61 protein-coding genes are annotated in these 55408 nt (G+C 68.9%); 30 read left to right on the top strand and 31 right to left on the bottom strand.

Going from position 1 to position 55408, the window contains the following annotated elements; genetic code table 11:
• Window positions 1–82: 82 nt before the first annotated feature.
• From ABD369_RS29465 to ABD369_RS29475, 3 genes are all read right to left on the bottom strand, one after another.
• Window positions 83–637 carry an OB-fold nucleic acid binding domain-containing protein gene (locus ABD369_RS29465; RefSeq protein WP_344639613.1) on the bottom strand — a complete coding sequence of 185 codons (555 nt, stop codon included), beginning with the start codon at window positions 635–637 and terminating at the stop codon, window positions 83–85.
• A 415-nt stretch (window positions 638–1052) separates the two neighbouring features.
• On the bottom strand, window positions 1053–1571 hold the full coding sequence (locus ABD369_RS29470; protein WP_344639614.1) for a GNAT family N-acetyltransferase: 519 nt from the start codon (window positions 1569–1571) through the stop codon (window positions 1053–1055).
• Window positions 1572–1843: 272 nt separating this feature from the next.
• On the bottom strand, window positions 1844–2773 hold the full coding sequence (locus ABD369_RS29475) for a DHHA1 domain-containing protein (protein ID WP_344639615.1): 930 nt from the start codon (window positions 2771–2773) through the stop codon (window positions 1844–1846).
• On the opposite strand from ABD369_RS29475, the gene ABD369_RS29480 reads away from it, so the two are divergent.
• Window positions 2772–2915 carry a hypothetical protein gene (locus tag ABD369_RS29480; protein WP_344639616.1) on the top strand — a complete coding sequence of 48 codons (144 nt, stop codon included), beginning with the start codon at window positions 2772–2774 and terminating at the stop codon, window positions 2913–2915. The two genes, ABD369_RS29475 and ABD369_RS29480, sit on opposite strands and share 2 nt — an antisense overlap.
• Window positions 2916–3093: 178 nt before the next feature.
• Here ABD369_RS29480 and ABD369_RS29485 read toward each other — a convergent pair whose 3' ends face one another.
• Together ABD369_RS29485 and ABD369_RS29490 are read right to left on the bottom strand one after the other, a co-directional pair.
• A complete protein-coding gene (locus ABD369_RS29485; RefSeq protein WP_344639617.1) occupies window positions 3094–3561 on the bottom strand; it encodes an NUDIX hydrolase in 468 nt (155 codons plus the stop codon).
• Between the two features lie 188 nt (window positions 3562–3749).
• Complete coding sequence (locus tag ABD369_RS29490; RefSeq protein WP_344639618.1) at window positions 3750–4247, bottom strand: NUDIX hydrolase; 498 nt, start codon at window positions 4245–4247, stop codon at window positions 3750–3752.
• Window positions 4248–4367: 120 nt separating this feature from the next.
• Between ABD369_RS29490 and ABD369_RS29495 the strand changes: the two genes are divergently transcribed.
• The 5 genes from ABD369_RS29495 (at window position 4368) to ABD369_RS29515 (ending at window position 8795) form a co-directional block, all read left to right on the top strand.
• Window positions 4368–5087 (top strand): phytanoyl-CoA dioxygenase family protein, encoded by a 720-nt coding sequence (locus ABD369_RS29495; protein WP_344639619.1) that lies wholly within the window; start codon window positions 4368–4370, stop codon window positions 5085–5087.
• Between the two features lie 99 nt (window positions 5088–5186).
• A complete protein-coding gene (locus ABD369_RS29500; protein ID WP_344639620.1) occupies window positions 5187–5948 on the top strand; it encodes a methyltransferase domain-containing protein in 762 nt (253 codons plus the stop codon).
• Window positions 5949–6488: 540 nt separating this feature from the next.
• Window positions 6489–7787, top strand: coding sequence for a serine--tRNA ligase (serS, locus tag ABD369_RS29505; protein ID WP_344639621.1), 1299 nt, complete (start codon window positions 6489–6491; stop codon window positions 7785–7787).
• Between the two features lie 105 nt (window positions 7788–7892).
• Window positions 7893–8285, top strand: coding sequence for a phosphotransferase family protein (locus ABD369_RS29510; protein WP_344639726.1), 393 nt, complete (start codon window positions 7893–7895; stop codon window positions 8283–8285).
• Window positions 8286–8288: 3 nt separating this feature from the next.
• Window positions 8289–8795, top strand: a complete 507-nt coding sequence (locus ABD369_RS29515; protein ID WP_344639622.1) for an NUDIX domain-containing protein — start codon at window positions 8289–8291, stop codon at window positions 8793–8795.
• Between the two features lie 87 nt (window positions 8796–8882).
• Here ABD369_RS29515 and ABD369_RS29520 read toward each other — a convergent pair whose 3' ends face one another.
• Window positions 8883–9866 (bottom strand): phosphotransferase family protein, encoded by a 984-nt coding sequence (locus tag ABD369_RS29520; protein ID WP_344639623.1) that lies wholly within the window; start codon window positions 9864–9866, stop codon window positions 8883–8885.
• Between the two features lie 198 nt (window positions 9867–10064).
• Between ABD369_RS29520 and ABD369_RS29525 the strand changes: the two genes are divergently transcribed.
• Window positions 10065–10763 (top strand): GDSL-type esterase/lipase family protein, encoded by a 699-nt coding sequence (locus tag ABD369_RS29525; protein ID WP_344639624.1) that lies wholly within the window; start codon window positions 10065–10067, stop codon window positions 10761–10763.
• Window positions 10764–10943: 180 nt separating this feature from the next.
• Here the strand turns inward: ABD369_RS29525 and ABD369_RS29530 are convergent, their stop codons facing one another.
• From ABD369_RS29530 to ABD369_RS29545, 4 genes are all read right to left on the bottom strand, one after another.
• On the bottom strand, window positions 10944–11450 hold the full coding sequence (locus ABD369_RS29530) for an NUDIX domain-containing protein (RefSeq protein ID WP_344639625.1): 507 nt from the start codon (window positions 11448–11450) through the stop codon (window positions 10944–10946).
• An 80-nt stretch (window positions 11451–11530) separates the two neighbouring features.
• Window positions 11531–13192 carry a lysine--tRNA ligase gene (gene lysS, locus ABD369_RS29535; RefSeq protein ID WP_344639626.1) on the bottom strand — a complete coding sequence of 554 codons (1662 nt, stop codon included), beginning with the start codon at window positions 13190–13192 and terminating at the stop codon, window positions 11531–11533.
• Window positions 13193–13419: 227 nt separating this feature from the next.
• Window positions 13420–13857, bottom strand: a complete 438-nt coding sequence (locus ABD369_RS29540; RefSeq protein WP_344639627.1) for an HIT family protein — start codon at window positions 13855–13857, stop codon at window positions 13420–13422.
• A gap of 174 nt (window positions 13858–14031) precedes the next feature.
• Window positions 14032–14970, bottom strand: coding sequence for a phosphotransferase family protein (locus ABD369_RS29545; protein WP_344639628.1), 939 nt, complete (start codon window positions 14968–14970; stop codon window positions 14032–14034).
• Window positions 14971–15309: 339 nt separating this feature from the next.
• Between ABD369_RS29545 and ABD369_RS29550 the strand changes: the two genes are divergently transcribed.
• Both ABD369_RS29550 and ABD369_RS29555 read left to right on the top strand, forming a co-directional pair.
• Window positions 15310–17016 (top strand): proline--tRNA ligase, encoded by a 1707-nt coding sequence (locus ABD369_RS29550; protein ID WP_344639629.1) that lies wholly within the window; start codon window positions 15310–15312, stop codon window positions 17014–17016.
• Between the two features lie 31 nt (window positions 17017–17047).
• Window positions 17048–17845 carry a class I SAM-dependent methyltransferase gene (locus tag ABD369_RS29555; RefSeq protein ID WP_344639630.1) on the top strand — a complete coding sequence of 266 codons (798 nt, stop codon included), beginning with the start codon at window positions 17048–17050 and terminating at the stop codon, window positions 17843–17845.
• 259 nt (window positions 17846–18104) lie between these two features.
• Here the strand turns inward: ABD369_RS29555 and ABD369_RS29560 are convergent, their stop codons facing one another.
• Entirely contained in the window at window positions 18105–19043 is a 939-nt protein-coding gene (locus ABD369_RS29560) for a phosphotransferase family protein (protein ID WP_344639631.1), read from the bottom strand.
• 199 nt (window positions 19044–19242) lie between these two features.
• Here ABD369_RS29560 and ABD369_RS29565 point away from each other — a divergent pair, with 199 nt between their 5' ends.
• On the top strand, window positions 19243–19677 hold the full coding sequence (locus tag ABD369_RS29565; protein WP_344639632.1) for an NUDIX hydrolase: 435 nt from the start codon (window positions 19243–19245) through the stop codon (window positions 19675–19677).
• Window positions 19678–19812: 135 nt separating this feature from the next.
• Window positions 19813–19992, top strand: a complete 180-nt coding sequence (locus tag ABD369_RS29570) for a hypothetical protein (RefSeq protein WP_344639633.1) — start codon at window positions 19813–19815, stop codon at window positions 19990–19992.
• 128 nt (window positions 19993–20120) lie between these two features.
• Here the strand turns inward: ABD369_RS29570 and ABD369_RS29575 are convergent, their stop codons facing one another.
• From ABD369_RS29575 to ABD369_RS29645, 15 genes are all read right to left on the bottom strand, one after another.
• Window positions 20121–20423, bottom strand: coding sequence for a DUF6087 family protein (locus ABD369_RS29575; protein WP_344639634.1), 303 nt, complete (start codon window positions 20421–20423; stop codon window positions 20121–20123).
• The gene (locus tag ABD369_RS29580; RefSeq protein ID WP_344639635.1) at window positions 20420–21142 is read right to left on the bottom strand and encodes an NUDIX domain-containing protein; all 723 of its coding nucleotides are present in this window, start codon (window positions 21140–21142) and stop codon (window positions 20420–20422) included. The genes ABD369_RS29575 and ABD369_RS29580 overlap by 4 nt, the downstream gene beginning before the upstream one ends.
• A gap of 3 nt (window positions 21143–21145) precedes the next feature.
• Entirely contained in the window at window positions 21146–21802 is a 657-nt protein-coding gene (locus ABD369_RS29585; RefSeq protein ID WP_344639636.1) for a M15 family metallopeptidase, read from the bottom strand.
• A gap of 1 nt (window position 21803) precedes the next feature.
• On the bottom strand, window positions 21804–22307 hold the full coding sequence (locus ABD369_RS29590; RefSeq protein WP_344639637.1) for an NUDIX domain-containing protein: 504 nt from the start codon (window positions 22305–22307) through the stop codon (window positions 21804–21806).
• A complete protein-coding gene (locus ABD369_RS29595; protein WP_344639638.1) occupies window positions 22304–22762 on the bottom strand; it encodes an NUDIX hydrolase in 459 nt (152 codons plus the stop codon). The genes ABD369_RS29590 and ABD369_RS29595 overlap by 4 nt, the downstream gene beginning before the upstream one ends.
• The gene (locus ABD369_RS29600) at window positions 22759–24819 is read right to left on the bottom strand and encodes an ABC transporter ATP-binding protein (protein ID WP_425557811.1); all 2061 of its coding nucleotides are present in this window, start codon (window positions 24817–24819) and stop codon (window positions 22759–22761) included. The genes ABD369_RS29595 and ABD369_RS29600 overlap by 4 nt, the downstream gene beginning before the upstream one ends.
• 261 nt (window positions 24820–25080) lie before the next feature.
• Window positions 25081–25215, bottom strand: a complete 135-nt coding sequence (locus tag ABD369_RS29605) for a hypothetical protein (RefSeq protein ID WP_344639640.1) — start codon at window positions 25213–25215, stop codon at window positions 25081–25083.
• An 11-nt stretch (window positions 25216–25226) separates the two neighbouring features.
• Window positions 25227–25679, bottom strand: a complete 453-nt coding sequence (locus ABD369_RS29610) for a cytidine deaminase family protein (protein ID WP_344639641.1) — start codon at window positions 25677–25679, stop codon at window positions 25227–25229.
• A complete protein-coding gene (locus tag ABD369_RS29615; protein WP_344639642.1) occupies window positions 25679–26425 on the bottom strand; it encodes a class I SAM-dependent methyltransferase in 747 nt (248 codons plus the stop codon). Before ABD369_RS29615 ends, ABD369_RS29610 begins: the two co-directional genes overlap by 1 nt.
• A 34-nt stretch (window positions 26426–26459) precedes the next feature.
• Window positions 26460–27146 carry a class I SAM-dependent methyltransferase gene (locus ABD369_RS29620; protein WP_344639643.1) on the bottom strand — a complete coding sequence of 229 codons (687 nt, stop codon included), beginning with the start codon at window positions 27144–27146 and terminating at the stop codon, window positions 26460–26462.
• 43 nt (window positions 27147–27189) lie between these two features.
• Window positions 27190–28554, bottom strand: a complete 1365-nt coding sequence (locus tag ABD369_RS29625) for a hypothetical protein (RefSeq protein ID WP_344639644.1) — start codon at window positions 28552–28554, stop codon at window positions 27190–27192.
• 2 nt (window positions 28555–28556) lie between these two features.
• Entirely contained in the window at window positions 28557–29321 is a 765-nt protein-coding gene (locus ABD369_RS29630; RefSeq protein WP_344639645.1) for a hypothetical protein, read from the bottom strand.
• Between the two features lie 43 nt (window positions 29322–29364).
• Entirely contained in the window at window positions 29365–29949 is a 585-nt protein-coding gene (locus ABD369_RS29635; protein ID WP_344639646.1) for a CYTH domain-containing protein, read from the bottom strand.
• Between the two features lie 149 nt (window positions 29950–30098).
• Window positions 30099–30398 (bottom strand): hypothetical protein, encoded by a 300-nt coding sequence (locus ABD369_RS29640; RefSeq protein WP_344639647.1) that lies wholly within the window; start codon window positions 30396–30398, stop codon window positions 30099–30101.
• Window positions 30399–30477: 79 nt separating this feature from the next.
• Window positions 30478–30987 carry a nucleoside-diphosphate kinase gene (locus tag ABD369_RS29645; protein ID WP_344639648.1) on the bottom strand — a complete coding sequence of 170 codons (510 nt, stop codon included), beginning with the start codon at window positions 30985–30987 and terminating at the stop codon, window positions 30478–30480.
• 349 nt (window positions 30988–31336) lie between these two features.
• On the opposite strand from ABD369_RS29645, the gene ABD369_RS29650 reads away from it, so the two are divergent.
• The gene (locus ABD369_RS29650) at window positions 31337–31981 is read left to right on the top strand and encodes an NUDIX hydrolase (protein ID WP_344639649.1); all 645 of its coding nucleotides are present in this window, start codon (window positions 31337–31339) and stop codon (window positions 31979–31981) included.
• Entirely contained in the window at window positions 31978–32385 is a 408-nt protein-coding gene (locus ABD369_RS29655; RefSeq protein ID WP_344639650.1) for an NUDIX hydrolase, read from the top strand. Before ABD369_RS29650 ends, ABD369_RS29655 begins: the two co-directional genes overlap by 4 nt.
• Before the next feature lie 5 nt (window positions 32386–32390).
• Here the strand turns inward: ABD369_RS29655 and ABD369_RS29660 are convergent, their stop codons facing one another.
• Window positions 32391–32603: a hypothetical protein gene (locus ABD369_RS29660; protein ID WP_344639651.1), complete on the bottom strand. Its 213-nt coding sequence runs from the start codon at window positions 32601–32603 to the stop codon at window positions 32391–32393.
• Window positions 32600–32797 carry a hypothetical protein gene (locus tag ABD369_RS29665; protein ID WP_344639652.1) on the bottom strand — a complete coding sequence of 66 codons (198 nt, stop codon included), beginning with the start codon at window positions 32795–32797 and terminating at the stop codon, window positions 32600–32602. Before ABD369_RS29665 ends, ABD369_RS29660 begins: the two co-directional genes overlap by 4 nt.
• 217 nt (window positions 32798–33014) lie before the next feature.
• Between ABD369_RS29665 and ABD369_RS29670 the strand changes: the two genes are divergently transcribed.
• A complete protein-coding gene (locus tag ABD369_RS29670) occupies window positions 33015–34193 on the top strand; it encodes a helix-turn-helix transcriptional regulator (protein WP_344639653.1) in 1179 nt (392 codons plus the stop codon).
• A 54-nt stretch (window positions 34194–34247) separates the two neighbouring features.
• Here the strand turns inward: ABD369_RS29670 and ABD369_RS29675 are convergent, their stop codons facing one another.
• Entirely contained in the window at window positions 34248–34850 is a 603-nt protein-coding gene (locus ABD369_RS29675) for a DUF5753 domain-containing protein (protein WP_344639654.1), read from the bottom strand.
• 715 nt (window positions 34851–35565) lie between these two features.
• Between ABD369_RS29675 and ABD369_RS29680 the strand changes: the two genes are divergently transcribed.
• Complete coding sequence (locus ABD369_RS29680; protein ID WP_344639655.1) at window positions 35566–36552, top strand: hypothetical protein; 987 nt, start codon at window positions 35566–35568, stop codon at window positions 36550–36552.
• A gap of 122 nt (window positions 36553–36674) precedes the next feature.
• Here the strand turns inward: ABD369_RS29680 and ABD369_RS29685 are convergent, their stop codons facing one another.
• Window positions 36675–37487 (bottom strand): helix-turn-helix transcriptional regulator, encoded by an 813-nt coding sequence (locus ABD369_RS29685; protein ID WP_344639656.1) that lies wholly within the window; start codon window positions 37485–37487, stop codon window positions 36675–36677.
• A 398-nt stretch (window positions 37488–37885) separates the two neighbouring features.
• Here ABD369_RS29685 and fabG point away from each other — a divergent pair, with 398 nt between their 5' ends.
• The 4 genes from fabG to ABD369_RS29705 all read left to right on the top strand — a co-directional run bounded on the left by fabG (window position 37886) and on the right by ABD369_RS29705 (window position 41371).
• Window positions 37886–38590, top strand: coding sequence for a 3-oxoacyl-ACP reductase FabG (gene fabG / locus ABD369_RS29690; protein WP_344639657.1), 705 nt, complete (start codon window positions 37886–37888; stop codon window positions 38588–38590).
• Window positions 38591–38995: 405 nt separating this feature from the next.
• A complete protein-coding gene (locus tag ABD369_RS29695) occupies window positions 38996–39538 on the top strand; it encodes a hypothetical protein (RefSeq protein WP_425557812.1) in 543 nt (180 codons plus the stop codon).
• Between the two features lie 16 nt (window positions 39539–39554).
• On the top strand, window positions 39555–40805 hold the full coding sequence (locus ABD369_RS29700; RefSeq protein WP_344639658.1) for an MAB_1171c family putative transporter: 1251 nt from the start codon (window positions 39555–39557) through the stop codon (window positions 40803–40805).
• Window positions 40802–41371, top strand: a complete 570-nt coding sequence (locus tag ABD369_RS29705) for a hypothetical protein (protein WP_344639659.1) — start codon at window positions 40802–40804, stop codon at window positions 41369–41371. Before ABD369_RS29700 ends, ABD369_RS29705 begins: the two co-directional genes overlap by 4 nt.
• A 25-nt stretch (window positions 41372–41396) precedes the next feature.
• Here ABD369_RS29705 and ABD369_RS29710 read toward each other — a convergent pair whose 3' ends face one another.
• The gene (locus ABD369_RS29710; RefSeq protein WP_344639660.1) at window positions 41397–42272 is read right to left on the bottom strand and encodes a helix-turn-helix domain-containing protein; all 876 of its coding nucleotides are present in this window, start codon (window positions 42270–42272) and stop codon (window positions 41397–41399) included.
• A 65-nt stretch (window positions 42273–42337) separates the two neighbouring features.
• On the opposite strand from ABD369_RS29710, the gene ABD369_RS29715 reads away from it, so the two are divergent.
• From ABD369_RS29715 to ABD369_RS29765, 11 genes are all read left to right on the top strand, one after another.
• Window positions 42338–43411, top strand: a complete 1074-nt coding sequence (locus tag ABD369_RS29715) for an IclR family transcriptional regulator (protein WP_344639661.1) — start codon at window positions 42338–42340, stop codon at window positions 43409–43411.
• A gap of 772 nt (window positions 43412–44183) precedes the next feature.
• Window positions 44184–44537, top strand: a complete 354-nt coding sequence (locus ABD369_RS29720; protein WP_344639662.1) for a hypothetical protein — start codon at window positions 44184–44186, stop codon at window positions 44535–44537.
• Window positions 44537–45520, top strand: coding sequence for a hypothetical protein (locus tag ABD369_RS29725; RefSeq protein WP_344639663.1), 984 nt, complete (start codon window positions 44537–44539; stop codon window positions 45518–45520). The genes ABD369_RS29720 and ABD369_RS29725 overlap by 1 nt, the downstream gene beginning before the upstream one ends.
• Window positions 45520–46224 (top strand): ATP-binding protein, encoded by a 705-nt coding sequence (locus tag ABD369_RS29730; protein ID WP_344639664.1) that lies wholly within the window; start codon window positions 45520–45522, stop codon window positions 46222–46224. The genes ABD369_RS29725 and ABD369_RS29730 overlap by 1 nt, the downstream gene beginning before the upstream one ends.
• A gap of 95 nt (window positions 46225–46319) precedes the next feature.
• Entirely contained in the window at window positions 46320–46883 is a 564-nt protein-coding gene (locus ABD369_RS29735; RefSeq protein ID WP_344639665.1) for a WhiB family transcriptional regulator, read from the top strand.
• A gap of 95 nt (window positions 46884–46978) precedes the next feature.
• The gene (locus ABD369_RS41280; RefSeq protein ID WP_425557813.1) at window positions 46979–48571 is read left to right on the top strand and encodes a hypothetical protein; all 1593 of its coding nucleotides are present in this window, start codon (window positions 46979–46981) and stop codon (window positions 48569–48571) included.
• Between the two features lie 47 nt (window positions 48572–48618).
• Window positions 48619–48852 carry a hypothetical protein gene (locus ABD369_RS29745; protein ID WP_344639666.1) on the top strand — a complete coding sequence of 78 codons (234 nt, stop codon included), beginning with the start codon at window positions 48619–48621 and terminating at the stop codon, window positions 48850–48852.
• 261 nt (window positions 48853–49113) lie between these two features.
• On the top strand, window positions 49114–49554 hold the full coding sequence (gene mobC / locus ABD369_RS29750; RefSeq protein WP_344639667.1) for a plasmid mobilization relaxosome protein MobC: 441 nt from the start codon (window positions 49114–49116) through the stop codon (window positions 49552–49554).
• 92 nt (window positions 49555–49646) lie between these two features.
• Complete coding sequence (locus ABD369_RS29755; RefSeq protein ID WP_344639668.1) at window positions 49647–51275, top strand: relaxase/mobilization nuclease domain-containing protein; 1629 nt, start codon at window positions 49647–49649, stop codon at window positions 51273–51275.
• A gap of 91 nt (window positions 51276–51366) precedes the next feature.
• Window positions 51367–52680 (top strand): MFS transporter, encoded by a 1314-nt coding sequence (locus tag ABD369_RS29760; RefSeq protein WP_344639669.1) that lies wholly within the window; start codon window positions 51367–51369, stop codon window positions 52678–52680.
• 219 nt (window positions 52681–52899) lie between these two features.
• Window positions 52900–53952, top strand: coding sequence for an ATP-grasp domain-containing protein (locus tag ABD369_RS29765; RefSeq protein WP_344639670.1), 1053 nt, complete (start codon window positions 52900–52902; stop codon window positions 53950–53952).
• Window positions 53953–55408: the final 1456 nt, after the last annotated feature.

Raw genomic sequence — 55408 nt, forward strand, 5'->3', positions numbered from 1 at the left:
AAAGCTACCTCGCCGGCCTTCACCTCCGCGCCTCGATGATCTGGATCGATGATCTCCTGCTGACCGCTGATTGATCACAACATCACACAGGCCCTAGGTACGCCTTGGTGCCGAACCAGTTGAGCGCGAACACGGTTGCACCGGATTCGGTCGCCGAAGAGACGATCTTCGGCGTCTGAATCTCGGTGAACCCGAGGCCGTCCAGAGCGCCGCGGAAGCCGGCCACGGAGGCGGCGGAGATCCGATGCGGAGCGCGCAACAGCGGATGCCGCAACGCCACCGGCGCGTTGTCCAGGGTCGTCGGGAGACCAGCTGGGACCGTCGGGCGGTACAGGTCGAACGGCGGAGCCTGCGCGAGGCTGGAGAGCACCTCGATCTCAGGGGACGTCAGCTCGACACCGCCGGGAGCCTGGGCGTTGGCGATGACGGTTCCCCGCACCCGCAGCACCGTCTCCTCGGGGAAGTCGACCCTCGCTTCGGTAGTCACCACTTGCGCCAGGCCGGAACGGTCGCGGATCACAAGGAAGGTGACGGACTTGAGCCCACGGCGGCGGTGCAGCCAGCCACGGATTTCGACGGATTCACCCACGTGCTTCGGCAGCTCAGCGGCCAGTACGCGGGTCGTAGGGTGGATCATCGCAGCCCTCCAGGGGCGTCGTCATGATCCCTTGGGAGTGCGGGCGAGAAGGGGCAACTCGCGGTGCCACCGCACTTTCGCCACCACCCGGGGGCGGCGGCCTCATTCGGGCCCGATGACGGGGGCCGACCGGCAGGGCATTTCCTCCCTGCGCTCAGGAGTGTCTTCCCTTCGGGGGCGTGAGACTGCCTTCACAGCTTCCGGCAGCTCTCTCGGCTCGCGCCGTCCCGCAGGTACTCGTCTCCCTCAACGCGCTGCCTGTGAGGGTAGAGGCACGGCACCCGAGACGGCAACGTGAAACGACGGACGTGGCCTAATCCCCCCTTACGGGTGACTCGAAGGAGAACCGGAGACCGTCACCCGTATGGAGGCCTGGCGAGAGCCTCCTTCAGACAAGAGAGCATGCGGCAGCAGCTCAGTCGAGGCGCAAGTCGAGTGTGTACCGCAGCTCGGCGACGCTGAAGCCTCTGATGGTCTCTTCGCGCGTGACGGAATCAGGGCCCCAGCCGTGCCGTTCATAGAACCTGCGGGCACGGCTATTGCCCGTTAGTACCCACAGGGTCGCCCTTTCGAAGCCGGCGTGACGCAGGGCTTCGTGGGCCGCCTCGATGAGATAGGGAGCCAGGCCGCTGCCCCAATGCGACGGCGCTACGTTCAGCGCCCAAAGCTCCCCCGTGCCCGCAGCGTCCGGGTCGCGACCGGGGCCAGTGTGCGCGAAGCCGGCGGGGGTTCCATCGACCTCGGCGATCAATATCTTCTCCCTGGGGTCACGTTGGGTGCGCACGGTGCGTTCCCACGATGCGGTGCGGCGTTCCACGGTCGTCGTGTCGAGCAGCCCTTGCGGCATCAGACCGGCGTATCCGACATGCCAGGCATCAACGTGGACACGGGCCAGCGCTGGGACGTCAGCGGCGACCACTCCGCGAATGAGCACGCTGCCTCCTTCCGGGCTGCGGCGGCCTGCCCACGGTCGATGGCCGCGGCGACATTGTTCACCAGGACATCGAGGCTGACCGCCAGCGTTGGGAACGTCAGCTACAGCCCGCGCGACACCGCTACCCGATGTCATCAGAGGCATCGTCACCAGCGCCATGCCTGGGCACGCTTGACCGCCAATATCATAGGGCGCACCAACCTGACCTGCGCGGCGGTTGTCCAGGGGCCCGATTCCGCGCGTGTGCGTCAGCGGGCCCCTGGAGTGTCAGGTCAGCGTGGGCCGAGTAGCCGGGTGGCATCCTCGATGGCCGCGGTGAGCGCGTCGTCGAGGGCTTCGGGGTTGCGTCCGCCGGCGCTGGCGACCTGGCCGGTGCCGCCGCCTCCGCCGGCGACGGCCGTCGCGGCCCGGGTGAGGAGGTCGCGGGCCTGGATGCCGTCGTCGAGCAGACTCTTGGAGACTGCGGCGACGAGTAGGGCCTTGCCTGCGCGTTCTGTGCCGAGGACGACGATGGCGGGTCCGAGATGGATGCGACGGGTGGCTTCGAGGGCGAGGTCGCGCAGTTCGTCCGGCGCGACGCCTGTGAGCTTCTCGGCGACGATCCAGCCCCGACCGGCACGGTGGGCTTGGGAGGCGAGCCAGTTGGCCTGGCTCTGGAGTTCCTCGGTGCGGAGCCGGTCGAGTTCCTCTTTGGCGGTGGCGAGAGCGTCGAGGCTCTTGCGCAGGGCGGCGGGCGCGTCCTTGGGGCGGGTTCCGAGCAGGATCGAGAGCTCCTCGAGCAGGCACCGCTCGGAGTCGTAGTAGTTGAGGGCGTCGCGGCCGATCAGGGCCTCGATGCGGCGCAGGTTCGAGCCGATGGAGGCTTCGCCGAGGATGCGGACGGGGCCGGCGTTGGAGCCGTGGCCGACGTGTGTGCCGCCGCAGAGTTCGCGGGAGAAGTCGCCGATGTCGACGATGCGGACCTGGTCGCCGTACTTCTCGCCGAATAGGGCGGTCGCGCCGGCGGCTTCGGCGTCCGCGCGGGAGGCGTGCCAGATCCTCACCTCGGGGTCGTCCAGGAGGTGATCATTGACGAGGACCTCGATCGCAGCCAGCTGAGTCGGGTCGAGGGCGGAGAAGTGCGCGAAGTCGAACCGCAGGCGGCCCGCGTCGACCAGGGAGCCGTGCTGGTGGGCTTGGTCGCCGAGGGTGCGCCGGAGCATGGCGTGCAACTACCGCGTCGCACTCCACTGCGGCGAACCGGGTAAGAGCGTGGCGATCGGCGGCCTGCAGAGCAAGGCGAGGCGGCGCCTGCCGACCGCTCGCCTCCTGCGTCGAGTCGCCGTCACCGCCATCACCGGCTGAACTCCCGGGCCTCGGCCGGAACAGCGGCCATATTGCCGCAAGTTCCCTCCACGCCATCGGCGTTGCCCAGGCGGTGCCGCTTCAACCGGATTGCGCCAACGTGTCAGGCATCGTAGATCCGCGAGCGCAGCACCGCGGCGGCGCGAACCGAGGCCAGGCTCGCCGCGGCGGCGCCGGATCACGACAGGTAGGGGTACTTGCCGCTGAGGTAGTCGCCGATCTGCTGGCGCATGCTTGGGTGGATGTCGTAGTCGTCCAGGTCGCCAGGGTGGACCCAGCACACGCCGTCGGCCTCGTCGTTGATCGTGGGCGTGCCGCCGATCGGCCGCCCGATGTAGGCCACTTCGAATTGCTGGCGGATCTCCCCGTCGCTGTAGGCGACGATGTGTACCGGGTTGGAGTAGACCCCGAGGAAGTCGGTGACCTCCGCGATGATGCCGGTCTCCTCCAGGCACTCGCGCACCGCGCAGTCCGCGGCCGATTCCCCGATGTCCTGTTTTCCGCCTGGCAGTGCCCACTGTCCAGTGTCACGGCGGCGCTGCAGCAGGATCGCGCCGTCGTCGTCCGTGACGAGCAGATTGCTGGCGGGGACGAGCGCGTTGGCCGCAGGAGCCGCCGGGTCGTCGTAGTACTCAACTCGGCCCATGCGACTGGGTCTCCTCAAGGTCGTCCGTCCACGGCCGGGCGACAGTCCAGACCGCTTCGAGTCTCTGAGCGTAGCTGTCGAACCATCCGTCGCTGCGGAGCCCATCGCAGTGCTTGCTGCCGCGATGACAAACGAGCACGACGGCCACCAGTGTGTGGCGTCCCAGATCCGCCTCCTGGCCTGCTAGGTCAGTGGCCGCAGTGAGCGGCCGATGAGGTTGTTGACGTCATCGAGGGGCCTGCAACAACCGACGTGATCGCGTCGGTGTTCGCGATGAGGTACTCCGCCAGCTGGGGCGGCATCAGGTTGACAGCCCGGATCGCGTCTGGGGCACAGGGAACCCTGACAACCTCGTAGCCACCGCGCTCGGGCCGGTGAAACTCGGTGCCCGTACGGGCGTCCAGGTCGATGCTCGCCAGACGCGCGGCGAAGATGTGCTGAACGCCGATGCCGTCAGCCAGATGATCGGTGATCAGATAGACAAGCTGAGGGCCCTCGATTGTTCCGCCGAGTTCCTCGTACACCTCTCGGTGCAGGGCGTCTTCGATACTGGCATCCGCCTCTTCGACGCCACCGCCGACTGTGACCCAGTACGGGTCTCGACCGGGCCTGGTCCGCTTGATGAGGACCAGGTGATCGCCGTCGAGCAGAATCGCCCGGGCGCTGCGCCTGATGATCTCGGGCATGGTCGTGGGCTCTCTTTCGATCAGTAGCCGCGGGCACGGTTGCTTCCGCCGAGCTATTTTCGGTTGCCCCGATCGATGGCAACCGCTCTACTCATGGCCATGGTTACCCCAACTCGGTTGGTGACGAGCCACTTTCGCGATCAAGGCTACGCCGTGCTGCCCGACATCCTCTCGGCTCAGCAGGTGTCGGACTGGCGCGCAGCCGTCGCGGACTACGTGGCACAGACCCCGCCCCCAGCCGGCCACACCGGGCCGTACTTCCTGTGGCCGCACTTCGATACACCTCGCCACAGGCTGCTCAAGCTCTACGGCAACAGCGGCGTCGGCGGCGTGATTCGGTCTTTCATACACCACGAACTTCTGCTGGATGAGCCTGAGTTCGCGCAACTCGCGCTGACCATCCCGCCCCATCCTCACCGTCCGGGCGCGCCGCACATCGATGGCTTGACGCCAACCGAGGATGACGGCCGGCCGGGCACCTTCACGGTGCTCGCCGGCGTGGTTCTCACCGACCAGCAACAAGTCGACCGCGGCAACCTGTGGGTCTGGCCGGGCACCCATCTGCGTACCGGGCGCTGGCTGCGGGAGCACGGAGCCGATGCGCTGAGGACCGCGATTCCCTATCCGCCGGTCGAACTGGGTGAACCCATCCAGGTCACCGCCCCGGCTGGGAGCCTCGTCCTCGTGCACTACCTGCTCGCCCACAACATCGGCGGCCACTTCGGCACCGCCACCGACGAGCGCCGCGAAACGGTGTACTTCCGGCTCCACGCAGCCGGTCATCGTCTTCGCTGGCGCGAGGTCGTCACTTCTCCGCTGGTCGAGTTCGCCTCCCCGTGATTCCTGACCGAGTGGCTCTCCCTTCGCGCCCCGCAGGGGAGAGCCACCTGAACGCCGACCACCTGCTCAGATGAGCACAGCATCGATGGAGCACTCAGGATGTCCGAGAACGATGAGCCAATTCACCGTCACCTGGTCGACTCAGTGGAACCGCCCCCACAGGGGCGAGTGGTCGATCTCGGCTGTGGAAGGGGGCCAACGCTGGCGGCCTTCGCCCACAGATTCCCCATGGTGCGCCTGACCGGGCTCGACCGCTCCACGGCGAGCGTCGAGGCGGCCCGGGAACTGCTGGGTGATCACGCCGGCGGCAGCGAAGTCCTGGTCGCAGACCTGCGAGAGCCAGTCCCTCTTCCTGACGGCTGCGCCGACGCGGTCGTCTCGTACAACGTGCTCGAGTGCCTTCCGGACGCGCCGGCGTTCCTCGCGGAGATCTGGCGGCTGCTCAAACCCGGTGGCCGCGCGGTCGTGGCGCACGTGGACTTTGACTCCATCGTGATCGCGGGGCCGGATCGCGACCTGGACAGACGGATCTGTCATGCCTTCACCGATGATCAACAGCCGTGGATGGACTATGCGGATGGGCGGATCGGCCGCAAGCTCCCCGGGCTGGTCCAGGCATCGCCGCTGACCTTGGAGCGGGTCGCCACGTGGGTCACGTCCTCAACCGAGCTGGACGGCCACGCGGCCCGGCGAGTCGAGAACATCAGGCAGGCGCTGACCAGCTCAGCCCAACGGGGGAAGGGCCTCGTGGACCTCGAGGAGGTCGAGGCATGGCACACAGCAGTGCAGGACGCGGCTGCGGACGCGCGGTTCTTCTTCGCCGAGACGGCGCTGGTCGTAACTGCCAAGCGCGCGGCCTAGCGTGAGGCTCGCCCCGAGGTGGCCAGCATCAGCGGCCGGAACGGCGGCATCACGGGCGGCATGACGACCAAGGGGCCGCCCCAGAGCTCAGCCGCGCTGCCGCTGCTGGCTCCGCCAGGGTGGCACGCGCATGGTCCTGACCATCGGTCCTGGGCCGCTCACGAACCGGTGTGAGCGGCCCAGATGGGCGCCGCGCGAAAGCCGACCGCCGCGCCACTCGCAGTAACCTCGTTGCCTGCTGGATCAGCCCGCCCTACGCTTGGGGCAACGCGATGACGGAGACGAGTAGCCGCGGGACCACGCGAGCTGAGAGAGCTGCCGGTAGCTGGAAAGGCAGTCTCGCGCCCCAAGGCGAATCCCCTCCCGAGTGCGGGGAGGAACGGCCGCCAGGTCCAATGCCCCGCCGGCTGGCTCCCGTGACCGAGCCGAGCTGAGGCTGCCACCTGTCGGCGGCGAAGGCGCGGTGGCACCGCGAGTCCCTGCTCGCCCGCGCTCCCAAGGGATCACGTCGCGGATCGACCGAGCGGAGAGCCCGTCACCATGTTGAACATCACCCAGATCCGAGAACACCCGGCGCGCGTGCAGCACGCCTTGGCCAAGCGAGGACTCCACGTCGATCTCGCAGCGTTCCTCACGCTCGACGAGGAGTTCCGCCACGCTCGAACCGCGGTGGAGAGCCTGCGGGCCGAGCGGAAACAGATCTCAGCGGAGGTCGCCCGGCTGCTGCGCGCCGGCCAGGACGTGACCGTGCTGCGCGCACGTTCGAAGACCGTCGGCGCGGACCTGACCGAGATGGAGGCCCGGCTCGCCGAACTGGGCACCGCCCGCAGGGACTTCCTCGAGCAGCTGCCCAACCTTCCCGACGGCGACGTGGTGGCCGGCGGCAAGGAGAACAACGAGGTCCTGCGCTCGATCGGCGCGCCACCGCAGTTCGCCTTCCCGGCCCGCGACCACGTCGACCTCGCCCAGCGCCTGGGGCTCGTCGACTACGAGCGCGGCGTGAAACTGGCCGGCAGCGGCCACTGGATCTACCGCGGCAACGGCGCGCTCCTCGAATGGGCGCTGCTCAACTTCTTCGTCCAGGCCCACCTGCGCGACGGCTACGAGTTCGTCCTGCCCCCGCACCTGCTGACCTACGAGGCCGGCTACACGGCCGGCCAGTTCCCCAAGTTCGCCGACGACGTCTTCGTCATCGAGCCCGGAAAGACCGGAGAACCCGGACCGCGCCGGTTCCTGCTGCCCACCTCGGAGACTGCCCTGGTCAACCTCCACCGCGACGAAACCCTGCCGGAGGAGGACCTACCGAGGAAGTACTTCGCGTACTCGCCGTGCTATCGCAAGGAGATCGGCGGATACCGCGCGACCGAACGCGGCACGCTGCGCGGCCACCAGTTCGACAAGGTCGAGCTGTTCCAGTTCGTCCGCCCTGATGCCTCCGATGCCGCACATGAGGAACTCCTCGGCAAGGCGGAGAAGTTGGTGGCTGATCTCGGCCTGCACTACCGGGTCACCCGCCTGGCCGCCGAGGACACCAGCGCCGCGATGGCCAAGACCTTCGACGTCGAAGTCTGGCTGCCCAGCATCAACGCCTACGTCGAGGTCAGCTCGGTCAGCAACGCCCGCGACTACCAGGCCCGCCGCGGCAACATCCGCTACCGCCCGACCGGCGGCGGCAAGGTCGCGTACGTGCACACCCTCAACGCCTCGGGCCTGGCCACCAGCCGGCTGCTCCCTGCACTACTGGAACAGCACCAGCAGCAGGATCGGACTGTCGCCGTACCCGAGGTACTGCGCCCGTGGCTCAGGACCGATCGGCTGACACCCGCAACGCCGCGGTGACCAATACAGGCGCCATGATGTCGACGGGCCGCAGGGGCTGCCGCTCTTTCTCCTGACGATTGAGGCGGCGGACAGGCCTCGCGCCCGCCCGTCGCCTCGGACGACCTGGCAGAGGCCGCCCGTCTGTGCAGCACTATGCTCGCCGAACGGCTCTGCGATCACAAGATGGTGAATACCCATCAGGACATTCACCCCGATAACATCCTCATCCGACGCGGCGGCCAGATCGCCCTGCTCGACTTCGACCACGCCACCGCGGCGGAGGACGCCAGCGACTACGTCAAGATCGATTGCTGGTGCCTCACCTCACCCGAGGACCGCCGACAACTGCTGAACGCCTACTGGCAGCAGCGCGCCCAGCCGGCCGACCCGATGTTCGAGCAGCGCCTCGCCTTCCACCGCCTGGTCATCCACCTCTCGTACTTCCTGTACTGGCACGGCCGCGACCCCACCCAGATCCCCGGGTGCGTCAAAGCCCTGCGACACGAACTGGAGTGAGCCATGACCGCAACCCAGCCCACCACCACCCCGGCCCCCGCGCCGGTCGCCGGCCCCGGCGTCCAGGTCGTCGCAGCCCTGCTGCGGCGCGGCGACCAGATCGTCCTCGTCCAGGAACAGCGCGACGGCCAGGAGATGTGGTCCATCCCCGGCGGCGGGGTCGAGCACGGCGAACTCCTCGGTGAGGCCCTCATCCGCGAGGTCCTCGAAGAGACCGGCCTGCACCTGGCGACGGTCGGCCCGCTGGCCTACCTCGTCAACACCACGACCACCCGCTACCCCTCCACGGTGGTCCTCACCTTCGACTGCACCGACTGGGACGGGGAGATCGCCGTCCACGACCCGGACGGCAAGGTCACCGGCGCCGTCCTGCTCCCGCTGGACGAAGCCAGGAAGGTCCTGGCCTCCTCCACCGCCTCCCGCCCCGAGATCGAACCCCTGCTGGACTACCTCGACGGCTCCGCAGCCGGCCGCGTGTGGTCCTACCGCGACGACCAGCCCGCCGACTGACCGCGCCCGGGGCAGCTCGAAGAGGACATCCAGCTGCACGGCCTCCCGGCCCGTCCGCCGGGGCTGGTAGCCAGGACAGCCGGTCCGTCAGACCTGCCAGTCGCGACGCTCCGCCAACCAGCGCAGAGTGACTTCTCCGCACCATGCCTGGTGCTGCCGAAGCGATGGGCTGCCGGGCGGCGGGGACTGAGCGCCGGAGCGCAGGAAGTGCCCGGCGAGCGCCGCGAGTACGGCATCCAACTGCTCGGGGTCGACGTCTCGGGCGGTTGGGTGCTCGGCGAACAGTCGGGACGCATCGTGGCCGTCGGCGTGGGCGGTGGCCAGCAGCAGCGTGAGGTCGAACCAGCTCGGCCCGAGGCATGGCCAGTTCCAGTCGCAGATCCATGCAAGGCCGTCCGGGTCGAGGAGCACGTTGTCCCGCCGCAGGTCGAGATGGAGCACGGAATCGCCGGCCGCGGCCGCCGAGCAGTTGCGCTCGAGGTCGGCGAGCGGGTCGATCAGCTCCCGGGGAAACCACTCCGGCAGCTCGTCCGTCTTGGTCGTGCCTGCGGCGAGTAGGCGCCAGTTCTCGAACGTCGAGTCGTCGGCAACGGGCTTCAGGCTCAGCTCGAGGAGGGCTCGCGTCGGGCGCGCCAGCGCTTGCGCGCTCGCCGTGCAGGCGTCGAGGACGGCGACCAGCTCTGCCGGACTCCAGGGATCTGTGGGCATCCGCGCGCCTTCAACGGCGTCGAGCCCCAGGACTACCCAGCCTTCGGTCTCCTCGACCCAGCGAACGCGGGGCGCTGGCACAGCTGCTGGTAGCGCCTGGTTGATCAGTGCTTCCCGCCGGTAGCAGTCTGCGACGTACGGGGCGGTGGAGCTGTTGGCGGCCTTCACGAACTGCGGCCCATCGGGTCCGCGTACTTCGGCGGCGAAGCCGGAGGTGAACCCGCTCCCTGCGCTCGGCCGTGGATCGATCTCGCCGCCAAGCCGACCCTCGACCAGCCCCCTGACATGGGCAGGCAGTTCGGCCCAACGGGGGCGGACCGCTGTGGCGCTGTAGTTCGGCTTCGGCGTGATGGTGGTCGGCATGGCGCCATGCTGCCGTTCTGATAGGCCATCTCGCCAACGAGATTCCACGTCCGTGGAGGCGAACTGAGTTACCATCAGGCTGAGGCTGTCTCGGCTGGCGGGTGACCTTTCGGCGCATGCACTTTCCCAACCGGGCACCGGGGACCGGCCGGTGGGCACCCACTGCTGGGCCGCCGTCAGCGCGCGTACGATCGTCCAGTGATCACCAACCCCAACGCCGTCACCGTGTTGTGCTACGGCGATTCAAACACCAATGGTCAGCGCGCCGACACTGTCGAGGAGGTTCGTTGGCCAGCAGATGTCCGATGGACTGGCCAGCTTCAAGAGCTGCTCGGCGATGGGTACTACGTCATCGAGGAAGGTCTCGGAGGGCGGACCACCGACCTGGACTACCCCGATGAGGCTGGCTGCAACGGTCGCACCTACCTGCTTCCGTGCTTGCGCACCCACTACCCGCTCGATGTCGTGCTGGTGATGCTCGGCACCAACGACGTGAAGCCGCAGTTCGCACGGTCATCAGCCGAGATCGTCGCCGCGCTGGGCTCGCTCGTCGACGACATCGAGGCGTGCGCGACGAACCGACGCGGCGGCCCCACCGAGATCGTCTTGGTTGCTCCGGTGCCTCTTGACAGGCAGCAGCCGAAGTTCACTGAGTTCTACCAGACGAGCTTCGATGCCGCATCGGAGGGGAAGTCCCGGCAGTTGGCGGGCCAGCTGGCCGAACTCGCGAAGGCACGCGACGTGCTGTTCGCCGATGCCGGCACGGTTGCCCGCGTCGGCATCGACGGCGTCCACTTGAGCCTTGATTCACACCGCCAGATCGCCGAGCTGGCGGCCGGAAAGATCGCCGAGGCGCTGGGCCGTTCCAACGGAACGGAGTTGGCGTCTGCCTCGTAGGCCGACGCGCCGCGCGTACCGCTGGACACCGGTCTTGGAGTGCAGCACATCTTCGCGGGCCGCCTCGTCTCGATGGACCCACAGGCTCGGACCGGTTCGGAGCTCGGCAAGCCGGAGCGCGGCAGTTGCGAGGTTGAACTCATTCCGTTCAGCTGCCGGGGCTAGCTGCATCGGGCGCGGTCAGTCGGCGGGCTGGTCGTCGCGGTAGGACCACACGCGGCCGGTGGCGGAGCCGTCGAGGTAGTCCAGCAGGGGTTCGATCTCGGGGCGGGAGGCGGTGGAGGATGTAAGGGATCTCTTGGCTTTGTCCAGCGGGAGCAGGACGGCGCCGGTGACCTTGCCGTCCGGGTCGTGGACGGCGATCTCCCCGTCCCAGTCGGTGCAGTCGAAGGTGAGGACCACCGTGGAGGGGTAGCGGGTGGTCGTGGTGTTGACGAGGTAGGCCAGCGGGCCCACCGCCGCCAGGTGCAGACCGGTCTCTTCGAGGACCTCGCGGATGAGGGCCTCGCCGAGCAGTTCGCCGTGCTCGACCCCGCCGCCGGGGATGGACCACATCTCCTGGCCGTCGCGCTGTTCCTGGACGAGGACGATCTGGTCGCCGCGTCGCAGCAGTGCTGCGACGACCTGGATGCCGGGGCCGCTGACCGGCGCGGGTACCGGAGTGCTGGTGGGCTTAGTTGCGGTCATGCTCACTCCAGTTCGTCGCGCAGGGCGGCTGTGTCGGGCGGGTTGGGGCGGGGTCCGTAGCGGGCCCCGCCCCAACCCGCTCATGCGATGGTCAGAAGCGTCCTGATGCGCTCCGCACCGAGCGCCAGCAGGAGTGTCGGCAGCCGGGGACCGGTGTCCCGGCCGACGAGCAGCGTGTAGAGCAGCGAGAACAGCTGGCGTTGTGCTGTCTTCAGCTCCGGCGAGGCCGGAGCGTCCAGTTGCAGGCCGGCCTGCAACTTCGGCACCCCGTAGACGAGAGAGGTCAGACCCGGCAGGGACCAGTGCTCCTCGAGTCCGTCGAGCAGCAGCTTCAGTGCTTCTCGCTCGGTTGGCGACAGGCATTCCAATTGCTTGTGGTCCGGCTCGGTGCGTACCTGAGTTCGCTCGTGGGCGGCGACGTACCCGTCCACCCAGGCCTGTGCACGGTCGAGCCGCGGGCGGGCTTGGTCGAGGTTCGCCAGGGGTTCGTCAACGGTGAGGTCACGCAGGATGCGAAGAGTCTGTGCGTCGTCGCCGGTGGTGATGTCGACCACGGAGGCAAGAGCGCGGAACGGTAGTACGCGCTCGGTGGCAGGCAGGGTGTGAGTGGCGGAGCCGACCGATCGCTGACGCACCGCGAACTCCGTCGGCTCGGCGTCGCCCGCGGCCACGCGCCGACCGATCGCGTCCCACTCGTCGTACAGCCGGTTCACCTCCTGGTCGAAGGCCACGGTGATCGACTGGTTCGGCCTGCGCCGCGCGTATAGCCAGCGCAGCAGGGGCGCCTCCAGGATCTGCAGCGCGTCGGTCGGGGTCGGTGCCCCGCCGGCCGAGCCGCTCATCTTCGCGGCACCGCTGATCCCGACGAAGGAGTAGCCGAGGTAGGAGGGCGGCTGGCCGTCGAAGACCTCTCGCACGACCTGGGAGCCGACGGTGAAGCTGGAGCCGGGGGAGGAGTGGTCGACCCCGCCGGCCTCGAAGGTGACGCCCTGGTAGGCCCATCGCATCGGCCAGTCGACCTTCCACGCCAGCTTTCCCCCGTCGGCCTGTCCGAGTGCGAAGCCGTCGTTGTGCCCGCACACGCAGCTGTAGCGGATCTCGGTGCTGGTCTCGTCGAACGTGCTGACGGTGGTGGTGTCCCGCCCGCAGGCCGCGCAGTACGGCTTGTACGGGTAGTAGCCGCTGCCCGCGGTCTCTTCGTCGCCGTCCTCCTCCGCGTCCGTCGCCTCCGCCTTCTTCGCGGTGCGGTAGCGGCCGAGGACGGCGTCGATCTTCTCCCGGTTGCGCATCGCGTGCAGGATCTGCTCGCGGTAGGCGCCCGAGGTGTACATCTGCGTCTGGCTGATCTCGGTGACCTCGACTCCGAGTTCCGCGAGTGCGGCTCGGAACGGAATCTTGAAGTGCTCCGCCCAGCTCTCGTGTTCACCGCACGGGTCAGGCACTGCCGTCAACGGACGCCCGATGTGCTCGGTGAACGAGGCCGGCAGCCCGGCCGGGACCTTGCGGAGCCGGTCGTAGTCGTCCCAGGACAGGATGTGCTTGCAGTGCAGCCCGCGACGCCGGATCTCGTCGGCAACGAAGTGCGGGACCATGATCTCGCGCAGGTTCCCCAGGTGGATCGGACCCGACGGGCTGATGCCCGAGGCACACACCAGAGGCGAGTCGGGGCCGCGGCGTTTGCCCTCGGCGATGACCTGGTCCGCTGCCGCGACCACCCAATCGCCTTGCTTCACGCCGGCCACCTTCTGCCTCCTGATGTATCGCGTGGTGGGACTACGGAAGGATACGGGCAACTGGCGAGACTCGCCCTCTCGAAAACTCGAACATGGCAGATCTCTAGCTAAATTGACGAGATGTCAGATAGTGCTGACCTGTCGCGGCCACGGCCCGGCCGCGCCATCGGCAGGCTGGTCACGCGGAACCTGGCGAGCGCGCCGAAGGTGGGACGGTTCCCGATAGCTCGCCAATCTCACTGGCCAACCAGTTCGGACAGACCTTTGCGCACGGCGGTCGCTGTGGTGTCGAGTTCCTCTCTTTCACGTACCCGCCACTCCGCGTCCAGCCGGAAGTCGTCTCCGGCGAAGCGCGGGAAGACGTGAAGGTGCACGTGGAAGACCTCCTGGAAGGCGGCCTCACCGTCAGCCAGAAACAGGTTGACACCCTCGCAGCGGAGCGACGAACGGCGCAGGGCCCGACCGAGCTGGTGAGCTACCTGCCAGATCTTGACGCCGACCTCCTCGTCGAGATCCTCCAGACCGATCGCGTGACCTCTGGGAACGACCAGCAGGTGCCCAGGGGTGACGGGTTGGAGATCCATGAACGCCAGCACCGTGTCATCCTCATACACGAGGCTGGCCTCCGCCTCGCCCTGTGCGATCGCGCAGAACACGCACTCATCAGTACCCATGGCCGACTCCCTCCCCATGCCTAACTACGAAGGCTAGCGGCTACGGTGATGGAGACCGAGGCATTACTTCCTCGCCGTCGGCGTCGCCCGCTTCGGTGGCCCAGCGGGTCGGGGTCGACGCCGTTGCAACCTGAAGACCGGGTACGTGGGTGAGAGGTTGTCGGCCGAACCCTGTCAGCTCAGCTCGGCCAGAACTGCGGCCATCGTGGCGTAGGTGTCCAGCACGCCGTTGGCGTTGCCGAGGCGGTTGCGTTCCAGACGGACGGCGCCGATGTGCCGGGCCTCGTAGATCCGCGAGCGCAGCACCGCAGGCGGGGAGCGGTCCAGTGACCCGTAGCTGTCCCAAAACGCCTGCCGCTCGTCTGTCTTCGCCTGCGCCATGCGGATCGTCCAGTCCGCAGCCGGGTCGCCCCACGACGTGCGGTCCATGTCGAGGACACCGGAGATCACCGGTTCAGGCATGTCGGCGGCGAGCATCACGTTGACGGTCCACAGGTCACCGGAGAGCAGGTGGGGCTCGGTGATCTCGTCGAGGACGGCACGGTGCTGACCGGCTACGATGGCGATCTTGCGCAGATCAGCGGCATCCAGGCCTGCGCTGTCGAGATCGGCGGCGATGTCCTCCAGAGAGGCGGTCACGGCAGCGCTCCATGCGGCGTACGCCGCGCCGGCGACAGGGCCGAAGTGCGGACCGCGCACCGCGTGAACCTTCCGCGCGATCGCGCCCATCTGATTGAAGAAGCTCGGCCAGCTCGAGCGGGGGTAGGAGCCGAGACGTTCGGGAGCGGGTACGCCGTCGAGATGAGTCTGGACCATGTAGTCCCGGCCGATCACCTCGTGGGACCAGTCCGCAGCGATGACGCGCGGCATAAGCGGAGCGAGGGCCGTCAACCACGGAACGCTCGCGAATTCGTTACGCATCAGCTGCCGCTCGGAGCGGTACTGCCGACCCGGCTCCGGAGCGACCCGGAGGATCACCGGCCGCTCCTGTCCGGCAACGGCCACACGATAGGTGTTGTTGTACATGCCCGCCCCCAACTCGGTGGCGGACACGACGCTGGCGTCGTCGCCGAAGACCCGTCGGCAGACCGCCTGGATCTCGTCGGCGGTCACCGGCCGCTGGAACGCCTCAGCGGTGCGCTCGATCGGTAGAAAATCCATACCGGGTTCCCTTGACCTTGTGGCAGGCGCAGCCGGGCGCGAGCGGATGTTGACCTGTCATCAGGAGCGCTGGCGTGAGGTGGTCACGTCCCCGCCGATCGAGTTCGCTCCTCCCGCTTCTGATTGATGAAGCGGCGCTCGCGGCAGCTGGGCCCGCGAGAGCCGCCTGGTCGGGCCGGAGCCTGAGTTTATTCGCTGTCGTACCTGCGACACCCCCGCTACAGTCCGTGTCTCATTGGGAGCCCTCGGCAATGGGTGCTGGCCCTTGTCGCTCGGAGAAGGTAGCTGCTTATGCGCTGGTCTCAGATGCACATCCCCACTCTTCGGGAGAATCCGGCGGAAGCAGACGCCCCGAGCCACCAGCTGCTACTCCGGGCCGGCTACATCCGGCAGTTGATGTCCGGCCACTACTCACTGCTGCCGCTTGCCGTGAGAGTCCGCTCGAAGGTCATCAGCATCATCCGCGAGGAGATGGCCCTCATCGGGTCGCAGGAGTTCTCGCTGCCCACGATGCACCCTGCCGAGATCTGGCAGCGCACCGGCCGGTGGGACACCATGAGCGACGAGATGTTCCGGCTCAGGGACCGCAAGGGCGCCGAACTGGCCCTCGGCATGACACACGAGGAGATCTTCGCGTCCCTCGCCGTGGAACTGAACTCATACCGCCAACTGCCCCAGATGTGGTACCAGTTCCAGACCAAACTCCGTGACGAGCCGCGCGCCAAGGGCGGGCTGCTGCGCACTCGCGAGTTCACGATGAAAGACTCCTACAGCTTCGACCTGACGCAGGAGGGGCTGGACCACGCCTTCGATCTGCACCGTCATGCGTATCTGACGATCTTCGCCCGCCTGGGCATCCCGGCGATCCCCGTAGAGGCGTCCAGCGGCAGTATGGGCGGCTCAACGTCGACGGAGTTCATGTGCCCGGCAGACGTCGGCGAAGACCTCGTCGCGTACTGCCCGGCATGCGGCTACGCCGCCAACATCGAGAAGGCCACGTCCCATCTGGAGCGGGTCAGCGACACCGCAGGCTCTCCCGAGCCGGAGCGCTTCGCCACCCCCGGAGTGCGCACCATCGACGACCTGGCATCGAACTTCGACGCACCGGCCAACCGGCAGGTTAAGACCCTCGTCTACGTCCTGGACGGCAAGCTCTCCCTGGTCCTGATGCGCGGTGACCACACGCTGGCGGAGCAGAAGCTGGCGGACATCACCGGTGCCGGCACCCTGCGGCCAGCCCGGCCCGAGGAGATCCAGGAGGCCCTCGGAGCGCTCCCCGGCAGCCTGGGGGCGGTCGGAGTCACGGGCAGGCCTGTGATCGCGGACGAGGCTCTGCGCGGGCGAACGGACATGTTCACAGGGGCGAACTCCGATGGCGTGCACCTCCGCGGTGTGGATGTCGACCGCGACCTGGCGGTCGGTACCTGGGCGGATCTGCGAGAGGTCGCATCGGGGGAGCCCTGCTTGCGATGCGAGCAGCCCCTCGAGGTGCAGAAGGCGATCGAAGTCGGGCACATCTTCAAACTGGGAGACAAGTACAGCAAGGCGCTCGGCGTCAGCGTGCCGGACACCGACGGCAGCCCCACTACGCTCATCATGGGCAGCTACGGCATCGGAGTCGAACGCGCGATCGCCGCGGTCGTCGAATGCCACCACGACGACAATGGCATCGTCTGGCCGATGTCGACCGCCCCCTTCGAGGTCGTGATCGTAATCGCCCAGCAGGACGACGCACCCACTGCCGAGGCTGGCGAGCGGATCTACCAGCAGCTGCTCGCGGACGGCGTGGAGGTCATCGTGGACGACCGGGCCGAACGCGCCGGAGTGAAGTTCAAGGACGCGGAGTTGGTCGGGATTCCGCTGCGGGTTACCGTCGGCAAGCGCGGGCTGGCCGACGGCACGGTCGAACTCACCAGCCGCGCCACGGGGCAGACCGACCGCATCGGGATTGATGAGATCGCCGGGCATGTTCGGAGGGTCGTGGAGTTCGCACGGTAGCTAGAACCCGTCCAATCCTGAAGGAGATGTCGTGCGTTACCAACCCGACGAGCTGTTCACCTCCACCGCGCCCTACTACGCGAAATACCGGGCTGAGTACTCTCCCGAGCTCTTCACTCACCTCGCCAGTCGGCTTCGCCTCGACGGCACCCAGAACGTCCTAGACGTCGGTACGGGCACCGGGGCCATCGCGATCCCCCTGTCCGAGCACGTGCGCGAGATCACCGCTGTCGACCCCGATCCCGGCATGCTGGACGAGGGCCGGAAGCTCGCGGCCGAGCGGGGCGCCACCAACATCGACTGGCGCCTCGGCGACTCACACCATCTCGATCAACTTCAGCTCAGCGCACTTGATCTCGTCACTCTCGGCCAAGCCTTCCATTGGACGGAGCGCGACGCTCTCCTGTCCGCCCTGGACCCGCTGATCACATCCGAAGGCGCCCTCGTCCTGGTCGGCGGCCCCGCCCCTGGCAGCATCGAGCCGCCCGCATGGCTGGAGATCACCGCCGAGGTCCGTGCCCGCTACCTCGGCCCCGAACGCCGCGCCGGCTCCGGCATCTACACCCACCCAGAGGAGGGCCACCAGGATGTCCTCGCCCGTTCGCCGTTCTCCCGCATCGAGTCCGCCTACTGGGACCGCACCATTACCCGGACCCTGGACGAGGTCGTGGGCCTGCAGTTCTCCTACAGCTTCAGCAGTCCCGCCCAGCTCGGCGACAAGAAGCCTGCCTTTGAGAACGACCTTCGCGATGCGCTGATCGCGTTCAACCCCAACGGCGCTTTCGACGAGCTCGTACGCACCGAAGCCATCATCGCCACCCGGCCGTAGCGATTGAGCCGGGGGAGGGCGTCGTCTCGCCATCGCCCGGCCTCCCCGGCTCTGCCAAAGGCGACGCGCCCCTCACACAGGAGCCAGGTGCCGCCGGAGGCCACTTCCATGCCGCTCGACCCTCTGGGGCACCAGCGATCGCGGCCGTTTGCGCCTCGCCCACGTGCCGTACCCTTCACCGCCAGCGCCCGGTGCGGCTCGCCGCTGCATGGGAGCCGCCCGCAACCTGTTCAGCCGGACACGCAAGGGCGTCTGAGTGTCAGATAGCCGGCATGTCCAGGACCTCTAGGATGTCATCGCGTTGGAGCACCTGCGCGCACCAGGCGAAGTGTCCGTCGTCACCATCGAGGGCGTACGCGTTGGCTGTGGCGATGGAATACGCCACGCGGTAGAGCAACAGCAGCTCCACGGGATAGCCGAACTCCCTTGCGATCCGAGCGGTCAGCCGGTCGTCGACCTCGCGGGCGGCGGGGCCGTACATGTCGAGGATTCCGGCGGCCACGCTGGCATCAAACGCCGGATCGCCGACCGTGGACAGGAAGCCGAAGTCCAGCAGCGCCACCGGGCGCAGATCGTCGTCCACCAGGATGTTCTCGGCACAGAGGTCCCCGTGCACCACCGACAGCGGCCTGCTCGTTTGACGGTCCACCAGCTCCAGCAGCCGCCCGTGGACGTACTCGAAGCCGACCGGCGCCACTGCCGCCCGCAGCAGGTCGGCGCCGTTCCACAGCGGTTGCTGCTCGTCCAGCACGGCCAACCGGTGCATCGTCGCACTGGCTGGGACCGTGGCCAGCGCGTGCAGGACCTCCACCACGGCGTCCTCGGCCAGCAGCTGGTTCCCTGGCCGTCGGCTGACGGCCTGCTTCAGCGGACGACCGGGCAGTTCACGCTCGATGGTCACCGATGTCCGCTCGACCTTAAGCACATCGAGGATCTGCGGAGTCGCGAACGGCAACCGGGCAGCCGTGATGTCGTCGTAGAACTCCTGCAGACTCGTCAGCTCAGCGATTCCACGCCGGCCCCAGACCTTCCCGATGAGGCCACCGCCCAGCCGGTACACCGCGCCCTCCATGCCTGCGGCCAACGGTGTCACGACCTGGTGCCCGACGCCGGCGAAGTACTCGACCCAGTTGCGATCGTGCGACTGCATGTTCACCTCGTGGAGTTCGCGGAACAGGCCGAGAGGTGCGGCAGTCAAGGCCGCCTCCGGCAAAATGCGGAAAGCTCTCGCCGCACTGCCGATGCCCACCGTCCTCGGTGCCACCCTCATTCTCGGTCAACGAGGACGTCCATCCGCTGGAAGTGGGGTTCGTTGACAAGAGGCCGTACCACCAGGGGCGCTGAGCATCTCAAGGGGCCTCGAGCTTATCCATCCCTGACCACCCGGAGGTATGTCGATGTCTGAGAAGGTCACCAAGGAGAAGGTGGTCGTCTACGTCGTTCGCGAGGGGCGGCTACTGGTGTTCCGGCACACTGACTACAGCTACGAGGAAGTCGGCATCCAGGTCCCGGCTGGCAGCATCCGGCCGAATGAGACCCCGGAGGATGCCGCTCTGCGCGAGGCCCGCGAAGAGACCGGGCTCTCCGACTTCAAGATCGTCCGGAAGCTCGGCGAGTGCGAGTACGACATCAGCCCGTACCGCTTCGAGGTCCAGCACCGGCATGTCTTCCACCTGGAGGTGACCGTGCCCACCCCGGAGCGGTGGCCGAGCCAGGAGGACCACGACGGCAGGCAGCAGCCCACCCGGTTCGAGTGCTTCTGGCTTCCGCTGGAGGCCGCCCACATCCTCCAATCCGGCCAGGGAGCCCTGCTGGGGCGCCTGTACGACTGATTTTCGCGCCGGACGGGTGAGCTGGCGCAGCCACTCGCTTCGCCTGCCCCATCCATAGCGGTAGCCGTGTGGCGCTTGTCGAGACCAGCGACCTGGACGCTGGGAGGCACAGAGCCAGACCCGAAGGGATTCAACATGCTGATTCGCGAAGCGGTCGCCGATGACATCCCCGCGTTGGCCCGTGTGCATTTTGACGCCTGGCACGTCGGATACGCCGGTCTCATGCCGCAGGGCCTGCTCGACGCGACAACTATGGAGCGCCGCAAGGCATCGTGGGAACTGATCATGAGGATCTCGACGACGGGTGAAAACTGACCGCTGAACGGCGGATCGACGGCGACCCACCTCGTGATCGGGGCTAGTGAGCAGGGGCGCGTCGAGCACGGGCCGGAAGTCGGGGTACGAGTGCGGATCGGGCCGCGAGGCGACACCTGAGCCCGAGATCACGGCTTTCGGTGTCGGCCGCGGCCAGCCTTGAGCGGGTTCGGGGCGGCCGGAGGCAGCGGGAGTACGCCGTCACCCTCGATCCCGTGGAGGATGCGCTGGGCGGCGGCGTAGTCGGCGGCGATCGTCTCCGGCACCCACTGGTATCCGTCCCAGCGGGAGACCAGGCGCGGGAGCTGCTGGTGGAGGTGGGCGGCGGCGTTCTCGTGTCCGACGATGACGGCCTTGAGCTGGCCCACCGGCCGCAGCCGCTTCTCCCGCCGCGCCGCCCACTTCTCTAGCGGCTCGTCCTCGTCGCTCACGCCAGGCCGTCCGGGCTCCACGCCGCCACGTGGTCGGAGAGCACGTTCGCCGCCTCCGGCGTCGTCGCCCGCAGCGCGACCATGCCGGCCACGATCACGTCGCACAGCTCGGCCTGGAGGTCCGCCATGGTGTGACTGTTTCCCTTGCGCGGGTTGGCGCCGAGGACACCGAGCAGGGCCTGTGCGGCTTCGCCGGCCTCCTCCTGGACCTTGAGCACCTGCATGGACACAAAGTCCCGACCGGTCTGCTCGCAGTGCGCGGCGAGCCGGTTGTGGATGCGGTCTACCTGAGCCCACACACGCGGTTTGCCGACCAGCAGGTGCCCCTCCAACTGCCGGATGTAGTCCTTCAACATCGGTGGGACCTTCATCGACTGCACCTCGCCGATCGGCACCAGGCGCAGCTCCTGGCCCTCGCCGAGGACCAGCTGATCGGGGTCCAGGTCCACGATGGCGTGGAAGATCCGCTCCCGCGTGGGGTCGTGGTCCTCGAAGGGGACCGGCTCGAACGGCAGCAGGCCGGGCACGTCCAAGCCGGTCTCCTCCCGCAGTTCACGGCGAGCGGTCTGGTACGGCGTCTCGCCGGGCTCCCGAAATCCGCCGGGGTAGCTCCAGTATCCCGGCCATGCGATGCCCTCGGTTTCGTTCCGCAGGTTCAGCAGGATCTTCCCGTCGGGGGTGGTGATCAGCGCGTTTCCGCTCTTGAAGTCCGCGGTCATCGGTCAGTTGGTCCTCTCGGCCGGGCCGTACAGGGCAGCGGGCGCACCGATGGTGAGCGCCCAGTAGCGGTCTCCGTAGGACCAGTGCCACCACTCGGTGGGGTAGTTGACGAAGTCGGCGGCGGTCATGGCGTCGCTGAGAATCCTGCGGTTGGCGCGGGCCTCGGCGGTGATGTTGTCGGCGCCGGTGTAGCAGGCGCCGTTGCTCTCCTCGGGGTTGGCGTTGACGCGGGTGCCCATGTCGAGTTCGTTGCCGTCGGGGCCGATGAGGGTGAGGTCGATCGCCGCGCCGGCGCTGTGCGGGGCGAGTTCCGGCGGGGCGACGAAGCGGCTGGCCGCCGAGCGGAGCCGCTCGGCGTCCCAGTCGGGATGGTCGGTGCGGAGCCGGGTCGCGTATCGGTCGAAATACTCGCGCTGGAGGGCGGGCGGGCGGTAGCCCTCGACGACCAGGAGCCGAAGGCCGTCGGGGAGGATCATCTGGGCCTGGATGAGGCGGGTGAGGACTCCGGTTCGCACGTGGGCGAAGGCCCCGGCCGGATCGCTGCGGCGGTCGTCGACCGGCAGGGTGGTCTCGCGGCGGATGTCGGCGAGCTTGTCGCCGTTGTCCTGGGTCGGGATCGTGGCCACCCGCGGGTCGGCCATGAGGATGATCTCGGTCATGTCAGACCTCCATGTACGCAATGGTCCCGGCCCGGCGGGCAGCTTCGATCGTGTCGAGCCGCGCGAAGTTCTCCGGCGTCATCGTCTGTTTCCATTCCTCCAGCATCTTGACCTGCCACAGGTCGTGCTCGTCGCTGAGCCGCACCTGCGCGAGCTGATCGTCAGTGAGAACGCCGCCGTCGAAGATGAACCCGATGTGCGAGCACGGCCACACCGCCCCCCGCGGCGCGATGTACTGCATGCCGAGCAGAACTGGGGGACCGGTGAACACGATCCCGATCTCCTCCTCGCACTCGCGCACCGCGCACGCGAACGGCGTCTCGCCATCGTCCATGTTCCCGCCGGGCCACTGCCACCGCTCCACCCGCGCGGTGTTGGTGGAGGAGGACCGCAGCTGGAAAGGCCGGCCGACGGTGTCGGTGAAATACAGACAGCCGTAGGAGGTGGAGTTGGCGATGGTGTGGACGTACTGCTCCGGCGGAAGCCAGCCGCTGGGCCTGGTCACGACGCCTCGGCGGCGCTCTGGATCAGGCGCAGGACCTCGGGGGTGACGAGCGGCAGCTGTTCCGGGTGGGCCCACTGGTGGGCGTCGTGCTCGGTGAGGATGATCGGGTCGGTCTTGTCGGCGGTGGCGGCGAAGGTGAACTGCCTGGCCTTGGCACCCTTGCTGTTGGTGAAGTCGAAGTGCCCGAGGTAGCCGGTGAGCCGGACCGTGAGGCCGGTCTCCTCCGCTGCCTCCCGGCGCGCGGCGTCCTCGATGTCCTCGCCGAGGTCGACGCCGCCGGAGGGGAGTTCCCACATGCCGGGGAAGCTGTCGTCGGGCCTGCGTCGGATCAGTAGCACCCGGCCTTCGTGGATGATCGCGCAGCCGGCGCCGTAGTGCTCGATGCCGTCGGCGTGGGCGGCCTGGGCGAGGGCATCGCTGAGGTTGGGACCAGTGCGGTCGAGGTCGGTGGTCATCGGGCTGTCCTCTCGGTCTGGTGGTCGGTGCGCTGTGTAGGGTCCGCAGCTTCGTGGGCACTTCCTCCTGCGGATACACCTGAATCCGCACTACCTGAGCACTCATCTCGTCCGCCGGAATCGAGCACAAGGACAGGGACGGGATCAGATGGTGCGCCCTCGGCCGACGCACCGCCGCTGGTCGGAGCCGTGGTTGCTCGCGAACCCCCGGAATTGCTCGGGCGGTGCTCACTTCCAGCGGACGTTGCTCGCGGAATCGCGGACCCTACACGCTGGTCGGGGATGCCCGCGCGGTCGTTCTGCAACTCCCAGAGTTCGCGGAACAACCCCTCCTGGTTGATGAGTTCGCTGAAGGTGCCGGTCTGCTTCACCTGGCCGTGGTCGAGGACCACGATGCGGTCGGCGATGGCGACGTTGGTGAGCCGGTGCGTCACCAGGACCACGGCCTTGTCTGCGGCGATCTCGCGCAGGCCCGTAAAGATCCGGTGCTCCGCGCGGGGGTCCAAGGCCGCGGTCGGTTCATCGAGCACCAGGAGCCCGGCGGGGCGGTGGAATGCGCGAGCGAGAGCGATCCTCTGCCACTGGCCACCCGAGAGTTCTTCACCGCCGAACCACTCCTGCGCCAGCAGGGTCCCGAGGCCGCTGCGCAGGCCGTCCAGCACCTCGTCCGCGCCGGATGCCTTGGCGGCCCTCAGCACCGCCGCGTCGCCCTCGGGGGTGGGCTGGCCCAGGTCGATGTTCTCCCGCGCGACGAGCGGCCACCTGGCGTAGTCCTGCGGCACCACCGCGACCCGCTTCCACAGGGCCTCGGGGTCGAGGTCTCGGGTGTCCTGGCCGTCCCACAGCACCGCGCCGTCGGCGGGCAGGTACAGCCCCGACAGCAGTCGGGAGAGGGTGGTCTTGCCGGAGCCGTTCTCGCCGACCAGGGCTACGATCTCACCGCGGTTCACAGTGAAGCTCACCCCGTCGAGGGCGGTGCGGTCGGTCGAGGGGTAGCGGTAGACGACGGACTCGACGGTGACGGCCTTCGGGCGGCCGGGGTCGATGGTGCCGCGCTGCGTGCGGTGTCCGCCGGCCAGGTCGAGGAAGTTCGCCCAGTCGTCCAGGTACATGCCGGTGCGGAACAGGTCGGCGCCGTAGCCGACGATGCCTTGCAGGTTGCTGGCGACGGTGCGCAGGGCGAAGACGGCCGCGCCACCGTTGGGCAGGCTCATGCGGCCGGTGGCGACCAGCCAGAGCATCGCGGCCCAGACCACGAGGGAGCCGAGGCCGGAGGCGGTAGCCCCGACGACGGCGAGCTTGGTGGCCTTCCAGATAGCCTCGTTGGTGACCTTCTCCATCCGCGTGCCGATCGCCGCGTACTTTCTCAGCAGAAATCCACCCATGGTGTCGGATCGCAGCTGGTCGGCGTTGCCCTTGGCGTGGGCGATGTACCAGCGCAGATTCGCCATCAGGCGGCGCTCACTCATCGTCACCCGGTTCGCCAGGTACTGGACACGGGCGCCTCGCACCGAGGCGATGCCCTCGGGCAACGCGGCGGCCAGCAGCAGGGGCAGCAGCAGCGGGTGCAGGTAGGTGAGGACACCGGCCGCGCCGATGAGCGAGGCCGCCGAGGACAGCAGATTCTGCGCCTCGCCCAGCAGGTCGACGCACACGTCCGCGCCCCGGTCGGCGGCCTCCAGGTCGTCCTTGAAACCGGCGTGGTCGTAGGCGGTGAGCTCGGCCTCCACCGTGGCCTTAAGCACCGTCATCTCGGCTTCACGGGCGATCCGCGGGGACAGCCTGGCGGTCAGCGCCCAGATGGCCCGGCCGAGCAGTGCGCGTACCCCGGCGGCGGAGGCGATCAGCGCGATCGACGGCAGGGCGTGCACCACCCGCGCGCTGACGTTTCCGGGGCTGAACAGCGCGGCGATCGTGCCGGTGGTGGCCAGCAGCCCGGCCGCGCCGAGGACGGCGGACAGCGCTTGGCACACCAGCAGCGCGGCGACCGCTCGGCGCTCGACCCGCCACGCGAGGGCGAAGGCCCGGTAGACCAGGCTCGGCAGTCTTCGGGCCATGCCGGTGACGCTGATGGCCTCGATCGCCTCGGTGAGACGGTGGCCGGCGTTCCACTGGAGTTCCTCGTCCACTTCCTGGGTCTGTTCCGTCACAAAGAGTGTCCTTCCAGGAGGAGGCGGAGACTACCGGCCATTTCTGCGCCGGTTAGCGCTGTGTCAGAGTTGCGCTCGAACGGGTGACGGCCCCGAACTGAAGTCCGAGGCCGCCGCCCGGACTGGTCTCAGCTCGAGGCGTAGTTGTCGTTCGTGATGCCGGGCAGCTCAAAGCCGCTCATCCGGCACCCGGTGCCGGGAAAGGAACTGGGAGAGGCGCGCCTCGGCGGGAACAAAGGCCGGTCGGAACGCGCGGTCGGTGACGGCCTGGTGCAGGAACTGGTCGAAGCGGCCGGCGGTCAAGCGGCTTCCCGTCAGCTTGGTGAGCGTAGTGGCCGGTTGCTGGTGCGGCTGGGTGTTCCGGCGGTGTGGTGGTCGAGCCATTCGCTCATTCCGGGCAGCAGGGCGGCGATGGGGAGGGCGCGGGGCTCTTGGTCGGTGCCGGTGATGACGGTGAGGTCGGGGAAGTAGTCGTAGAGGATCTGTCGGCACCATCCGCACGGGGGTCGTAGTCCGGGGTGACTGTTGGTGCCGACGGTGGCGATGGCGTCGAGGTGGTGGATGTCTTGGGAGGCAGCGATGCCGATGATGACGATTTCGGCGCAGGGGCCGCCGCTGTAGTGGGCGACATTGACGGCGGTGAGGATACTTCCGTCGGCTGTTCGTGCTGCGGTGGCGACGGTGTGGTTCGGAGGGCAGCAGTGGCGGCGTCCGGCATCGTAGGCGGCGTCCAGGAGCTGCTGGTCGGCTTTGCTCAGGGGCTCCATCACGGCTCCTGCCGCTTGGTAGCGACGACATAGATGCTGGCCCACTGGCGCTTCGGGTTGGCCATGGTCGGGTCGAAGGCCCACGGTTCCACCGACGTGAAGCCGGTCTCGGTGAAGAGTTGGGTGAGCTTCTCGTGGTCGTACGCCCAGTAGTGGGGGTTGTAGGTCGGGTCGTCGTCCTGGTCGCGGAAGACGTAGTTGATGAGGTCGAGGTAGGTGTTGATGTCTCCTCGGCAGTTCCGCTTGGCGTACCACCGTTCGATCATCTCGTCGGCCCGGTCCGGGGACGCCGGGTACTGGTTCAGGATGAAGGCCGCGTCGGGGACGCCGGTGATGAGCTGCCCGCCGGGTGCGAGGACGCGGTGGGCCTCGTGGGCGTAGTGCTTGGCGGAGCGCGGGTAGTCGATGTGTTCCAGGAAGTGCTCGGAGAAGACCGTCTCGGTGCTGGCGTCGGCGAGCGGGATGCTCTCGCGTACGTCCCACAGGAGGTCGGCAGGCGGGACGATGTCGATGTTGAAGAAGCCGTCGATGCGGTGTCCGCCGCCGCCGATCTGGACCTTGGTGGAGCTGGGCTTGAGAACGCCGTCGGGCAGGGCGGTGACGCTGACGCGATGGTGCCGGTGGAGTTCGACTTCCTTGACGGCCGCCCGGAGCGTGCGGGCGAGGCCGTGCGTGGTCGCCGGCGATTCGAGGGCCTGGTGGAGCTGGGCGAGGAGGGCGGTTATCTGTTGGTCGTGCGGGTTCATCGTGTCTCGCTTCCTGGGTCGCCTGGGTGAGGGGTCAGGTGGTTCGGGAATTGAGTTGGTCGATCTTCCACAGTCCAAGTCCGTTGCCGGGGTGGTGACGGCCATCGTCCGTGAAGTCGGTGTTGAAGTGCTCGATGGGCTCGGGGAGGTGGAACGGGGCTGCCTGGAGGTTGAGGGGGCGCCAGTGGGTATCCGCGGTGTCGTGGTTCTCGGTCTCGCCGACGTAGGTGGTGGCGAGCAGGTACGTCGAGCCGCTGGTGGCCACGCGGTCGAGGAACATGAGCACCTCGTGATGGGTGAGGTGGACGAGGCAGTCCCGTGCGATGACGAGGTCCGCTGCCGGGATGTCGTCCCTGCTCAGATCGGCCTGTTGGAAGGAGATGCGTTCGTTGCCGTGCCGTTCCTGGTTGAGCTGGACGAGGTCAGCGACGACGTCGAGACCGACGTAGGCGTTCAGCTGGTCGAACCCGTCGACGTGGCGAATCCAGTTGATGTCGCCGCATCCGGCGTCCGTGATGGTGCGGATCGTGTAGCGCGCGAGGACTGAGGCGAGGGCAGCCCGAACTGCCTTGGTCTGCCGCAGCTCCGATCCAGGGCCGGAGACCGACTCGGGAGAGCCCCAATGGTTGGTGCGGTAGATCTCGGTGAAGAGCGTTTCGGCGGCCTGAGCGGGCGCCGGCCAGATTGCGGCGGATGGCGCGGTGGGGTCATGGGTGGGCATACGGCTCCTCCGCAGTTGGTTGTCGAGGGGCTTGGGGCAGCGGTCAGCGGCTGCCGTTGCGCATCAGCGTGTACTTGATGTCGACCAGGCGCGGCGCGATGCTCAGCGTCATCTGCTCGGTCGGGTGAAGGTGCCCGGAGTCGTCCGGCTCGGCACGCCAGACGCGGTAGTCCAGGTTCGGGTAGGCCGGGTTGATGCCGATCTCGCCCTTGGGCATCGTGCCGTTGAACGGCACCACGATGTCCATGTGGTTCCAGTAGTTCCAGGCTTGCAGGGCCTTGTGCTGGTCGAAGTAGAAGTAGAAGTCGGGGTAGCGGCCGAAGCTGCGGAGTTCCCGGTGGATGAGGTGGCCGAGCAGCGGGCCGAGCTGGGTGGCGAGGCTGTCGAACTCCCAGCGTGTGCGGTGCCAGGCTCCGGGCACCTGCCCGCTGGTGAACAGCCGGGCTGCGACAAGGTAGCTGATCCGCGCCACCAAGTAGGCGCTGGCGTGGTCGGCGTTGATGGTCTGGTCCACCTGTCGGAGCAGGCTCGCAAGCTGCTGCGGGCGCGGGCGGAACCGCGCGAGGTTGAACTTGCCGGCCATGTCCGGGAAGGAGAACAGCATCTCCTTGTATATCCAGTTGTTGAACTCACCGAGTTCGGCCAGCTGGCGGGTCCGTGGCGAGGTGGAGTGGAGCATCAGGTACTCGGCGAGGGCCTCGAAGTAGAGGTAGCCGAGGATCGGCAGTCGCGGAATGGCCGCGTCGAGAAGCTGTAGGAATCTTTCAGCAGCCACGGCCGAGCCCTGGTAGGCGATGCTGGCGGCCAGGGCGAGAAAGGCCGCCGAGTTCTTGGTGCGGCTAACGACGGTCTCGCGCAGGTGGTGCCGTTCGGTCTTGCTCAGCAGGTATTCGAGGTCGGTGTAGATCTGCAAGTGGATCGAGCCCAGCCGCAGGTAGTCCACACCTGCCAGCCCGCGGTACGCCTGGGATGGCGTGGTGATCTCGAAGATCAGCGGCGTGGGCGTGCGCCCGCTCGGGCCGACCCTGGAGAGGAAGGCCGGGGCCTCTTTGGTGAGGACGTAAGCAGCCAGGTTGTGCATGCGGAAGCCGCGGTCGGTCGGCGTGAGCGGTGCGCAGTAGATGCTGCCGACGAGACACCCGCCGGAGGGGTAGAGCACACCCTGCTGGCTTATCTCCTCCAGGGCGTGGGTGACGTGGAGCAGGTGCAGCTTGCCGTCGCTGCTCAGGCTGTCGAAGAGCGCGTTCTTGCGCAGCAGGCTGCCGTTCGGCGTCTCGTCGGTCAGGCGCTTGTGCCAGACGGCGGTCTGGGCCGCCAGCGGGCCGCGCTGCCCAGCATCGGGCGGTAATGCGGAGTCGAAGAAAGCGTGTGCGTCGGCCCACAGCTCGTAGGTGTCGCGGAGATTCACGACTACACCAGCCCCTTCTCAGCGAGCGCGTACATGACGGCTTCGGCGCTGCTGGCGCCGGCGAGGTGCGCGGTCTCGGAGATGACGACCAGGTCGAAGGCGACGGCGCGGAGCTGGTCGAAGGACGGCTCACGAACGTGCCGCGCGTCGGGCCACCAGCTGAGCTTCGGCAGGCGGTACCTGTCGAGTGCGTCGGCGGCCTTGACCAGGTCGCAGATGCGCCCGGCTCGGCGGTGGTCCGCGTGGTCGTCCGCGCCGAAGGTGTCGTACGGCAGGTCGTGCAGGCGGATGGCGGTCGCGGCCTGGATGATCCGCCGGGGCGTCGCCACAAGGCCGAAGTGGTTCCAGACGGTGTCGGCGTTGGCGGCCAGCCAGATGGCGGCGCGAGCGCCGTGGCCCTGGTCGTCCTGGTCGTGCAGGCGCTGGCAGTCATGGACGGCGGCGGCAAGGATGACTGTGGCGGTCTCCAGCTCGCCCAGCTCGTGCGCCTCGGCGAGCAAGGCGGCCAGCGCAGCGGTCCGCATGCTGTGCCGAACGCCGTGGATCGAGGTGTAGAGGCGGGGCTCCGCCAGCCACGTTGCCGGAAGGGCGGACCGGCTCAGGAGGTGCTTCGAGGCCGACCGAAGAGGCGGCGGCCAGGCAGTGCCGAGGTCCGGCCGGTTGGCCTTGATCCACTCGACGGTGGCCTGGTCCATGTACTGGTGGTGCGGCAGCTGCCTGCGGGCAGCCAGGTCGACCAGACTTGTGGTCGTCGGGGTCGTGCTCATCTGTGCCCACCCCCTTCTGGTGGTCTACCGCGGTGAGGGGCTCCTACCGGATCGGCGCGGCCTGTGCCTCGCGGGCCTTGCTCTCTTGCTTTGCGGCCTCGAACGCGGCCGTGAAGTCGGCCAGCTCCTGCTCGCTCATCAGCGTCACGCCGAGCGCTGCGGCGACGTCGATGATCTGGGCGCACGCCTCGTCGCGGGCGGCGTCCGAGGCGCCGTCGTCGAGCAGCACCTCGAACTCGGCGTGGTAGCCCCATGCCTCGCTCCACTTGAGCGCGATCTCCACGTCCTGGTAGCGGAAGTTGTGGCGGACGTTGAACGCCTCGTGCATCGCGGACTCGAAGCCGAGAGCGTTGAACACCTTCACGGCCGCCGGGACGTCCTCGCGGGCGATGGCGAACTCGGTCTCGGAGAAAGCGGCACCCTGTCCGATCTTGCTGCCCTTGAAGGTGATCTTCGCAGTGCCGGCGGCCGTGTTGTCCGTGACCTTGAGCAGCTGCTCGGGCAGCACGTAGAAGTAGATGTGCTTGGCGTCGTCGCCCAGGTCCTCGCCGTCTTGCCTCAGAAGGTCCATGAGCCGGTCATGGGTCTCCTTGTCGAAGCGGGCGCGCATCTCGATCTCGACAGCCACGGTCGTGTCTCCTCGTTTCAGGCGTGGCGAATCCAGCCGAACCAGGACAGGTGGCCCCTGGTTGGTCCGGATGGGGCGGTCTGGAGTTGTTGGTTGGTGCCGGGTGGTGCGGCCGACCGTTACTTCGTCGGCCGCACCACCCGAGATGGTCAGCCCAGGTCGCCGAAGCGCTCCCGGATCACACCGGCGTGCAGGTAGTTCGGCAGCGGGACGCCGCCGACCGCCACACGGGTGGTCGCCACCTGGTCCTCGGTCTCGCTCGGGAAGCCCTCCAGCAGCTGGAGGCACTGCTGCACCCACTCGCGGGACTTGGGCCAGTCGCCGGCGTCCCGCAGCCGGACCGCCAGCGCGTAGGCGGTCTCGGTGGCCGTCCACCGGTCGGTCGCCAGCTCGCGCTGGAAGATCGACTCCAGTTCTTCGGCGGAGGCCAGGCGGGTCTGGTTGGTCATAGTGCCCTCTCTGATCGGTCGTCGTGCCCCGGTAGTGATCACGGCGGCGCCGTCGTCTCGGTGACGCCGTGACCCGCTGTTAGGAGGTGTAGATCTCGGCCAGCGTGCGGTAGTCGTACAACTCGTCCTTGTCGAACCACAGCTGAACCTCCTGCTCGGCTTCCTCCTTGTTGCCGGAGGCGTGCACGAGGTTGGCAACGGCCTTGCCGACGGTGACGCTGGCCGCAGAACTCATGTGCGAGAAGTCGCCGCGGACGGTGCCGGCCGGGGCCTGGTTCGGGTAGGTGCTGCCGACGATCTTCCGGACGGTGGCGATGGCGTCGTAGCCCTCCAATACCAGAGCGATGACCGGCCCTTGCTGCATGAACGTCGCAGTGAGGTTGTAGACCTCGGAGCCGAGGCGTTCCTCCAGGTCGAAGTAGTGGCGGCGGGTGAAGTCCTCGTCCATCCACTTCATCTTGACGCCCACGATCTTGAGCGCGGCGTCCTCGAAGCGCTGAACGACTCGTCCCGCCAGCCCGCGCACCAGTGCGTCGGGCTTCAATAGAACAAGAGTGCGCTCGACCGTGTGTGCCTGGTCCTCGGGCATGTGGTTCCCTCCAGCTTGCCACTGTGGATACATGACGGACGATCAGCTCGTCATGGACTGAGGTTACCCGTGCGAGTGAAGCGGTTTTACCCTCCTAGCTCGGCGTCCCGCTGGTGGCTGAGGCCGGACTCGCGGCGCCCTCGGTTCTCGTCCGGACGGGTTTCTCCCATCCGGGTGATCCATTTCGCATGCACACCTACAATTTCGGATGGTCCGGCCCGAGAGCGTGCGCCGTTGATGTGCCGAGTCTGTCTCGGGCCGCACCGCATCGCCATGAAGCGTCAGTGCATCCGGCGTGCATCTTGTGTGCACCGCGTCCCGGCGCGCACTGCTAGGACAGGGGGTACTGATGGATGTGATCGACGTCTGGAGCGGCCGGTACGCCTGCTTACTCCAGTCCGCGCTCCGGATGACCAACGAGGGCTTCGCCTCGCACCTCGGCATCTCTGTCAGAACGGTCGCCTCCTGGCACGCCGATCCCGCCCTCGTACCGCGCGCGGAGATGCAGCAACTGCTCGACCATGCATACGAGAAGGCCCCGAACTCGGCTCGGCAGCGGTTCTCACGTCTCGCGGGTGGCGATGCGGGAAGCGGCGCCCACGCTCTCCGGGTCGCCATCGCCGTAATCGTTCGGGAACGGGATGTCCTGCTCGTCTGCCGCCGCGACGACGACGCAGCCGGGATCACGTGGCAGTTCCCGGCCGGCGTCATCAAGCCCGGAACGAAGGCGGAGACCGTGACCGTGCGCGAGGCGCTCGACGAGACCGGGGTGCACTGCGCCGTCCGGCAGAACCTCGGCTCCCGACTGCACCCGGTGACGAACGTGATGTGCGAGTACTTTCTCTGCGAGTACCTCGCAGGCGACGCCAGCAACGGAGACGCCGCCGAGAACGTCGACGTGATGTGGGTTCCCCGAAAGTCGGTGAGCCGGTTCATCCCCGCCGATACGATCTTCCCACCCATCCTGGCCGCCTTGGAGGAGTCGCAGACATGACGGAGCAAACCGAGACGCCAGGCATCGCCGCTGCCATCGTGGTGCAGGACGGCCGAGTCCTGATGGTGCAGCGCAGGGTCAAGGAGGGCGAGCTGTCCTGGCAGTTCCCGGCCGGTGAGGTCGAGCCGGGTGAGACCGCCGAGGAAGCCGCCGTTCGTGAAACGGCCGAAGAGGTCGGTCTGAGGGTCAAGGTCGTCCAGCGGCTCGGTGAGCGCGTCCACCCGAAGACCGGTCGGCACATGTCGTACACGGCCTGCGAGGTCATGAGCGGTGACGCCGCGGTGGTCGACACCGACGAGTTGGCTGAGCTGGCATGGGTGCTGCATGCGGAGATCCCCGAGTATGTGCCGTATGGCCTGTTCGAGCCGGTCCAGGCGTACCTTGATGCGACCTTGACCCGCTGATCCGATCAACGCCCGCTGTGGTGCGGACAGCGGCACTTCGGCCACGTCGCGGCCGGGTGGTAGGCGTACGAGTCTGGTTCGGAGTCGACTTCGACCACGCCGGTGTCGTTGACGACGGTGCCGTCCTCGGTGAGCCGGTACGACCGGATCGTCAGTCCGGGCCTTCTGTTCTCAAGCGGGACGAAGTCGGGACCGGTCTCATTGCTGTCGGTCTTCACCGCAGTCCCTTCGCCCGATGCTGCCGTCTGTCCTCGGCGATCTGGGACAGAACGGAACGGCGCCGCTCAGCGCGGGTGAGGTTCTCAATGAAGACCTTGCCGCCCTGGTGGTCGGACAGCCAGATTCCCCAGGAGTGCCGGCCCGGCCGCACGATTTCCTGCCGTCGTCGCCGGCCTTCGGTGGTGAGCTGCACGAGTTCTCCTCGGGTAGGAGTGAGGTGCGGCGGGCCCGTCACGTCGGGGGACGTTTCGACGCGGCCGCCGCGGGGCGCCGCTCCGCAGGTCCCAGGGCCGGGTGTCCGGCTCTTTCCTGCGGAGCGGCTGATGTTCAGTCAACGACCCGTCACCCTCTGTGGGCTACATTGCGCCGAAGGTCTGCACAGGCTGTGCGGCAGGCTGCAAACTTTGTGCATGGATGACGAGTTGGGCGAAGTGCTGCGGCAGGCCCGCGCACGCAAGAGGCTGTCCCAGGGGAAGGTCGGGGACCGCGTCGGATACTCCGCCTCTTGGGTCTCACGGGTGGAAAGCGGTGAGATTCAGCCGGAGGAGAGGGCACTCAGGGACTTATGTGATGTGCTGGACCTTCCCGCTGAGAAGGTCGGACTGGAGAGCGACGTGAACCGCCGAAAAGTGCTCGCCCTGGGACTCGGGGTGGGAATTGCCGCCGCCCTCCCCTCCACTGCCGCCGCGGCCGAGCCCGAAGGCGTGATGGAGCGGTCGCTCTTCCGCCTTCGCGACGTGGCACCGGCGCCCCGAACAGCGCTGGTGTCCTCCCTTGCCGAGGCCCGGCGGCTCTTCCACGAAGCGCAGTACGCGGAGCTGGGCCGGATGCTGCCGATCCTTATCTCCGGCGCCGTTGCCTCGAACACCCATGATGTGGCTGCCCGCGCCTACGCCCTGCTCGCCCAGCTGGCGATCAAGAACTACAAGGGCTTCGCCTGGATCGCCTCCGAGCGCGCCCGTGCACAGGCCGAGTTGACAGGCGACCCGGTGGTGATGGGCGAGGCCGCGCAGGCAATGGCGATCACGATGCGCCGCGCGGGCGAGTACCAGGCCGCGATCGAGCATCTTCACGAAGCGGCCGTCCGCCTGGACGAGAAGCCCGAGCAGCTGGCGCTGAGAGGCAGCCTGCTGCTGACCGCCAGCTACAGCGCCGCACAGGCCGGCTGGCGCGGCCAGGCGATGGAGTTCGTTGGGGAGGCCGAGGAGACGGCCACACGGCGCGAGACCGCCGCGCAGACGCTCTACATCCCCGGCGTCTTCGGCCTCGACCAGACCAGCGTCTACCGGATCTCCATCCACCACGCCCTCGGCGAGACCGACCAGGCTCTCACCTATTCCTCGAAGGTGGACCCGCGGGGGCTGCCGAATGCAGAGCGGCGCGGACGCATGTGCATGGACGTCGCCCGTGTCTGGCGGGACGCTGGCGAACCAGAGCGGGCGTTCGGCGCGCTCCGGGCCTTGGAGCAGTACGCACCGCAAGAAGCCCGCCGGCCGAAAGTCCGGTCCATCACCACCGAACTACTGACCACCAACGGGGAGATCCCAGGGCTGCGACGGTTTGCCCAGCGGATCGGCGTCGCAGCCTGACCCCAAGACCACCGCAGCCCCCCGCCGCGAGCAGCACGGCGGGGGTGAGGCACGTCAGGCCACTTCGAGAACGCCGAGAGCAGCGGTGATCAAGGCATTCACGGCATCGCCGTAGACCGCAGCCTTCTCCAGTTCCTCGAACGCCCGGCCGTAGTCGGCGATCTCGGTCGAGTTGATCACCTCGATCTGCGCGGTGAGGTTCTCGACCGAGGCGTGGCGGTCGTCGTAGAGGTAGAACGCCTCCAGTGGCCAGACGGCGCGCACGGCACCGAGCGGGATGATGCCGAAGGAGAGGGTAGGGAGCGGCAGGACAGAGAGCAGATATCGAAGCTGTTCGGCCATGACGGCGGCGTCGCCGATCCGGTGGCGGAGAACCTGCTCCTCGACGACGACTCGGAACCGGTGCTCGCCGTCGTGCAGGAGGCCCTGACGGGCGGTCCGGGCCGGGACGGCCTGGTCCACGTCGTTGGGCGTGCCGAAGAATTCGGTGATGTTCTCCAGCAACGCGGCGACATAGCCTGGCGTCTGGAGGAAGCCGGGAACGACGTTCGAGCTGTAGACCCGGAGTACCTTGGTCTGCTTCATCTCCTGGAACGTCTCGTCCTGGCCCTGCCGCAGGCCATCGCTCATCCACTCGCGCCACTCGGTGTAGGTCATGCACAAGACCGTTTCGCGGACTTGGCGACCCGTCAAGGGCGCACCGGAGCACTGCGGCAGGGCGGCCAACGTCACCCGATCGTGGGTGTGTTGGCCGTTTTGGGTGTAAGTGATCCGACTAGTGTCATGGGCATGGAACTCGACTCGACCACCGCCGCCATCATCCCATTCAGTGTGGTCAAGGACGGTGAGATCGCCGCCCAGAAAGGTCCCGGCCGGGGTGCTGCGGGCGGTCAGCCTCCGAAGCTTTCAGCGGCAGGTGGAGATCGCCACCGAGGGCCTGCGCAAGTTCGAGAAGTGCGGCGTCCAAGCGATCAGCCTTCTGGCGAGGCGGTGAACGCGGTGCCGGTAGGCACGAAGTCGAGCACAAGGATTGGGGCGCCCGCTCGGTCGAGCAGTGGAGCGACATCCTCTCTCGCAGCATGGACCGGCTCCGGGAAGTCGCCCGTGTGGCGCGGATTGCTACCACGGTCTACATCGAGTACACCGAGAGCGATTTCGTCGACTTGTGAGCGATCGTCAACAGTGCTGCGCCCTATGGATAGGAGCAGCTGATCGGTTCAGACCGGGCGCGATTTCTGTGATCGATGTCGCTCGCGGTTGGCCACAAGTATGGGCGGAATCCTCTGGTACGTTCCGTGGTCCAACCGAAAACAGGCGACCCCGGCGGTGCTGGTAACACCCCGGGGTCTGGCAACAGGAGCTATCACTCCCGATGCTCGTACATCGTAGCGCCCACGCGCGCAACTTCACTGTGCTGCCCAACGCCGTCCTGCAGGACCGGCGGCTGAGCCTCGCCGCTCGCGGGCTCCTCGCCGACCTACTCTCCCGGCCGGAACGCTGGCGCGAGGACGCACGACAGATCGCCGACTCCAGCACCGACAGTCGCGCCGCGGTACGCAAGGCGCTCAAGGAGCTGATCGTGGCGGGGTACTACCGGGTCGAGAAGATCCGGATGCCCGACGGCACGATCCGCAGCGAGGCCCACGTCTATGACACCCCGCAGATACCCGGTTTGAGCGAAGCCAAAGAGCTGCTGGAAGCGGCAAAACCGCAGGTGGAGCCGAGTGTGCCCCGTCCGGCGTCCGGTCCTTCGGACTCCGGTCATGCTGGCGCCCATGTTGTAAAGAACCTGGTCAAAGAACCCTCCCTCCCCAGCGCTGGCCTTGCGGTCGGCTCGCCAGCGGTGCCGGCAGAGCGGCGGCCGGAGGCCACGGGCGGGCGGGCGGGAAGCTCGGTCGAGGACCTAGACGGTCCGCTGCGGGCGGCTGCGCTCGCCCTGTACCAGGTGCTGGGTGCCCAGCCACGCCTGCGCCTGGGCGAGGCCGAGGTCGCCGAGCTGGCGCCCCTGGTCGCGGAGTGGCTTGCGGTGGGCAGCGGCCCGGCGGAGCTGGCAGCGGCGCTGCTGCCCGGCCTGCCGGAGACGATCCACTCACCGGTCGGCGTGATCCGGAGCCGACTGCTGCGCAAGCTGCCGATGCAGCCGGTGCCGGTGGAGCGCACCGCGTGGGCCAGCCGGATGTACGAGTGCGACGAGTGCCGCGACCCCATGGCCAGCCCCGGGCTGTGCGGGCCCTGTTCGGGACGGCCAGACCCGGCGTCGAAGATCGGCAGCGGGGCGCACGCCACAGCGGCGGGGGTGGCCCGCGTGCGGGCGGTGATGCGCCCCAGGCCCAAGTCCCTTGTAGCAGGCGGCGCGTGAGCCCTAGATGCCCCAGGAGGCCACTGCGTGGGGCCGCCCTGCGGAGTGGCCGAAGGGCGGGACGCACGGCGCCTGAACGCAGCGGTCGGCCGCCCAAGGGTGGTCACGCTGAGTGGGGAGACTCAGACGCCGTGGAATGCCACGATGAAACGCAGCTGCTTGTCGCGCATCGGGGTAAGCGCCATGATCCGGACAGGGACCGGGTCGGGGCCGCCGTGAGGAATGCGCATGTGGCGGATGTCGCCGTCGGGGTGCTCGTAGAAGTCGTGCCGCTCCCACAGCTCGGGGACCTCGGGGCAGCCCTCCATGATGTCCAGGACGAGCTGCTTGAGCTGCTCGCTGTGCGGGTACTGGGCCGCAGCGGTGCGGATCTGGGCCAGGAAGGGCACAGCCCAGGATTCCTTCCAGTTGACCAGCTGCTCGCGCGCTCCCGGATATAGGAAAGCCCACCTCATGATGTTGGGCTCATAAACCCAGGGATACATTTCCCGGGAGGGGTTATTGTGCGCTACGACGTTCCAGGCGACGTCAGAGATATATGCGGGGTGCGGCAGCATTTTGTCGAGAAGCCGCTGCATATCTGCATCCATTGCTGCCACGGCGCCGGGCTCCGGGGCCCTAGGGGCGGGTGCCCGCCCCGTGGCGTGGTGGTACAGGGCCAACCGCTCGGCATCGGTGAGCCGGAAAGTAAAGGCGATGCGATCGAGGAACCCGTCGGAATACTGAGCGGTCTCGCCGTTCTCCAGCTTCGAGTACCACTTGACGCTCACGCCCGTGAGGCGCGCGACCTCGCTCTTGCTCAGCTCGCGCGTGCGGCGGTTTGAGCTGGTCACGAGGCCTGGGATGGCGTTCGGGTCGGTCCGCTGCCGCCAGTGCTGGACCATGCCGGCGAGCGTCTGCTCGCGGGCGGCAAGGCGCTCGAAGTCGGTACTCATGGCCTGAGAGTGTACGCAGTGTAAAAATGTTGATCATCGCCGGTCGGAGTGTGGGGAAACCCACATTGGCGCCCAATTCCAAGATCATTTTCTTGGAGGTCGATCAAGGTTCTCGGAATGACGATCTATCAGTTGATCATGGCGCTTCTTGTGGTTCGTGTGACGATATATCAAATATCCACGCCGAAGGCTGGCATGACACATTTCCTAAGGGTTGCGCTACCTGTCGGTAAAACTACTCTGCGTTGTCGATGCGCGTAGCGTGGAACTGTCAGTTCCGGAACTGTGACTTCTGGAACTCCCAGTTCTGGAAGTGATACTTCCCGTTGGCGACTGGCATGGTGAGGGAGCCGAGCAGCGGTCGGGCTGCCGGCGGTCCACAGCACGAAGGAGTTGCCATGTCCCGCTCAGCCCTGGTCATCGGCGGGAGTCGTGGAATCGGCCTGGCCGTCGCGCAGAAGCTCGCCGCGGACGGGCACCGTGTCACCGTCACCTCCCGCAGTTCGGACGCGGTCGAGGGTCTCGCGACGGTGCAGTGTGACGTGACGTCGCCAGAGTCGGTGGACCAGGCCTTCGCCACGGTCGAGGCCCAGCAGGGACCGGTGGAGATCCTGGTCGTCAACGCAGGGATCACCCGGGACGTCCTGCTGCTTCGGATGGCCGAAGAGGACTTCGACGCGGCCATTGCGACGAACCTGACCGGCGCCTACCGGGCGGCCAAGCGGGCCGCGCGAGGAATGCTCCGCGCCAAGTGGGGACGGTTGGTGTTCATCGGCAGCGCGGTCGCCATGACCGGCGAGGCTGGACAGGCCAACTACGCGGCGTCGAAGGCCGGCTTGATCGGGTTCTCCCGCTCGTTGGCGCGTGAACTCGGAGCGCGGGGCATCACCAGCAACGTCGTCTGCCCGGGCCTGACCGAGACCGACATGACCGCTGCCCTGTCCCTGGAGCAGCGCGAGGCGCTCCTCCAGCGCGTCCCGCTGGGTCGTATGGCCCGCCCCGAGGAGATCGCCGCCGCGGTCGCCTTCGTTGCGAGCGAGGCGGCCGGCTACCTGACGGGCGCGGTGATCCCCGTCGACGGCGGCGCCGGCATGGGGCACTGACCTCCAGCACGTTGACCGGAGCTGGACACAGCAGTCCACGGTTCGGGTGGACCGCCTACGTGCCGCAGCGGGGAGCACCGCTGCGGGAGCGCCGCGAGCGGCGGGCCTGCGCCGGGCGTGCCCCCAAGCACGCCCGAAGGCCAACCAGACCCTTGCCCCTAACCCCCACGAGGACTCGGTGTCTACCCACGAAATCCCGGCGCTGCGGCTGCCGGACGGCACAGCGTTGAAACCGCCCGCCCCGGGCACCAACTACATCGTCCACCCAGACGCGCGCCGAGCGCGGATCCCGCTCCCCGGCCGCGCAGGCACGGCCGAGCCTGCCAGAGACGTGGCCAGCGGACGCCAGCCGCACTCGAAGGAACGCGGGCGGCCGATGGCGGCGGGACGGGGAGGCGGCTCGTGCTGAACATGCGCCAGCTCCGCCGGGAGTGCGAGCGCAAACTGTCAGACCTGCCGATCCCGGAGCCCTTCACGATCGAGGGCCTCGTGGCCGCCATGGAGGCAGCGAGCGGTCGCACCATCCAACTGGTCCCGCTCGACGATCGAGGCAGCGACCTGCGTACCGCCTGTGGCCTGCGCATGCGGGCGGACGACCTCTCCGTGATCTTCTACCGGCCAAGGCCCACGCAGCACCAGACCGACCATGTGAAGCTGCACGAGCTGGTGCACGAGTGGTTCAACCACGGCACCAGCCTCGACACCGACGAGCTGCGAGCGCTACTGCCCGAGAACCTGCGCGAAGGCCTCATCGAGCGCATGGGCAACGGCGCTGTCGTCCAGGCCCGCGCCCGCTACGACACCCGCGAGGAACGCGAGGCGGAGCTGAGCGCGTCGCTGATCAAACGCATCGTCCAGCGGCAGATCCCCACCGGAGGCGACATGGTCAGCCTCCTGGAGTCCACTCTGTCCCACCCCGTGGCCGCGCCCCGACGCGGCCAGCGATAAGAAGGAAGAGCTTCCCGTGCTTGCTCTCGCTGCGTACACCGCCGCGACCACGATGACCGCAGTCGCAGTCTGGCGCCTGCCGGCAGTCCTCTACGGTGACGCGCACCGCCGCGCTCTCTGGGGCTGCTACATGGGGTTCGCGGCGGCGCTGTGGCTCAAGAGCCCCGGCGTGATCAGCCTGATGAACCACCAGCCGATCGTGGACCTCTCGGTGCTGCTCAAGCACTACGTCAGCACCGGCGCGATCCTCGCGATCCTCACCTACGTCGTTGCGTCCTACGGCAAGACCGACCAGGAGGTGATCCCGACCCACGTCGCTGTCGCGCGCTGGATCGAACGGGTCGCCTGGAAAGCCGCAGTCGCGATGCTCGGGCTGATGACGGTGCTCTTCTTCACCGTGGTGAACCGCTTGCACCCCAGCGTGGACTTCGTTCCCGACCACGCCGGCCAGTGGGGCGCGATCCTGTACGAGACCATCTTCTACGTGTACTTGGGGGCGTCCAGCGCGGTCACCTGCTACCAGTGGTCCAGCGCGGCGCGGCGAGCCGATACCCGCCTCCTGCGGACCGGCCTGGGGCTGATGGCCATCGCCATGGCGATCGGCGTGGCCTACGTCGCGATCCGGACGAGCTTCATGTGGGTCACCCTCGCGACGCCGCTCGACGCCGGCTTCAACCACCAGCTGGGCGTCTACACCGAATACATGCAGATCGTGCTCTTCATGATCTTCGCCGCCGGGGTGAGCATCCCGACGACCAACGTCGCCGCGTCCCGGTGGCGGTCCTGGCGAGCCCTGTGGAACCTCTACCCGCTGTGGCGCGACCTGGTCGCCGTCTTCCCCGACGTCCCGTTCCAAAAGCCACGAAGCCGCCGGCGCGAGGTGCTGCGGACCGACCCGCCAATGGACGTGCGGCTGGACCGGTGGACCCAGGACATCGCGGACGTGGTCGAGCAGCTGCGCCACCACGCCTCGCCGGTCCTGCTCCCCGTGATCGAGGAGGCCGTGGACTCGAGCGAGGACCCGCAGGCAGCGGCCGAGGCGTTGTGGATCAAGGCGGCGCTGCTGAACGCCCGGGAGGGCCTCCGCAGCGACGTGCCGGCGCCCGCGCTGCCAAGCAAGCCGATCGCGGACACCCACGCAGAAGTGACCTGGCTGCTGCGGGTCGAGGAGGCGTACGCCGCCGCGACCGACCTCCAAGTCCGGGAAGTGCTCGCGAGCGCCGAGGCGGAGGAACTCGCCATGGAGATGGAGGAGATGGCGCTGTGAGCACGACTGCCGTCGCCCGCACCGTGACCGATGTCCTCCAGCCGCGCAACGTGCTGCTGGTTGGGCTGACCGGCCTGGGTGCCGCTGCCGCCGGAAGCTGGACCGGCATCGGCTGGGGGCTGTTGGCCGCGCTGTGCGCAGGCATCATCCCGGCGAGCTACATCGAGTGGGAGCGCAAGAGGGGCACCTGGGGCGACCGGCACGTGGTTGACCGGAAGCAAAGGGCCCCGATCTTCTTCGTCATCCTCGGCTCGATCGGCCTCGGCTCCCTCGTAATGGTCCTCGGCCACGCTCCACGTGACATCCTCGTCGCCATGATCGCCCTGTGGGTGATGACGGTCGGCCTGCTCATGACCAATACGGTCTGGAAGATCTCCGTGGACAGCGCGGTCGCCAGCGCAGTTGTCACCCTGCTGGCCGTGGTCCACTCGCCGTTGTGGATCGCTGCGTATCTCTTGGTCATCGCTGTGTGCTGGTCGCGAGTGGCGCTGACCTACCACACCGCGGCGCAGACCATCGCGGGCGCCGCACTCGGCGCTGCGACCGCCACCGCCTGGCTCTGCTGACGGCGGACCGAAGCGGGCCCCTGCCTCAGCGGCGGGGGCCCGCTTTGCGTTGGGCCTCCGCGACGAGCGCGGAGATCTTGGCGAGCATCGCCGGGCCAAGACCGTCCTGGCCGCCACGGGCCGCCAAGGCGAAGGTGTCGGTGCTGCCCCGCAGAGCCAGCAGGCTGATGGCGTCCACGACCTGACGCTCCAGCTCCTCGTCGCTCTGGAAGAACAAAGCCGTGACGCCGAAGAACTCGGCCAGGCCCTCCAGGACGACGCCAGCCGCGAGCCCGGCGAGCACCTCGGAAGGCGGGGGCGTGCCCGTGCGCAGCGCCTCCACGGCGCCGGCAGAGATGACGTCGACACCTGCGTGGGCGTTGACGGCCTCGGCGATCTGGGCATCCGTCGGCCGGCCGCCCGGGAAGGTCGTGTCCAGCAGATAGGTGAGCTTCTCCGCGAGGGTCCGCGGGACCGGCGGCGCGGCGGCCGGGGCCGGGACGACACCAAACGACCGGTCCTGCGCCGCCCGAAGCTGCTCCTCGGTCACCCCGTACGCCTCGGCGAGGCGCGGGACGTAGGCCTCGTTGAGCCGCCGCACCCCACGCTCGGCGTTGCTGACGGGAATGTACGACTTGGTTCCGATCAGCGCCCCGGTCCGTCGCTGCGCGAAGCCGGCGTCACATCGCAGGTCGGCCAGGTCAGGATGGCCGTCGCGGGGGAAGAGACCGTCCAGCGGTTCGCCAAGCGCCCGCGCGATAGCGGGCAGCCGTTCGGGCTCAGGGAACGACCCGCTCTCCCACTTCGCGACCGTGGACTGGTCGACATCGACGCCCTCTGCACGTCCCAGCGCCTCCTGGGAGAGGTCACGGGCTCTGCGGGCACGACGGAGCGCCTGGCCGTCGAACTTGCGAGCGGGCATCCGGGGTAGCTCCTGTGGCACGCGATGAACATGAACTCGGGGGGGAACAGCCTAGCGGACGTTCGATGTCACTGGGCCTGTTGTATGATGTTCGACATCGAGGTGCTGGCCGCCCTTCCTGGGTGACGCGTCCTCTTTCCGACCAACCTCCGCTGGGTCTCCGAGCCCGGCCATGTCTTGCCGGGCCTGCTTTTCAGCTGTCGCGACGGGTCCGGCCTCGCTCTTTGGGGGAACAGGTGAGTGTGGCGCCGCTGACTGCCGACAGGCCGTATGAATCTCGATACCGGAGTATCGCACAGGATCGGATAGCGCCAGGCATATCGCCGGCCCAGGCCGCTGCCGCGGCCCGCACGGCCGTCACGACCTCAAGTCATGCCCGGGTCTTCGCTCTCCAGGAGGCCTTCACCCAGCTCCAGGGCGGCGACCAGAGCGTGCTCGACCTCGCGACCGCCACCGGCATGCCGGACTCCACTGTCCACCGCATCCTCCAGTCGGGCGTGCCCGGCGGCGCCATCGACCAGATCCGCCGCGGAAAGTACCGGCCCGGACCCACCCTTATCAAGATCGCCATCCACGCCATGGCGCACGTGCCGGGTGTCGCGACGACCCAGGAGCTCCTCGCCGACCTTCATGAACGGACCGGCGGCATCGCTCTGCTCTTCTGTCTCACCCCGTTCGGCGGCCTGCGCCGGCTGTGCACCGACTACGCCTGGGGGAACCTCGACCCGGGCGAACTCGGTGTCTTCGCTCACCCGCTGGTGACGCACTCCCGTTCCCTGCGCACGGGCGCTAGTGGCCGGGTGATCCTCGCTCACCTGCCCGCGCCGTTGCAGGAACTCGTCTTCAACGAGGAGGTGCCCGCAGACGCCGCGCCCGGTGCCATCCGGGACAACCTGGCCCTGGCCGCGACGCTCGTCGAGATCCGGCATACCGGGTACGCCGTCGCCCGGGAGGAAGTGGTGCCCGGATGGGACGCCATCGCGGCCCCGGTCATGTGGGGTGACGTGGCCATCGGCTCCGTGCTGCTCGCTCTGCCGGCGAGCGAGATGCCGGCCGACATGAGTGAGCTGATCGAGCACACCTGCCGAACGGCGCGGACGCTGAGCGAGTACACCGCCGTGCCGACCTCCAGGGCCTGAGTGCCGTTGCTGGCCGCGGTGCTGTCCTCCCGCGGCCAGCAGCTGCTGCGCACGCCGCGGCCGGGCTGAGTAGCCGTCCGCTCCTCCTGCCTCCGGGGGCCCCGGAAGGCGCAGCGCTCTGCGAGGCCGCAAGGGCCCCTTTCGCGCCTCCGGCTCCCGTGGGGGCGGCCGGACACGAGATCTCATTGCCCAGGCCGCTCCCATTCGAAAACGAAAGGGTGACGAAGTCTGGCTCCTCGGGGAGGTTGCTATCTGCATTACTCCGGCAAGGGGCCTGGACTCCTTGGTGATTTCATTTCAGCGCCCCCTCTAGGGGGCATTTTTCATTCCAGGCTGTGGGTGAGATGGCTCCGGCGGGCCGCGCGGCCCTGACGATGGCCGGCCGAGCGAGGTGCGGCTCTGGCCAGCGGAGACGCAGCAATCGATCATGTGCGCGTCATGTCCACCGAGCCATTTCCCGTGTCGCGGGAAATGGCCTTCGGGGGCGTCGCTGTCATTTCCCGCGTGGCGGGAAATGGGGCTTCTATTCGCGTAGATCGCGTGAATTCGTTGACGCGTTCCCGTGGGCGAACATAGAGTCATTCCTGCGCCAAGAGGCGTCGCGCTGCTGCCGGTTGCGAAGCAATCCGATGGCCGCACAAAAGCGACATGGCGCCCGGGAGCGGGAACTCCCAGGCGCCATGTAAGGCCCGTGCGAAGAGCACGGCAAAACCAGTGCACCGGCTTGCTGTAGGAGGCTCGGCCGGTGCCACTTGCGCGGAGGAAGTGTTACATGTTTGCGACCCCACGTACAGAGGGGGCCGAGGGGAGTCTCGCCGCCGGCGTCGTCATGGGAGGGCTGGCCTGCATCTCCGAGGGCACCGCCCTGATGATCGAGAGCAGCGTCCGAGCCGTTGCACCGGCCGCGGCGGTGGTCCGCGTCAGCGTCTCCGAGCCCGACTACCTCTGGCTGGCCCGAGCCTACGACGCCCACGGCGACAACGTCCCGCTGCCCCAGCAGCAAGAAGAGGCCGTGGCCCGATGGGTGGCTTGCGACCAGCCGGGTCGCGATTGGCGACTCCAGCACGACCTCGACCTGGCCACCGGCCGTCTCACCGTCGCCGGTGCCCTCAGGCAGGTGGCGTGATGGCGGTGCAGGACGGGCGCATCCGTACCCACAAGCCGGAGATGAGCCGCGACCCGAAGCTCGCCGAAGTCTCCTTGTCGGCCGAGCGGACCTTCGTCTACATGCTCAACTACGTGGACGATCGCGGAAGGGTCATCGACGACGCAGGGATCCTGCGCGGATTGATCTGGAAGCGGAAGAAGAGCTGGGACGGCAGCGTCCACACGACCGAGCGCGTCGAGGAGGACCTGCGCCAGCTGGCTGACGTCGGGCTGGTGTGCCGATACGTCAACCCGGCCGACGAAGGCGAAGAGCTGCTTCACGTCGTCAACTTCAACAAGCACCAGCGGATCGACAAGCCCAGCGTGAGCCGACTGGTGCCGTGCCCGCTGCATCAGACCCAGGAAGCCGACGCCGACAAGCCGGTCCCGGCCAAGCGGACCCGGAAGAAGATCCTGGAGCACCAGCCCGAGCAGCACCTGGCTGACGTTACCGAGACCGCCGACCAGAGCCTGCCCGAGAGCAGCGACCGCGACCACCAGGACCCACGGTCGCTGGACTCCACGACACCCTCCATGACACCTTCCCCGACCGGATCCAGGATCACGGATCCTGGATCTACCCCTCCGGGGGGCGGCTGCGCCGCGCCCGCCCAGGTTCTCTCCTCCGAGGATCCTTCGGCCGACCAGGTCGCCGTGCTTCACCCGCACACCACCGGAGCCAATGCCTTGGTGGCCGAGTACGTCCGGTCCTGCCCGCAGCAGCCGACCGAGCGCTTCCGAGGGCACCTCGGTCGGGAGGTCAAGCAGTTGCTCAGCGCCGGATACGGCACGGAGCAGGTGCGAGCGGGCCTGCGGCTGCTCGCACAGAACCCCAAGGGCCCCAGCGCCCTGGAGTCCTTCGTCCAGGAGGCCCTGACCTCCCGTCGGACCCGTACCGGGAGCGCCTACCAGGCGTGGACCAACCCGGCCGCCGGAGCCGCGGCATACGCGGGGGACCTGTGATGGCCAGCCGCGACCGAGACCCGCGCCGCGCCGGCGCCGGACTGCAGGGCCTGGTCGAGCGGTTCGCCCGTCTGGGCGTGGACCCTGCGGTGATCGGCCAGCCCGAGCAGAGCCCGGCGCCGCAGCCGAACCGTGACGCGCTGGAGCTGGCAGCCAGCCGCATCCCGCCGCTGTACCAGGACGCGGTGGCCAACGACCCGCAGGTCCTCGCCTGGGTGGAGCACGTCAAGCAGGCCGCCCGCCGAGGCCCGGAGGGACAGCTCGGCATCGCCCGCGCGCGCTCCCTGCTCCTGCTCGGCGAGACCGGCACCGGCAAGACCCATCAGGCCTACGGCGCGATCCGAGCGCTGCTGGGTGCCGGCGTCCGGCTGCGCTGGCAGGCGATCACCTCGGTGACCCTGCACGCCATGATGCGCCCGCGCCCCGGGGCCGACCCCGAGCGCGAGATGCGCGAACTGGAGCGCACGCCGCTGCTGCTGGTCGACGACCTCGGTGCCGGCCGGGCCTCGGAGTTCACCGAGGAAACCACCTACCGGTTGATCAACTACCGCTACGAGCAGCAGCTGCCGACCATCCTCACCAGCAACATCACCCCGGCCGAGCTGTCCGGTCTCCTCGGCGACCGCACCGCCAGCCGCCTGCGCCAGATGTGCCACAAGGCCGTCCTCGCCGGACCCGACCGGCGCCGCGCTCCCTCCTTCTAACCTCCAGCGATCCCGCGCGGGGCCCGGCACAGCCGTCCCCGGGAGACGCCCTGCCCGCGCGTCAACTCACCCAGGCGCGACCGGAGACACCCCGAATGAACACCACCGTCAACGAACTCGAAGCCGCACACACCCATCTGGACCGCGGCTCCCCACGCTGGCGCCTCAAGGCCGCCTGCGCCGGCATAAAGAACCCCGACATCTTCTTCGCCCAGCCCCGCGTGGCCGCCCACCGCCAAGCCCTCGCACTGTGCCAGCAGTGCCCGGTGCGCCGCGAGTGCCTCGATGACGCCATCGAGTGCGGCGTACGCGACGGGATCCGCGGAGGCCACACCGAGGACCAGCTGCGCGAGATCGTCTCCTTCCGTGAAGGCCGCCGCGTCGAAATCGAACGCGTCCGCGCCACCCTCACCAACACCCACCGGCCGCGCCTGACCGACCAGGAGAAGATGTCCGTGGTCCGCGTGGCTCTCGACGCCGGTATCCCGATCGACACCTGGGCAGCGGCCCTGGGCATCGGCTACAGCTACGCCACCAGGCGCCGCCGCAAGGCCACCACCCAGCTCGACGTCATCCCCGCGTCCATGCGCAGCGAGGAGATCGCCCTCGCCGCGAAACTGCGCCATGCTGCCACGACCACCCTGGTGGTGGCCGCGTGATCCCGCGCCGCCCCAAGGTCTCCCCGTGGGATATCGCGGCAATCGGCGTGCTGGGCGCCTTCGGCTTCTCCCTCAGTTACGACGCCTTGCAGCAGATGGCACAGGCGATCCACGTCCGAGGCCAACTCACCTACGCCTTCCCGGTCGTCGTCGACGGCTTCATCGCCTACGGCGTGCGGGCCCTGGTCCTCCTCCGCGAGGCCCCGTGGACCGCCCGCGCCTACACCTGGACGCTCTTCTCCGGCGCCACCGGAACCAGCGTCTGGGCAAACGCGCTCCACGCAGTCCGCCTCAACCAGCAGACCGTCGGCCAAGCAGGCGGACTACGCCTGGGCGACATGGCTGTCGGCGCCCTGAGCACCATCGCTCCGCTGGCCCTGGCCGGCGCGGTCCACCTCGGCATCATCGTCACCCGCCACGGTGGACCCCAGACCGACACCACTGGCGACGTTGCCCAGCCATCGCCGATTGCTACGGACAGCATCACACTGGCTCGTCCAGCCGAGCCCGAGAACTCCGCCGTCCCCGACTCGGCGCCAGCGACCGCTCTTAGCGCAGCCCGCACCACCCGGGTGGAACTCACTGCTGGCGCCGAGAGGGCGCGCTCCAGAAGTGCCGGCGAGAAGCTCGCCGCGCACCGCCAAGGCTCGCGCTTCCGCGACCGCATCGCCGCCCGGATCCTGCGCAGGTCCGGGCATAACTCCGGTAGTCCGGCGCCGGGTGGTCCGGCCTCGGGTGGTCCGGGTGGTCCGGCGCCGGGTGGTCCGGCCTCGGGTGGTCCGGGTGGTCCGGCCTCGGGTGGTCCGGGTGGTCCGGCGCCGAGCGGTCCGGCCTCGGGTGGTCCGGGTGGTCCGGCGCCGAGCGGTCCGGCTCCGGCTGGTCCGGGTGGTCCGGCGCCGAGCGGTCCGGCGCCGAGCGGTCCGGCTCCGGCTGGTCCGGGTGGTCCGGCTCCGAGCGTTCCGGCCCCGGGTGGTCCGGGTGGTCCGAGCGTTCCGGCCTCGGGTGGTCCGGGTGGTCCGCCCTCGGGTGGTCCGGCCTCGGGTGGTCCGAGCGGTCCGGCTCCGGCTGGTCCGGGTGGTCCGGCTCCGAGCGTTCCGGCCCCGGGTGGTCCGGGTGGTCCGAGCGTTCCGGCCCCGGCTGGTCCGGGTGGTCCGGCCTCGGGTGGTCCGAGCGGTCCGGCTCCGGCTGGTCCGAGCGGTCCGGCCTCGGGTGGTCCGAGCGGTCCGGCTCCGGCTGGTCCGAGCGGTCCGGCCTCGGGTGGTCCGAGCGGTCCGGCTCCGAGCGTTCCGGCTCCGGGTGGTCCGAGCGTTCCGGCCCCGGGTGGTCCGGGTGGTCCGGGTGGTCCGGGTGGTCCGGCGCCGAGCGGTCCGGCTCCGGCTGGTCCGAGCGGTCCGGCCCCGGGTGGTCCGGGTGGTCCGAGCGTTCCGGCCCCGGCTGGTCCGGGTGGTCCGGCTCCGGGTGGTCCGGCCCAGAGCGGTGCGGGGGTTAGGCCCGGCGGTCCGAATCTGGACGGACTGGACCCAGCACTGCTGGAAGCCGGCCGGCGAGCCGCAGCAGCGGCTGGCCGGATCACCCACCGGGCGGTCCGCGATGGCATCCGGTCCCAAGGACTCACCGTGGCGAACGACCGACTCGCGGACATCGTCCAGGTCCTGCGAAGCGACAAACCCCCGCCTCCGAGGCGCTGAGCCCCACGTTCTCCTCTTTCTCCCTTTCTCATCCAACGGAGCACCTCATGAGCACCGCCGTTCTCGCCGACCGCGACATCGTGGCCGACTTCGTCGCCGTCCTCGCCCATCACCGCCACCTCCACAGCGCCGAGCCGCTGGGCGACGGCCGCTGGAGGGTGCGTCGGACCGGGACCGGATCGGCAGAGATCCTCAGCAGCGACCAGACCGAGGAGATGGTGATGGACCACCTGATCGCTGCTTTCGCCGCCCGTGGCCTGGCCAACCCCGACGACTTCTAGCCGCACTCTCCCCGCCGGCCCCGCCTCGTCCGGGCCCGACCCCGACCGCCAACCAGCTCTGGTCCCAGGCGGGTTGCCGCCCACGGCGGAGCGAGCTATCCCCTTGGAGTGTCCTATCGGACACTCCAAGGGCTCGCCCCCGCCCGGGGGGGGCGGGGGAGGCCGTGTGTCGAGGTCGAGCGGGGGCGCTCGACCTCGACACACGGCTCGCCGCAGCCAGGGGGCATCGGCGGGCAGGACAACTGACAGGAACTGCCCAAGATGACCACCGCCGAGCCCGCTGCCGACGAGCCGACCGTCGCGCGTCGTCCGCGTCGCCGCTTCCATGAGCCGCTGCAGCGCCAGCGCGTGTTGACGCTCCGCGTGAGCGCTGACGAAGAAGCCCAGATCCGTCGCGCCGCTGCCGAGCGCGCCGAGACCGTCGCCCGCTTCATCGCGACCGCCGCACTCAGCGCCGCATCTCGACCCGACACCGCTCGCAATCCCGACGACCAGCTCGACCGCGCGATCGACGAACTTGCTGCCGCGCGACGCCAGACCGCCCGCGTCGGCAACAACGTCAACCAGATCGCACGCGAGTTGAACTCCGGCGGTCTCCCGCACCCGGCCGACCTGGTCGCCGCGTTGACCGCGGTCCGCAGCACCATCGCCACCATCGACACCGCGGCGGTCGGCATTCTCAAGCACCGGAGGAAGACCTGAACCCGAACATCACCCGCGGATCGAACACGTACGGCCTGCTGGCCTACCTCTACGGCCCGGGACGCCGGGACGAGCACACCGACCCGCACCTCGTGGCCAGTTGGGACGGCTTCGCCCCCGACCCCGGCCGGGATCCGAACGCCTCCCTCAAGCAGCTCCAGTCGGCACTGGACATGAGGGTCGATCAGCGCGGCTCCCGGCGGCGGCTGAAGAAGCATGTGTGGCACTGCTCGATCCGGACGGCCCCCGAAGACCGCCTGCTCAGCGACGAGGAGTGGGCGGAGGCGGCTCGCCGTGTCGTCGCCGCCGCCGGCATCGCGCCAGAAGGCGATCCCAACGGCTGCCGCTGGGTCGCCGTGCGGCACGCCGATAACCACATCCACATCGCCGCCACCATCGTGGGCGGCAACCTGCTCAAGGCCGACATCGAGAACGACTTCAACCGGGCCCAGGCCGAATGCCGCAAGATCGAGAAGGAATGGGGCCTGCGTGAACTCAAGCCTGGTGACGGCACGGCTGCGAAGGAGCCGACCAATCGCGAGAAGCACAAGGCCCAGCGCCAGGGCCAGCCGGACACGAGCAGGCAGCAGTTGCGCGACGCGGTCCGCCAGGCCCTGGCCGGGGCGGCAAGCGAAGCCGAGTTCTTCGCCCGCCTGGAGAAGGCAGGCGTGCTGGTCAACCGAAAGGTCGGCCCCTCTGGTGACACTCTCGGCTACAGCGTGGCCCTGGTCGGAGAGCGCGATGCCACGGGCGAGCCGGTGTGGTTCGGCGGCTACAAGCTCGCCCCCGACCTGACCCTGCCCAAGATCCGCAAACGCCTCGCGGTTCCGATCGAAGGCCGGGAGGCAGACTCCCGCTCCGCTGCCGGAGCAAGCGGTGGGCGGACACCGGCCGGCCGCCGATCCCCGGCAGCCGCGGCCCGCCTCCTGGCAGCGGAAGCGGCCGTGGACGCTATCGAGTTGCTCGACGGCGAGCCTGAGGACGCGGCCGGAGTGGTTCAGGCGACCGGGGAGGTGCTCGACGCGCTGGCCGCCACCGCCCTGCCCGCGCAGAAGCGGGAGCTGCTGGCCGCGGCCCGGGCGTACGAGCGGGCCTCGCGCTCGCACGTGCGCGCCGCGAACGCCGACTCCCGTACGGTGCGGGCAGCCGCCCGCGCGGTGCTGTCCGGCGGCTACTCGAGCAACCGCGGCCCGGATGGCGCCGCTGCGGCGACGGTGCTGTCGGCGCTGATCCTGCTGGTGATCGCGGCAAGCCGCTGGCATGCCGCGCAGGGCCACCGCCAGCAGGCCGCCGCCGCGCGTGCGGCGGCCGACCAGCTGCGCGCCGCCTACCGGCAGGCCGCCGCCCAACCGATGGCCGCCCTTCGCGAGCGCGGCCGGCAGCTGCCCAAGGCCGTGCGCGAGCGCCAGGAGCAGGCCCTGCGCCGTGCGGTGCCGGGTGAGGGCGGGCGGCAACTGCTCGCCGAGCCGGAGTTCGACGCCTTGGCCGCTGCGCTGGCGGAGGCCGAGGCCGCCGGGCACGACCCCAAGGTCCTCTTGGAGCGTGCCCGCTCCTGGCGAGAGCTGGACACCGCCGACTCCGTTACCGCCGTGCTGACCTGGCGCGTGCGGCACATCGCCAAGCTGCCCCACCCCGCCGCCGGGACCGGCCGCCCCGGCCGCCCCGCCGCCACGACGGCTCCGGCCACGCCCGCTGCTGCCGACCCTCGGCGGCACCGCTGACCCGGCCGCCGACGGACGCCACCAGGGCTCCGTCGGTGGCCGTACCAACCACCCGATCCACCTCCCCAGACCCGGACATCGAAGGAGACTCATGGCCCTCCCACACGGCCCCGGCCGCAAGTGTTCCAACCGCAAGGGCCGGCTCCGTGTCCCGCCTTCCGCCGAGGGCGACTGGCTGCTGCGCTGCTACGTCCTGCGCGCAACGGATGCCCTGGCCTCGGCCGTGATCATGTACGCGGTGCCGCTGCTGGTCCTCACCCTCACGCACTCACCGACCTGGACCGGCCTGGCGTTTCTCCTGGAGTGGGTGCCACGCCTGGTCGCCATCACCGGGGCCGGACCGCTGATCGACCGGTACAGTCCGCAAAGCGCCGTCCTCGGCACAAGCCTGATGCGCACCACCATCTCCCTGGCCACGATCGTCGGCCTAGCCGCTGGGGCCGGATCGTGGATCGTCATCACGTTCGGCGTGGCCTGCAGCGTGATCGCCCAAGGCTCGTTCCTGGCCTGCGAGTCCCTCGGCGGCGAGGCCAGCCGCCGCGCTGGCGACCAGGCCCACCGCGTCCAGGCCGTGATGACCGGCATCGACCAGGCCGGGCTGCTCCTCAGCCCGCTGATCGGCGGCCTCCTGCTGCTCGCCGGACCGGCCCTGCTGCTGGCCACCGTCGCGATCCTGTCCACGGTGACAGCCACCGTCGCCCTGACCGTTCACGCCGAGCGCCCCCGCCTTCGCCTGGCCGACACGACGCCGGTCGGAAGCCTGTTCGCGGGCCTGCCTGCCGGACTCGGCGTCATCCGCCGCACCCCTGCCCTCGCCTGGCTCGTCCTGGCCCTCGCCGCGACCAACCTCGCCGTCGGCCTGCTGCAGGTCAGCGCACCGATCACCGTCACCCGCCACCTGCACCACTCCACCGCCGCCGTCGGCCTGGTGTGGAGCATCGCCGCCGCCGCTTCACTGGCCGCCGTCGCCTACGCCCGCCGCGCGATCGACCGTCACGGCCTGTTCCGCGTCGGCGCCATCTCGGCCGCCGTCATCTGCGCCGCTACCCTCGCCAGCGCGCTGGCCCCCACCCTCGCCACCTACGCCACCGCCGTCGCTACGCTCATGGCCGCCGACGGCGCCGCCACCGTGGTCCTGCGCACCGCCCGGGCCCGTCTGATCCCCGAGCGCCGGTTCGCGGCCGCGCTCGCCACCACCGTGCTGCTCGTTCTCGCCCCGCTGCCACTGGCCGGCCTGCTGGTCGCCCTGTGGCCGACCGCCCACCTGCAGGCCCTCGTGGTGATCGCCGCCCTCGGAGTCTCGGCGGCCACCGCCGCCTGCCTGCGCGGGCTGCACGAGCACCGCGACGCCTGGGATCCCGCCGACGAGGACACCAAGACCATCCCCCTGATCCGCGCCGCCTGAGACAGCGCCAACAACCCACCGCCACCGCACCGGAGGAACTCCATCACCGCAGCGCCCGTCCTGCTCGTCATCAGCACCTGCGCCCGCACCTACCGCGAGTACTGCCTCGCCCAGGTTGCCGCCCACCAACCGGTCGTCCTCATCGACCCCGACCCTCCGACCTGGCAGCGCCGCTACGTCATCGACCACGAGGTCGCCGACGTCCACGACGTGGCGGCGGTGTCGGCCGCCGCAGACGCCCTGGCCCGCCGCCACACTGTCGCCGGCGTCCTGACCTGGGACGAGTTCGCCCTCGTCTCCGCTGCCCACGTCGCCGCCCGCCTCAACCTGTTCGGCAACAGCACCGCCACCGCCGCAGCGAGCCGCAACAAGGCGGCCAGCCGCGCGGCCTTCGCCGCCTGCGGCGTACCCTCCGCGGAAAGCACCCGCGTCACCACGCTGCGCGAGGCGCGGCTCGCCGCCGCTCGGATCGGCTATCCCGTGGTGCTCAAGCCCACCGGCCACGCCGGCAGCGTCGGCGTGATCAAGGCCGAGCGCGCCCACGACCTGCCCGGCGCCTACACCCACGCTTCCCGGGCCGCAGGCGACGACCTCCGAGGTAGGGAGGAGGGCGGCGTGCGGGTCGAGGAGTACCTCGACGGGCCCGAGATTAGCGTCGAGTGCGTCACGGTTCGGGGCGTCACCACCCCCGTCGCCATCACCCGCAAGCAGCTCGGCCCCGAGCCGCATTTCGAGGAGGTCGGCCACAGCGTCGAAGCCGGCGATCCGCTCCTGGCCCTCGCCGGCCCCGTTGCCATCGCAGCGCTGAACGCGCTCGGAGTCGCCAACGGCATCTCGCACGTCGAGCTGCGTCTAACCGACACGGGTCCGCGCATCGTCGAGGTCAACGGCCGCCTCGGCGGCGACCTCATCCCGCACCTGGTCAAGCAGGCCACCGGCATCGACCTGCCCCGCGCCGCCGCCGACATCGCCCTCGGCCGCGACCCTGACCTCACGCCCACCTGCCGCAAGGCCGCCGCGATCAGCCTGATCTACGCCCCCGCCACCGGCCGCCTCGCCCGCGCGCACGCCGACGACGCCCTCACCAGCGCGCCGTGGCTGGAGCGGCTGGTCTGGGAACGCGAGGTCGGCGACATGGTCAACGCCCCGCCCACGGACGAGATCGGAACCGCCCGCCTCGCCCACATCGTCGCCATCGACACCACCGCCGAACGCTGCCTGCAGCACTTGGCGGAGGCCGAGGACCACCTCGCCATCGCCGTCGACAGCTGACCGACCCACACGCAGGCCGGGTCGGCACACACACAGTGCGCCGACCCCCTCGTCGTTTCGCCGGGGGCCCGATGCCGGCCTGGCCCCTGGAAGTGCCAACGCACGTCAGCCGTGGCGGAACCCGCGCTCGGGGTTCCGTCCGAGCTGAACGGGGCGAACCAGTCGAGCGGGGCGAGGTTGACCATGCCGAGCGCCTGACTCGCCTCCGCCGTGGGGTCTTCGATTCCGTCCAGCCGGGCGTCGAAGAGCATCAGCACATCGTGGTCCTCGAACAGCAAGTCCGAGCAGCTCTCCCAGTCGAAGTCGTACCGGTCCGCCGGAAGCGCGGCCACGGCGTCGGCGACCAGCCGGGGGCGATCACGCACCAGCTGCCCCGCCCTGCTGATCGCCAGGTGCAGGGCCATCTCCTCACCCGTGCACCCCGGCACCAGGTCCCGCCCGGCCTCCAGATCGCCGGCCAGGTCGTCGAACGTCCGGGCCATCTGCCGACGCCATGACCCGTTCTGGTGGAATGTCACCCGAGGCAGTTCCGCGAACAGGCCCGCGGCCCCCGGCTTCAGCGCCTCGTCACCGAGAGCGGCGACCTCTTGCCACGCCACACCCGACAGGTCATCCAACGCCAAGCGCAGCACGGCACGGGTCCGCGCCGTCAGCTCCCAGCCCTCCTCATCGTCTTCTTCCTCCCACTCCTCCGCGTCGCGGCCACCGTTGCGCGTGCGGGCCTCCAGCAGACGCCGGACTCTGCGGGCGGCCTCCTCGGGGGCCGCCAGGGCGGTGTCGATGATCCGCAACTCGCTGCTGAGCACCTCGCCGGCCAGCAGCGCCCCGGCCTCCTCCAGCAGCGCGGCCCCTTCGACCCCGACAGCGCCGCAGCGGGGCAGCACGACGGCGAAGCCGTTACTGGCCAAGCGGTCGACCGCACTGGACACCAGCGAGGCGGCGACCACAGGATCGGCCCAGGCTGCGGCAAGCTCGAGCTCTTCGACGACCAGGATGTTCCCGGGGATGTCGACGGCCTCCTCGAACTCGGCGCTGAACGACCCGTCCAGCATGAACAGGGCAGCGGCGACCGCAGCGAGCAACGAACCCTCGTCGGCCATCCGAGCGCGCAGGTTCCCGCCCAGCCAGTACATCGCCCGGGCCACCCGCAAGACCCCCACCCGCTCGGTGCCGGCGCGGACCACGACCTCCCACCGCTGCAGTCCGGAAGCCGCCGGATCCAACAGCCGATGAACGTGGCCGAACTCCAGCTCCAGCACCGCCGGATCTGCCGCCCCACCGACACCCAGCTGCTCCGCCATGAACGACCGCCCTTCCAGCTGCGCCCCGCCCGTCGAGGCGGCTCAGGCTCCAGCCTAGGGCTGCGGGCAGCGGCTCCTGGGCCCCCTCCGGCCGGTGACACCACAGCCCAGTGCTGCTTCCAGCACTTCGTCGCTCGCCGCCGCGACATTGCCGT

The organism is Kitasatospora cystarginea, from assembly GCF_039533515.1.
Classification (GTDB): Bacteria; Actinomycetota; Actinomycetes; order Streptomycetales; family Streptomycetaceae; genus Kitasatospora; species Kitasatospora cystarginea.

Excerpts from the sequence above, each read along its gene's own strand:
- ABD369_RS29730 (WP_344639664.1), top strand. The coding sequence starts at position 45,520 with ATGGCCAGCCGCGACCGAGACCCGCGCCGCGCCGGCGCCGGACTGCAG.
- ABD369_RS29675 (WP_344639654.1), bottom strand. The coding sequence starts at position 34,850 with ATGACCTACACCGAGTGGCGCGAGTGGATGAGCGATGGCCTGCGGCAG.
- serS (WP_344639621.1), top strand. The coding sequence starts at position 6,489 with ATGTTGAACATCACCCAGATCCGAGAACACCCGGCGCGCGTGCAGCAC.
- ABD369_RS29620 (WP_344639643.1), bottom strand. The coding sequence starts at position 27,146 with ATGCCCACCCATGACCCCACCGCGCCATCCGCCGCAATCTGGCCGGCG.
- ABD369_RS29520 (WP_344639623.1), bottom strand. The coding sequence starts at position 9,866 with ATGCCGACCACCATCACGCCGAAGCCGAACTACAGCGCCACAGCGGTC.
- ABD369_RS29640 (WP_344639647.1), bottom strand. The coding sequence starts at position 30,398 with ATGACCAACCAGACCCGCCTGGCCTCCGCCGAAGAACTGGAGTCGATC.
- ABD369_RS29670 (WP_344639653.1), top strand. The coding sequence starts at position 33,015 with ATGGATGACGAGTTGGGCGAAGTGCTGCGGCAGGCCCGCGCACGCAAG.
- ABD369_RS29645 (WP_344639648.1), bottom strand. The coding sequence starts at position 30,987 with ATGCCCGAGGACCAGGCACACACGGTCGAGCGCACTCTTGTTCTATTG.
- ABD369_RS29610 (WP_344639641.1), bottom strand. The coding sequence starts at position 25,679 with ATGGAGCCCCTGAGCAAAGCCGACCAGCAGCTCCTGGACGCCGCCTAC.
- ABD369_RS29485 (WP_344639617.1), bottom strand. The coding sequence starts at position 3,561 with ATGGGCCGAGTTGAGTACTACGACGACCCGGCGGCTCCTGCGGCCAAC.
- ABD369_RS29490 (WP_344639618.1), bottom strand. The coding sequence starts at position 4,247 with ATGCCCGAGATCATCAGGCGCAGCGCCCGGGCGATTCTGCTCGACGGC.
- ABD369_RS29500 (WP_344639620.1), top strand. The coding sequence starts at position 5,187 with ATGTCCGAGAACGATGAGCCAATTCACCGTCACCTGGTCGACTCAGTG.
- ABD369_RS29760 (WP_344639669.1), top strand. The coding sequence starts at position 51,367 with ATGGCCCTCCCACACGGCCCCGGCCGCAAGTGTTCCAACCGCAAGGGC.
- mobC (WP_344639667.1), top strand. The coding sequence starts at position 49,114 with ATGACCACCGCCGAGCCCGCTGCCGACGAGCCGACCGTCGCGCGTCGT.
- ABD369_RS29650 (WP_344639649.1), top strand. The coding sequence starts at position 31,337 with ATGGATGTGATCGACGTCTGGAGCGGCCGGTACGCCTGCTTACTCCAG.
- ABD369_RS29595 (WP_344639638.1), bottom strand. The coding sequence starts at position 22,762 with ATGACCACCGACCTCGACCGCACTGGTCCCAACCTCAGCGATGCCCTC.
- ABD369_RS29615 (WP_344639642.1), bottom strand. The coding sequence starts at position 26,425 with ATGAACCCGCACGACCAACAGATAACCGCCCTCCTCGCCCAGCTCCAC.
- fabG (WP_344639657.1), top strand. The coding sequence starts at position 37,886 with ATGTCCCGCTCAGCCCTGGTCATCGGCGGGAGTCGTGGAATCGGCCTG.
- ABD369_RS29580 (WP_344639635.1), bottom strand. The coding sequence starts at position 21,142 with ATGACCGCGGACTTCAAGAGCGGAAACGCGCTGATCACCACCCCCGAC.
- ABD369_RS29600 (WP_425557811.1), bottom strand. The coding sequence starts at position 24,819 with ATGGCCCGAAGACTGCCGAGCCTGGTCTACCGGGCCTTCGCCCTCGCG.
- ABD369_RS29475 (WP_344639615.1), bottom strand. The coding sequence starts at position 2,773 with ATGCTCCGGCGCACCCTCGGCGACCAAGCCCACCAGCACGGCTCCCTG.
- ABD369_RS29465 (WP_344639613.1), bottom strand. The coding sequence starts at position 637 with ATGATCCACCCTACGACCCGCGTACTGGCCGCTGAGCTGCCGAAGCAC.
- ABD369_RS29735 (WP_344639665.1), top strand. The coding sequence starts at position 46,320 with ATGAACACCACCGTCAACGAACTCGAAGCCGCACACACCCATCTGGAC.
- ABD369_RS29515 (WP_344639622.1), top strand. The coding sequence starts at position 8,289 with ATGACCGCAACCCAGCCCACCACCACCCCGGCCCCCGCGCCGGTCGCC.
- ABD369_RS29550 (WP_344639629.1), top strand. The coding sequence starts at position 15,310 with ATGCGCTGGTCTCAGATGCACATCCCCACTCTTCGGGAGAATCCGGCG.
- ABD369_RS29480 (WP_344639616.1), top strand. The coding sequence starts at position 2,772 with ATGGCGTGCAACTACCGCGTCGCACTCCACTGCGGCGAACCGGGTAAG.
- ABD369_RS29710 (WP_344639660.1), bottom strand. The coding sequence starts at position 42,272 with ATGCCCGCTCGCAAGTTCGACGGCCAGGCGCTCCGTCGTGCCCGCAGA.
- ABD369_RS29685 (WP_344639656.1), bottom strand. The coding sequence starts at position 37,487 with ATGAGTACCGACTTCGAGCGCCTTGCCGCCCGCGAGCAGACGCTCGCC.
- ABD369_RS29630 (WP_344639645.1), bottom strand. The coding sequence starts at position 29,321 with ATGAGCACGACCCCGACGACCACAAGTCTGGTCGACCTGGCTGCCCGC.
- ABD369_RS29720 (WP_344639662.1), top strand. The coding sequence starts at position 44,184 with ATGTTTGCGACCCCACGTACAGAGGGGGCCGAGGGGAGTCTCGCCGCC.
- ABD369_RS29655 (WP_344639650.1), top strand. The coding sequence starts at position 31,978 with ATGACGGAGCAAACCGAGACGCCAGGCATCGCCGCTGCCATCGTGGTG.
- ABD369_RS29725 (WP_344639663.1), top strand. The coding sequence starts at position 44,537 with ATGGCGGTGCAGGACGGGCGCATCCGTACCCACAAGCCGGAGATGAGC.
- ABD369_RS29570 (WP_344639633.1), top strand. The coding sequence starts at position 19,813 with ATGCTGATTCGCGAAGCGGTCGCCGATGACATCCCCGCGTTGGCCCGT.
- ABD369_RS29745 (WP_344639666.1), top strand. The coding sequence starts at position 48,619 with ATGAGCACCGCCGTTCTCGCCGACCGCGACATCGTGGCCGACTTCGTC.
- ABD369_RS29715 (WP_344639661.1), top strand. The coding sequence starts at position 42,338 with ATGTCACTGGGCCTGTTGTATGATGTTCGACATCGAGGTGCTGGCCGC.
- ABD369_RS29585 (WP_344639636.1), bottom strand. The coding sequence starts at position 21,802 with ATGACCGAGATCATCCTCATGGCCGACCCGCGGGTGGCCACGATCCCG.
- ABD369_RS29530 (WP_344639625.1), bottom strand. The coding sequence starts at position 11,450 with ATGACCGCAACTAAGCCCACCAGCACTCCGGTACCCGCGCCGGTCAGC.
- ABD369_RS41280 (WP_425557813.1), top strand. The coding sequence starts at position 46,979 with ATGGCACAGGCGATCCACGTCCGAGGCCAACTCACCTACGCCTTCCCG.
- ABD369_RS29680 (WP_344639655.1), top strand. The coding sequence starts at position 35,566 with ATGCTCGTACATCGTAGCGCCCACGCGCGCAACTTCACTGTGCTGCCC.
- ABD369_RS29565 (WP_344639632.1), top strand. The coding sequence starts at position 19,243 with ATGTCTGAGAAGGTCACCAAGGAGAAGGTGGTCGTCTACGTCGTTCGC.
- ABD369_RS29540 (WP_344639627.1), bottom strand. The coding sequence starts at position 13,857 with ATGGGTACTGATGAGTGCGTGTTCTGCGCGATCGCACAGGGCGAGGCG.